At 30.2% G+C, this 45390-nt stretch carries 45 protein-coding genes (1 of these 45 only partly in view); 26 read left to right on the top strand and 19 right to left on the bottom strand.

Annotated elements, in window-relative coordinates:
• The 3 genes from CLV86_RS11890 to CLV86_RS11900 all read right to left on the bottom strand — a co-directional run.
• Positions 1-1167, bottom strand: partial view of a choice-of-anchor I family protein gene (locus CLV86_RS11890; protein ID WP_121052600.1) — the 5' portion only. 357 nt of this gene lie to the left of the window's left edge; 1167 of the gene's 1524 nt are visible here — the first part of the coding sequence; its start codon is at positions 1165-1167; the stop codon falls past the left edge of the window.
• A gap of 130 nt (positions 1168-1297) precedes the next feature.
• Positions 1298-2179, bottom strand: a complete 882-nt coding sequence (gene era / locus CLV86_RS11895) for a GTPase Era (RefSeq protein WP_076732042.1) — start codon at positions 2177-2179, stop codon at positions 1298-1300.
• 27 nt (positions 2180-2206) lie between these two features.
• Positions 2207-2665 (bottom strand): RNA methyltransferase, encoded by a 459-nt coding sequence (locus tag CLV86_RS11900; RefSeq protein WP_121052602.1) that lies wholly within the window; start codon positions 2663-2665, stop codon positions 2207-2209.
• Between the two features lie 173 nt (positions 2666-2838).
• Here CLV86_RS11900 and CLV86_RS11905 point away from each other — a divergent pair, with 173 nt between their 5' ends.
• Both CLV86_RS11905 and CLV86_RS11910 read left to right on the top strand, forming a co-directional pair.
• Entirely contained in the window at positions 2839-3654 is an 816-nt protein-coding gene (locus tag CLV86_RS11905) for a DUF6503 family protein (RefSeq protein ID WP_121052604.1), read from the top strand.
• A gap of 1 nt (position 3655) precedes the next feature.
• On the top strand, positions 3656-4231 hold the full coding sequence (locus CLV86_RS11910) for a DUF2911 domain-containing protein (RefSeq protein WP_121052606.1): 576 nt from the start codon (positions 3656-3658) through the stop codon (positions 4229-4231).
• Between the two features lie 48 nt (positions 4232-4279).
• Here CLV86_RS11910 and CLV86_RS11915 read toward each other — a convergent pair whose 3' ends face one another.
• Entirely contained in the window at positions 4280-4804 is a 525-nt protein-coding gene (locus CLV86_RS11915) for a DUF4136 domain-containing protein (RefSeq protein ID WP_121052608.1), read from the bottom strand.
• A 114-nt stretch (positions 4805-4918) separates the two neighbouring features.
• Between CLV86_RS11915 and CLV86_RS11920 the strand changes: the two genes are divergently transcribed.
• Positions 4919-5173 (top strand): autorepressor SdpR family transcription factor, encoded by a 255-nt coding sequence (locus CLV86_RS11920; protein ID WP_121052610.1) that lies wholly within the window; start codon positions 4919-4921, stop codon positions 5171-5173.
• 4 nt (positions 5174-5177) lie between these two features.
• On the top strand, positions 5178-5822 hold the full coding sequence (locus CLV86_RS11925) for an SdpI family protein (RefSeq protein ID WP_121052612.1): 645 nt from the start codon (positions 5178-5180) through the stop codon (positions 5820-5822).
• On the opposite strand, the gene obgE is transcribed toward CLV86_RS11925, so the two are convergent.
• Entirely contained in the window at positions 5819-6817 is a 999-nt protein-coding gene (obgE, locus tag CLV86_RS11930) for a GTPase ObgE (protein ID WP_121052614.1), read from the bottom strand. The genes CLV86_RS11925 and obgE overlap by 4 nt on opposite strands.
• 59 nt (positions 6818-6876) lie before the next feature.
• Positions 6877-7986, bottom strand: a complete 1110-nt coding sequence (locus CLV86_RS11935) for an adenylate kinase (protein WP_121052616.1) — start codon at positions 7984-7986, stop codon at positions 6877-6879.
• 149 nt (positions 7987-8135) lie between these two features.
• Between CLV86_RS11935 and CLV86_RS11940 the strand changes: the two genes are divergently transcribed.
• From CLV86_RS11940 to CLV86_RS11965, 5 genes are all read left to right on the top strand, one after another.
• Positions 8136-9290 carry a 5-(carboxyamino)imidazole ribonucleotide synthase gene (locus CLV86_RS11940; protein WP_121052618.1) on the top strand — a complete coding sequence of 385 codons (1155 nt, stop codon included), beginning with the start codon at positions 8136-8138 and terminating at the stop codon, positions 9288-9290.
• 2 nt (positions 9291-9292) lie between these two features.
• Positions 9293-9778 (top strand): 5-(carboxyamino)imidazole ribonucleotide mutase, encoded by a 486-nt coding sequence (purE, locus tag CLV86_RS11945; RefSeq protein ID WP_121052619.1) that lies wholly within the window; start codon positions 9293-9295, stop codon positions 9776-9778.
• Between the two features lie 367 nt (positions 9779-10145).
• On the top strand, positions 10146-12179 hold the full coding sequence (locus CLV86_RS11950; protein WP_121052621.1) for a M3 family metallopeptidase: 2034 nt from the start codon (positions 10146-10148) through the stop codon (positions 12177-12179).
• 134 nt (positions 12180-12313) lie between these two features.
• On the top strand, positions 12314-12868 hold the full coding sequence (locus CLV86_RS11960) for a sigma-70 family RNA polymerase sigma factor (protein WP_121052623.1): 555 nt from the start codon (positions 12314-12316) through the stop codon (positions 12866-12868).
• A gap of 1 nt (position 12869) precedes the next feature.
• Positions 12870-13124, top strand: a complete 255-nt coding sequence (locus CLV86_RS11965; RefSeq protein ID WP_121052671.1) for a glycine dehydrogenase — start codon at positions 12870-12872, stop codon at positions 13122-13124.
• Here the strand turns inward: CLV86_RS11965 and CLV86_RS11970 are convergent.
• Entirely contained in the window at positions 13104-13934 is an 831-nt protein-coding gene (locus tag CLV86_RS11970; protein WP_121052625.1) for a UbiA prenyltransferase family protein, read from the bottom strand. The genes CLV86_RS11965 and CLV86_RS11970 overlap by 21 nt on opposite strands.
• Before the next feature lie 119 nt (positions 13935-14053).
• Between CLV86_RS11970 and gcvP the strand changes: the two genes are divergently transcribed.
• The 5 genes from gcvP to CLV86_RS11995 all read left to right on the top strand — a co-directional run bounded on the left by gcvP (position 14054) and on the right by CLV86_RS11995 (position 20478).
• Positions 14054-16903, top strand: a complete 2850-nt coding sequence (gene gcvP, locus CLV86_RS11975; protein ID WP_121052627.1) for an aminomethyl-transferring glycine dehydrogenase — start codon at positions 14054-14056, stop codon at positions 16901-16903.
• Positions 16904-17005: 102 nt separating this feature from the next.
• Positions 17006-18064: a 3-oxoacyl-ACP synthase III family protein gene (locus CLV86_RS11980; protein ID WP_121052629.1), complete on the top strand. Its 1059-nt coding sequence runs from the start codon at positions 17006-17008 to the stop codon at positions 18062-18064.
• Between the two features lie 28 nt (positions 18065-18092).
• The gene (locus tag CLV86_RS11985) at positions 18093-18620 is read left to right on the top strand and encodes a methyltransferase (RefSeq protein WP_076732021.1); all 528 of its coding nucleotides are present in this window, start codon (positions 18093-18095) and stop codon (positions 18618-18620) included.
• A gap of 132 nt (positions 18621-18752) precedes the next feature.
• On the top strand, positions 18753-19604 hold the full coding sequence (locus CLV86_RS11990) for a glycosyltransferase family 2 protein (RefSeq protein ID WP_076732020.1): 852 nt from the start codon (positions 18753-18755) through the stop codon (positions 19602-19604).
• Positions 19605-19626: 22 nt separating this feature from the next.
• Entirely contained in the window at positions 19627-20478 is an 852-nt protein-coding gene (locus CLV86_RS11995) for a glycosyltransferase family 2 protein (protein WP_121052630.1), read from the top strand.
• Here the strand turns inward: CLV86_RS11995 and CLV86_RS12000 are convergent.
• Positions 20475-21269, bottom strand: coding sequence for a DUF2797 domain-containing protein (locus tag CLV86_RS12000; RefSeq protein WP_121052632.1), 795 nt, complete (start codon positions 21267-21269; stop codon positions 20475-20477). The genes CLV86_RS11995 and CLV86_RS12000 overlap by 4 nt on opposite strands.
• Positions 21270-21312: 43 nt before the next feature.
• Between CLV86_RS12000 and CLV86_RS12005 the strand changes: the two genes are divergently transcribed.
• On the top strand, positions 21313-22827 hold the full coding sequence (locus CLV86_RS12005) for a GH3 auxin-responsive promoter family protein (RefSeq protein WP_121052634.1): 1515 nt from the start codon (positions 21313-21315) through the stop codon (positions 22825-22827).
• 182 nt (positions 22828-23009) lie between these two features.
• Here CLV86_RS12005 and CLV86_RS12010 read toward each other — a convergent pair whose 3' ends face one another.
• From CLV86_RS12010 to CLV86_RS12040, 7 genes are all read right to left on the bottom strand, one after another.
• Positions 23010-23531, bottom strand: coding sequence for a GNAT family N-acetyltransferase (locus tag CLV86_RS12010; RefSeq protein WP_121052636.1), 522 nt, complete (start codon positions 23529-23531; stop codon positions 23010-23012).
• 65 nt (positions 23532-23596) lie between these two features.
• Positions 23597-24829, bottom strand: a complete 1233-nt coding sequence (gene clpX, locus CLV86_RS12015; RefSeq protein ID WP_076732015.1) for an ATP-dependent Clp protease ATP-binding subunit ClpX — start codon at positions 24827-24829, stop codon at positions 23597-23599.
• 82 nt (positions 24830-24911) lie between these two features.
• Entirely contained in the window at positions 24912-25586 is a 675-nt protein-coding gene (clpP, locus tag CLV86_RS12020; RefSeq protein ID WP_076732014.1) for an ATP-dependent Clp endopeptidase proteolytic subunit ClpP, read from the bottom strand.
• Positions 25587-25759: 173 nt separating this feature from the next.
• Complete coding sequence (tig, locus tag CLV86_RS12025; protein WP_076732013.1) at positions 25760-27088, bottom strand: trigger factor; 1329 nt, start codon at positions 27086-27088, stop codon at positions 25760-25762.
• Positions 27089-27186: 98 nt separating this feature from the next.
• Positions 27187-27540, bottom strand: coding sequence for a phage holin family protein (locus tag CLV86_RS12030; RefSeq protein ID WP_121052638.1), 354 nt, complete (start codon positions 27538-27540; stop codon positions 27187-27189).
• A gap of 20 nt (positions 27541-27560) precedes the next feature.
• Positions 27561-28325 (bottom strand): alpha/beta fold hydrolase, encoded by a 765-nt coding sequence (locus CLV86_RS12035; protein WP_121052640.1) that lies wholly within the window; start codon positions 28323-28325, stop codon positions 27561-27563.
• Entirely contained in the window at positions 28325-29038 is a 714-nt protein-coding gene (locus CLV86_RS12040; protein ID WP_121052642.1) for a pyridoxine 5'-phosphate synthase, read from the bottom strand. The genes CLV86_RS12035 and CLV86_RS12040 overlap by 1 nt, the downstream gene beginning before the upstream one ends.
• A gap of 92 nt (positions 29039-29130) precedes the next feature.
• Between CLV86_RS12040 and CLV86_RS12045 the strand changes: the two genes are divergently transcribed.
• The 8 genes from CLV86_RS12045 to murI all read left to right on the top strand — a co-directional run bounded on the left by CLV86_RS12045 (position 29131) and on the right by murI (position 37477).
• Positions 29131-29790: a CBS domain-containing protein gene (locus CLV86_RS12045; RefSeq protein WP_121052644.1), complete on the top strand. Its 660-nt coding sequence runs from the start codon at positions 29131-29133 to the stop codon at positions 29788-29790.
• A 4-nt stretch (positions 29791-29794) separates the two neighbouring features.
• Positions 29795-30670 carry an NAD kinase gene (locus CLV86_RS12050; protein WP_121052646.1) on the top strand — a complete coding sequence of 292 codons (876 nt, stop codon included), beginning with the start codon at positions 29795-29797 and terminating at the stop codon, positions 30668-30670.
• Between the two features lie 139 nt (positions 30671-30809).
• Entirely contained in the window at positions 30810-31502 is a 693-nt protein-coding gene (gene porG, locus CLV86_RS12055; protein WP_076732006.1) for a type IX secretion system protein PorG, read from the top strand.
• Position 31503: 1 nt separating this feature from the next.
• Positions 31504-32241 carry an undecaprenyl pyrophosphate synthase gene (gene uppS / locus CLV86_RS12060; protein ID WP_076732005.1) on the top strand — a complete coding sequence of 246 codons (738 nt, stop codon included), beginning with the start codon at positions 31504-31506 and terminating at the stop codon, positions 32239-32241.
• Entirely contained in the window at positions 32213-34825 is a 2613-nt protein-coding gene (gene bamA / locus CLV86_RS12065) for an outer membrane protein assembly factor BamA (protein WP_121052649.1), read from the top strand. The genes uppS and bamA overlap by 29 nt, the downstream gene beginning before the upstream one ends.
• Before the next feature lie 239 nt (positions 34826-35064).
• Positions 35065-36066, top strand: a complete 1002-nt coding sequence (locus CLV86_RS12070; RefSeq protein ID WP_121052651.1) for an OmpH/Skp family outer membrane protein — start codon at positions 35065-35067, stop codon at positions 36064-36066.
• Positions 36067-36104: 38 nt separating this feature from the next.
• The gene (locus CLV86_RS12075; protein ID WP_076732002.1) at positions 36105-36614 is read left to right on the top strand and encodes an OmpH/Skp family outer membrane protein; all 510 of its coding nucleotides are present in this window, start codon (positions 36105-36107) and stop codon (positions 36612-36614) included.
• A gap of 80 nt (positions 36615-36694) precedes the next feature.
• Positions 36695-37477 (top strand): glutamate racemase, encoded by a 783-nt coding sequence (gene murI / locus CLV86_RS12080; RefSeq protein ID WP_121052653.1) that lies wholly within the window; start codon positions 36695-36697, stop codon positions 37475-37477.
• A gap of 145 nt (positions 37478-37622) precedes the next feature.
• Here murI and CLV86_RS12085 read toward each other — a convergent pair whose 3' ends face one another.
• The 3 genes from CLV86_RS12085 to CLV86_RS12095 are packed head-to-tail and all read right to left on the bottom strand — an operon-like array spanning position 37623 to position 41095.
• Entirely contained in the window at positions 37623-38138 is a 516-nt protein-coding gene (locus CLV86_RS12085; RefSeq protein WP_121052655.1) for a gamma carbonic anhydrase family protein, read from the bottom strand.
• A gap of 34 nt (positions 38139-38172) precedes the next feature.
• Entirely contained in the window at positions 38173-38910 is a 738-nt protein-coding gene (locus tag CLV86_RS12090; RefSeq protein WP_121052657.1) for a LytR/AlgR family response regulator transcription factor, read from the bottom strand.
• 1 nt (position 38911) lies between these two features.
• A complete protein-coding gene (locus tag CLV86_RS12095; RefSeq protein WP_121052659.1) occupies positions 38912-41095 on the bottom strand; it encodes a histidine kinase in 2184 nt (727 codons plus the stop codon).
• Between the two features lie 224 nt (positions 41096-41319).
• Between CLV86_RS12095 and CLV86_RS12100 the strand changes: the two genes are divergently transcribed.
• Positions 41320-42498 carry a vWA domain-containing protein gene (locus CLV86_RS12100; RefSeq protein WP_121052661.1) on the top strand — a complete coding sequence of 393 codons (1179 nt, stop codon included), beginning with the start codon at positions 41320-41322 and terminating at the stop codon, positions 42496-42498.
• 70 nt (positions 42499-42568) lie between these two features.
• On the opposite strand, the gene CLV86_RS12105 is transcribed toward CLV86_RS12100, so the two are convergent.
• Entirely contained in the window at positions 42569-43579 is a 1011-nt protein-coding gene (locus CLV86_RS12105; protein ID WP_121052673.1) for a PorP/SprF family type IX secretion system membrane protein, read from the bottom strand.
• Positions 43580-43837: 258 nt separating this feature from the next.
• Here CLV86_RS12105 and CLV86_RS12110 point away from each other — a divergent pair, with 258 nt between their 5' ends.
• Together CLV86_RS12110 and CLV86_RS12115 are read left to right on the top strand one after the other, a co-directional pair.
• On the top strand, positions 43838-44740 hold the full coding sequence (locus CLV86_RS12110; protein ID WP_076731995.1) for a NifU family protein: 903 nt from the start codon (positions 43838-43840) through the stop codon (positions 44738-44740).
• A 109-nt stretch (positions 44741-44849) separates the two neighbouring features.
• Positions 44850-45050: a dodecin family protein gene (locus CLV86_RS12115; RefSeq protein WP_076731994.1), complete on the top strand. Its 201-nt coding sequence runs from the start codon at positions 44850-44852 to the stop codon at positions 45048-45050.
• Positions 45051-45390: the final 340 nt, after the last annotated feature.

A 45390-nucleotide genomic window follows, 5' to 3' on the forward strand; every position in this document is an offset into this window, starting at 1 on the left:
AGCTAGTGTTCCGTTTGCATTCCATACACTAAAAGAACGCGCTCCATAACTGTATATCTCATCTAAATCGCCATCATTATCAATGTCACCTAGAGTTGTTGTTGTTTTTAATCTTCCTAAATTTTCGTCGTTTAAATACTCTAACGAAGCTGGAAAAACAGTTTCATCTAAAATTAAGTCTTTAAGTCTTTCTTCTTCACTAAATCCATCATAATCTCTAGCATCACCTTCGTTTGCAGAAATTACATATTCTGTTCCTGCGATATTTACATATACTATTGCGTCTGGCTGGTAGATACCTTTAATTGGCCAATTTTTTAATTCTGTTACAGAATCATCGTCACTAGCATCTAATGAATTTTGTGGTAAACTATGATCTTTAAAACCTAATGGATAAATAGCTTCTATAGTCTTAGATGTTAAATTAACTTTTGCTATACCATTATTCTCTTGTAACGAAACCCACGCGTATTGAGAATCGTCTGAAATAGCAATATATTCTGGTTCAACATCTGTTGCTAAATTAGCATTTGGTCCAAAAACTCTAAATCCTTGTGTTTTTAATGAAGCTTCTTGACTGTTAAATGCTGAAAAATCTAAAGTCGTTACAGAATCGTCGTTTAAGTCTATAATACTAACTGTTCCTAATGGATCTACAGTATAATCATCGTTTGGCTCTCCTTCGTTTGCAGAAACTATTACGTTTCCACTATTTGTAAAAGTTACCATATCTGGTAAAGCTCCAACCGTGTACTGGTTAATTAGTGTAGCATCTGCCGTATTGTATACTAATATTTTACCAGGATTTTGCTTAACATCTGCTTCTACTGCAATAGCTAATTTTCCATTTGAAACTGCCACACTATTTGGCGCTCCAAAGGCATTTAAATTTATTGAAGTTTCTTGTACAGGAGCATTTAAATCTGAAATGTTATAAATAGAAATCTCGTTAGTTTCTGTATTAGTAATAAATATTTTTTTTGTAATTGCATCGTAGGCAGAGATTTCTGCAGATGCTGCTCCTCCAACATTTATTGTTGCCTTATGTTGAAAATTAACATCGGTATTAACAATTTCTTCTGGAATATTTGTATTGTCATCATCATTTTGACATGCAAATGTTAAAAGCGCTAAACACGCAATCGTACTCTTGTTTAAAAATTTCATTTTTTTGGTTTTTTGTTGACATCAAAAATGAAATTTTACCATTAACTAAACATTAATGCTAATTGAAGAAATAATTAGAATTTATTTAAAAAAACGACTAAAATTTAAGTAAACGTTACCTAAACTTTAATTATTGGTTATAACCAAAACGTTTTAATTGACGTTGATCGCTTCTCCAATTCTTATTTACTTTTACATAAAGTTCTAAATGAATTTGCTTGCCAAAGAATTTTTCTAAATCTTTTCTTGCCTCTACTCCTACACGTTTTAAAGCAGAACCTTTGTGACCTATAATAATTCCTTTTTGTGTTTCGCGTTCTACCATAATTACAGAACGAATTCTAATAATATTTTCTTCTTCAAAAAACTCTTCGGTATCAATTTCTACAGCATAAGGTATTTCCTTTTTGTAGTGCATTAATATTTTTTCACGAATAGTTTCGTTTATAAAAAAGCGTTCTGGTTTATCTGTTAATTGATCTTTTGGGTAATATGGTGGAGATTCTGGAAGTAACTCTATAATTTTATCGAAAACCTCTTTTACATTAAAGCCTTCTAATGCAGAAATGGCAATAATTTCGGCATTTGGCACTTTTTTTGCCCAAAGTTGTACTTGCTCTTCAAGTTGCTCTTGATTAGATTTATCTATTTTATTTAATAATAATAAAACAGGAATTTTAGCATTGGTAATTTTATTAAAAAAAGCTTCGTCTTTTAATTCCTTTTCACCAATTTCTACCATGTAAATAAGCAAATCTGCATCATCAAATGCCGATTTTACAAAATCCATCATAGAGGCTTGCAACTCGTAAGCCGGTTTTATAATTCCTGGTGTATCACTTAATACAACCTGAAAATTTTCACCATTTACAATACCTAATATTCTATGTCTTGTTGTTTGCGCCTTAGACGTGATAATAGATAATTTTTCACCTACAAAGGCATTCATTAATGTTGATTTGCCAACGTTTGGATTACCTATAATATTTACAAAACCTGCTTTATGACTCATAATAATCTTATTTAGTACACTGCAAAGTTACGACCTTGGTTTATTTATTCCTCTATCGTAAAGCACAATACTTCCTGCAACCGATACATTTAAACTTAATTCACTCTTAAATTTAACTAAATGGTGTGATTTCTCTATAGCTTGCTTAGATAAACCATGATCTTCTGCTCCTAATAAATATACACAACGTCTTGGATGATTAAAAGTTTCTAAATCTACAGCTTCATCTGTTAATTCCACACCTACTAATCTTGCACCTTTTGGTAAGTGGCTATAAAACTCATCAAAATTTTCGTAATGAAAGTAAGGCATAGATTTTACTGCATTATGCGTATCGCAAGCTTGTTTTGCATAACGATTTCCAATAGTAAATATAAAACTTGCTCCTAAATTTTGAGCTGACCTCCATAATACACCAAGATTTTCTGGTGTTTTACCGTTTTGTATTCCAATACCAAAAAACTCATTTTTGAAGTTATCTATCATATTGCAAAAATAATAAAGTTAGATAATGTAAATTATAATTCCTTTAGTTTTGTTAAAATACACTTATAGTTTATTGGTTCAATTTATCTTTACTTTTTTATAAAATAATTGAAAGCTATTTATTTTAACTTCGACCAAGATTAGAAGTTTTCAATTAAAAAACAAAAACTATAATGTCATCACTTAAAATTGTTTTAATCTCTTGCTGTATATTACTATTTTTTTCTTGTAAGCAAAATAAATCAAATGCTATAAAAGACAGCAATAATAGTACTGATACTGTAAGCACTGTTACTCTTTCAAAATCACAAAAAATATTAAATAAAACAATTGCCGCTCATGGTGGTGATTTATACAACACAGCACATTATTCTTTCATTTTTAGAGGCAATACTTATAGTTTTAAAAACACTGTTAATGGTTATGAGTATTGGAAAGAAACTAAAACTGATAGTAATTTAATTCAAGATTACTTAAAAAATGATAAATTTTCTAGAACTACATTTAACGAGAGTAATAAAGGAGAATGGGTAGATTTATCTGAAAAGGAAATTAAAAGCGCCAAAGGTGCAATAAATTCGGTTATTTATTTTGCAACATTACCACATAAATTAAATGACAAAGCTGTAAATTCTAAATACGTTGAAAGCACATCTATTAAAAATAAAAATTACGATGTTATTGAAATAACATTTAACAAAGAAGGTGGTGGCGAAGACCATGATGATGAGTTTTATTACTGGATAAATAAAGACACAAATAAAATTGATTATTTAGCTTATAACTATACGGTAAACAAAGGCGGCGTTCGTTTTAGAAGCGCATACAACCGTAGCGTTGTAGACGGTATAACTTTTCAAGATTACATAAATTATAAAGTAGAAACAGGAACACCTTTAAAAGATTTACCAACACTTTATGAAGCTGAAGAATTAAAAGAACTTTCAAAAATTAAAACTGAAAATATTATTAACTTAAACAAAAACTAAAATGAAAAAATTACTATTTCTTATTGCAATTGCACTTATAGGAACAACTGCAAACGCACAAAAATTCTCGAAAATGGACAAGAGCCCAATGGATCGTGCTTATTTTCCAGCTGGCGCTCCACATAGAACTTTTGAAAAAGATGTTGCTAAACAAAAAGCTTTAACACCACAAATTAGAGTAACTTATTCTCGTCCTGAAAAAAAAGGAAGAGATATTTTTGGAGGCCTATTAAAATATGGTGAAGCATGGAGAGTTGGTGCAAACGAATCTACCGAAATATTATTTGAAAATGATGTTGTTTTTGGAGGAAAAGATATTAAAGCTGGGCGTTACACTATAATTATTATTCCTACAGAAAAAGAATGGACATTAAATTTAAATACAGATTTAGATGGTTGGGGAAATTATGGTTATGATGCTACAAAAAACATTGCAAGCGTTACCGCACCTGTAAGTAAAAGCGACAAAGAGATTGAAAATTTATCTATTGCGTTATACGAGGCAGCACCTAAAACTGTACATTTAAAAATTGGTTGGGATAACACAGTTGCCGAATTTCCAATTACATTAAAATAAATAATAAACTTTTTATAAAAAAGGCTTCCAAAACAGGAAGCCTTTTTTTTATTTTATATCTGGTGGATAACCTTCCAAAACTTTATTAACTATAGCTTTAAATCGTGCCTCCCGTTTTTCTGGATTTTGGTTTTGTTTAAAAGAACTCTCGCTTATAGCTTGCCAAAATAAACCAGTTTTATTTTCATCTACAAACTCAATTGTAATTTGCCTGTTAATACTAGATTGACCTACAGGAATACCAACCGAAATACCTCCACCAAAACCACGATTACCTCCACCAACTCCTACTCCAACATTATTTCTCGATGCTTCTTGAAACTCATTACTTTTAATATCTATATAAAAACTTGCGTTTTGCGTTTTAACCAATCCCATTTCGTTTAATTTATAATCTAACGCAGCTATTAATCTTTTTTCATCTAATTCATTTAAACCAGATTCTATATTACTAAAAAAATTATACGTTTTATATTCATTAAAATTTGTAGTTTTCTCGTAATCGTAATTAACGTAAATTGGCGCACAAGAAGCTAAACAAAGTATTAAAGCAAAATATTTAAATATCTTCATAATTATTTTTTTGTTTAAAGTTAATTAAAAAAAAGACCATTTTTTAAATCTTGAAATCAATTCTTATTTTGATAATTAAAATAATATTTAGATATTTGTCTAAATACCTAAATAATGAATCTTTTATTTAAAGCTTTAAATGATGATACCAGAAGACAAATTTTGGAATTATTAAAAGAAAAAGACAGAACTGCTGGCGAAATTGCAGATGCCTTTAACATCTCTAAACCTAGTATTTCGCACCATTTAGATATTTTAAAAAGAGCCGATTTAGTAAGCAGCAAAAAAAAAGGGCAATTTGTTGAATACTCTATTAACACAAGTATTTTAGAAGATGTTTTGCAATGGATAATTACTTTAAAAAAATAAAATTATGTATCTAAAAAAAGAACTACCAATAATATTAATTGTTTTAATTCCTTTTATCTATTTAGCATTTATATGGAATGTTTTACCAGAACAAGTTCCAATACACTGGAATGCAAATGGAGAGATTGATGGTTGGGGTAGCAAAGCTACTTTACTCATTATTCCTTTTATACTACCTGTTTTAATTTATGTAATATTAAGCCTTGTTCCTAAAATAGATCCAAAGCAAAAAATAGAAGCAACTAGTAAAAAATTCTATAACATAAAACTTCTTCTTACGCTTTTCATGTCGATACTTGCACTATTTATTTTATACAGTTCCAAAAGTCAATCTTTTACAAACCCAAACATTATAATAATGTTAATAGGTTTACTTTATGTTATTTTAGGAAATTACATGAAAACTATTAAGACCAATTACTTTATTGGTATACGCACACCATGGACTTTAGAAAACGATATTGTTTGGAAAAAGACACATAAACTAGCTGGTAAATATTGGTTTATTGGCGTCCTATTAGTTATACTTCTTGGTTTTATTTTAGAACCAAAACCAAACATGGTAAGCTTTATAATTATAACAACAATTATAACCATAATACCTGTTGTATATTCTTATGTTATTTTTAAACAGTTAAAAACAAACTAGCTATTAAGTGCTTGCCAAAGCAAATCTTTAAGCTCCATTAATCCTTGTTGTGCTACACTAGAAATAAACACATAAGGAATTGGTAAATTATTATCTAATTCTTCTTTTAATTCGGCTTGTAATTCGTCATCTAGCATATCAGACTTCGAGATAGCAATAAATCTATCTTTATCTAACATTTCTGGATTATAACGACGTAACTCATCTAATAAAATATCATATTGCTTTTTAATATCTGGTGCATCTGCAGGAATTAAAAATAATAAAATAGAGTTACGTTCTATATGGCGTAAAAAGTAATAACCAAGACCTTTTCCTTCGGCTGCACCTTCAATAATACCAGGAATATCTGCCATTATAAAACTTTGGAAATCACGATGTTTTACAATACCTAAATTAGGTTTTAATGTAGTAAACTCGTAATCTGCAATTTTAGGTTTAGCAGAAGTTATTACAGATAGTAATGTAGATTTTCCTGCATTTGGAAACCCAACCAGTCCTACATCTGCAAGCAACTTAAGTTCTAAAGTAATATCCTTTTGCTCCATAGGAATCCCAGGTTGTGCGTAACGTGGTGTTTGGTTTGTAGAACTTTTAAAATGCCAATTTCCACGGCCTCCTTTTCCTCCTTGAGCTACAATTTTCTCTTCTCCATCTTTTGTAATTTCAAAAAGAACTTCATTTGTTTCGGTATCACGAACAACTGTTCCAAGAGGCACTTCTACATACATATCTTCTCCATCGGCTCCTGTACTTCTTCCACTACTTCCATTACCTCCGTGTCCAGCACGAATATGCCTTTTAAATTTTAAATGTATTAATGTCCAAAGATTAGAGTTTCCTCTTAAAATTACGTGTCCTCCACGTCCTCCATCTCCACCATCTGGTCCGCCTTTTGCTAAATATTTTTCGCGATGCAAGTGCGTAGAACCTTGACCTCCCTTTCCAGAGGTAACATGCATTTTAACGTAGTCTACAAAATTTCCTTCAGTCATTTTTCCTTTTCGCTAAAGCGAAAATATTTTTTAATTAAAATATATTTTTTTAAAAAGAATTAAAGTGCATCAATTGTATTACATAAACGTTTAGTAATATCTTTAATATCACCAAAACCATCTACTCCAAAATATTTATCTTGAGCTGTGTAATAATCTTTTAAGATGGCTGTTTTTTTATAATATTCTTTAATTCTATTTCTAATTACAGTTTCGTTAGCATCATCTTTTCTTCCGCTAGATTTTCCGCGCTCAAGAAGTCTTTCAACTAATACCTCATCTTCAACTTCTAAAGCAATCATGGCATTAATTTGCGAATCTTTGCTTTCCATTAATTTATCTAAAGCTTCGGCTTGTGCATTAGTTCTAGGAAAACCATCAAAAATAAATCCATTAGCTCCGGCATTTTTTTCTACCTCAGCATTTAACATATCTATAGTTACTTGATCTGGCACTAATTCTCCTTTATCTATAAAAGATTTTGCTAAAGTACCTAAAGCTGTTTCGTTTTTAATATTAAATCTAAATACATCTCCTGTAGAAATGTGTACTAAATTATATTTCTCTTTTAAAAAATTAGCTTGTGTGCCTTTACCTGCTCCAGGAGGACCAAATAATACTAAATTAGTCATGTGTTGTGTTATTTTTAATTGATATACTTCTGGTAAATCTCTTCCTAATCCATCATAATCTAAGCCATAGCCAACAATAAATTTATTAGGAATTTCTATACCAACGTAATGTAGTTTAAAGTCTTTTTTATAAGCTTCTGGTTTATAGAACAGTGTCGCAATTAATAACTGCTTTACATTTTCATTTTTAAAAATACGATGTATCTCGTGTAGCGTTTTACCTGAATCTATTATATCTTCAAGTATTACTACGGTTCTATTTGTTAAATCTTGAGTTAAACCAATTAGACGTTGGATATCGTCTGAAGATTTTACTCCCTCATAAGAAGCCAATTTAATAAAAGTGACTTCGCAAGCTTTTGGATATTTTTTCACAAAATCGCTAACTAACATAAAAGAACCGTTTAAAACTCCAACAAAAACAGGAATCTCATCACCTAAATCTTTCGCAAGTTCACTAGCCATTTTAGCAACAGCCACATCTATCTGCTTAGCAGAAATAAAAGGCTTAAAATATTTATCGTGTAACTTAATCATTATATTAGTTTTGTAAAAGTGGCAAAGATACGTATTTGTTACATGAAATACGATTATTGCTCCAAAATATTAGAGGTCTTTTGCATTATAAAATGTATTTTTGTGATATTATTTTTAACTAAAAAGATTACCACTTTTGTAACAACACAATGAACTATTTTTCTTCAGAATTTAAATTAGGCATCCTTGGCGGTGGACAGCTAGGGAAAATGATGCTTTATAATACCAGAAAATTTGATATTCAAACCTATGTTTTAGACCCAAGTGATGAAGCGCCTTCTAAAATGGCATGTAATGCTTTTTCTAAAGGAGATTTAATGGATTTTGATACTGTTTATAACTTTGGAAAACAAGTAGATGTTTTAACTTTTGAGATTGAAAACGTTAATGTAGATGCGCTAGAAAAACTTGAAAGTGAAGGTATTAAAGTATATCCTAGCTCTAAAAATTTAAGAACTATTCAAAATAAGGCAAAACAAAAATTATTTTATTTAGACCGTAATTTACCAACTTCAGAATTTTCTAGATTTGCTTATGCTTCAGAAATTGAAGATGCTATTTTAAATGGCGGAATAAAATTTCCTTTTGTATGGAAAAGTGCACAATTTGGCTACGATGGTACTGGCGTAAAAGTTGTACGCAGTATGGACGATTTAAAAGGCCTACCTAAAGATGAGTGTATTGCAGAAGAACTTATAGATTTTAAAAACGAATTAGCGGTAATTGTTGCAAGAAATCCAGACGGAGAAATTAAAACGTATCCTGTTGTAGAAATGGAATTTCATCCAGAAGCAAATCAAGTTGAATATGTAATTTGCCCAGCCAGAATTCCTGAAGATATTGCAAAGAAAGCTCAAGAAGTGGCTTTAAAAGTCTCTAAAGCATTTAATCATGTTGGTTTATTAGCTGTTGAAATGTTTCAAACTCAAGATGATGAAATTTTAATAAACGAAGTTGCACCAAGACCTCACAACTCTGGACACCAAACTATTGAAGCTAGCTATACCTCTCAATTTGAGCAACATATTCGTGCTATTTTAAATCTCCCATTAGGAAAAACAGATAGTAAAGTTGGTGGTATAATGGTAAACTTAGTTGGAGCCGAAAATTATACTGGCGATGTTGTATATAAAAATATTGCCGAAATTATGAAAATGGAAGGCGTTACGCCACATATTTATGGGAAGAAACAAACAAGACCGTTTCGTAAAATGGGACATGTAACCATTGTAAATAAAGACTTAAATGTTGCAAGACAAATTGCTGAAAAAGTAAAAAACACAATTAAAGTAATAAGTAAATAATTATGAGTAAAGTAGGCGTAATTATGGGAAGTGATAGTGATCTTCCAATAATGCAAGAAGCAATAGACATATTAAAAGATTTTAATATTGAAGTAGAAGTTGATATTGTTTCCGCACATAGAACACCAGAAAAATTATTCGACTATAGTAAAAATGCACATACACGTGGCATTAAAGCTATTGTAGCTGGAGCTGGAGGAGCAGCACATTTACCAGGAATGGTCGCTTCATTATCTCCATTACCAGTTATTGGAGTTCCTGTAAAGAGCAGAAATTCTATAGATGGTTGGGATTCAATTCTATCAATACTACAAATGCCTGGTGGTGTTCCTGTTGCAACAGTAGCTTTAAATGGAGCAAAAAATGCTGGAATATTAGCAGCTCAAATTATTGGAGCTAGTGACCAAAGCGTACTAAATAAAATTATAGCCTATAAAGAAGAATTAAAACTTAAGGTAGAAACTGCCAGTAAAAAAGTAAGAAAATAAAAAAGCCCAGTCTCCTGGGCTTTTATCGCTATTAATCTTTCTATATGCTGAGTATAAGTACTCACATCAAAAAAACTTATAGCAAAACTCCTAATTTTGTATATTATTCAATTATATAAGATTAAAAACATTTGCAAATTCGATTAAAAGCAAAAATATTCGACAAAAAGCATTATGGTGTAATCTATTTTGTAGGCATAAAAAAAAGCCTCAAAATAATTTGAGGCTTTTCATCGCTATTAATCAATAATTTTAATGAGAGTAACCAGCTCTCTAGAAAAAATATGGTGCAAATTTATAACTAATTTCGATTTTTTACATGTTTTTTTTACAAAAAAAATAACAGATTTAAACTATTACATTACAAATGAACACATTAACAACATATTTTTCGACAAAATACAACTCTGCTCCATTCACAAAAATTAAAAATGAAGACTATAAACCTTCAATTTTAAAGCTTATTAAAGACACTCAAAAAGAAATCGAGGCTATAGTAAGTAATACCGAAGCTCCAACATTTAAAAATACTATAGAAGCTCTAGAGTTTTCAGGACAGCAATTAGACCGTGTTACTAGCATTTTTTTTAATTTAAATTCTGCCGAAACAAATGATGAAATTCAAAAAATAGCACAAGAAATTTCTCCAATACTTACAGAGTTTGGAAATGATATAACTTTAAATGAAGATTTGTTTAAACGCGTAAAAGCTGTTTATGAGCAAAAAGAAAGTTTAAACCTAACAACAGAACAACTCACGCTATTAGATAAAAAATACAAAAGCTTCTCTAGAAATGGTGCCAATTTAAACGAAGACGATAAAATTAAACTTCGAGATATAGACAAAAAATTAGCACAATTAAAACTTAAGTTTGGAGAAAATGTACTTGCCGAAACCAACAAATACGAGCTTCATTTAACCAACGAAACTGATGTTTCTGGGCTACCAGATGGCGCTAAAGAAGCTGCAAAACAACTTGCAGAAAGCAAAAACATAGAAGGCTATATTATTACACTAGATTACCCAAGTTATATACCTTTTATGACCTATGCAGAAAATCGTGAACTTAGAGAAAAGCTATCTAAAGCAGCTGGAAGCAAAGCATTTAAAGGCGATGATTTAGACAACCAAAATATTGTTTTAGGAATTGCAAACCTACGCCATAAACGCGCAAACATTTTGGGCTATAAAACACATGCCAATTTTGTTCTAGAAGAGCGCATGGCACAAACACCAGAAAAAGTACTTGCTTTTTTAAACGATTTACTTTCTAAAGCTAAACCTGCTGCAGAAAACGAATTTAAAAGTTTAGAAAACTTTGCAAAAGAAATAGACAATATAGAGCAGTTACAAAAATGGGATGCTGCTTATTATGCCGAAAAACTAAAACAAAAACTATTTAATTTAGATGACGAGCAACTTAAACCATATTTTAAATTAGAAAATGTTATTGATGGCGCATTTACAGTTGCCAAAAAATTATTCGGACTTCATTTTGAAATAATAAATGATATAGACAAATACCATGAAGATGTATTAACATACAAAGTAACAAATGCTAATGGCGAATTAGTGTCTATATTTTATGCCGATTTCTTTCCAAGAAAAGGAAAAAGAAATGGTGCCTGGATGACGAGTTATAAATCTCAGTTTGTTAAAAATGGTAAGGAAGAAAGGCCTCATGTATCTATAGTTTGTAATTTTACTAAACCAACAAAAAGCAAACCTTCATTACTAACTTTTAACGAAGTTACAACTCTATTTCATGAATTTGGTCATGCATTACACGGTATGCTTGCCAATACAGTTTACCCAAGTTTATCTGGAACTAGCGTATATTGGGATTTTGTAGAGCTACCAAGCCAAGTTATGGAAAACTGGTGTTACGAAAAAGAAGCTTTAGAGTTGTTTGCTAAACATTATGAAACTGGAGAAGTTATACCAATGGATTTAGTAAACAAAATTAAAGAGTCAGCGACTTTCCATGAAGGCATGCAAACACTTAGGCAAATTAGTTTTGGACTTTTAGACATGGCTTGGCATGGCAGCGAATCTTTAGAAAAAGTCAAAAATGTAAAAGCTTTTGAAAACAAAGCTTTTGAAGACACAAAATTATATCCAGATGTAGCAGAAAACTGTATGAGTACAGCTTTTGCTCACATTTTTCAAGGAGGTTACAGCTCTGGTTACTACAGTTATAAATGGGCAGAAGTATTAGATGCCGATGCTTTCGACTATTTTAAACAAAACGGTATTTTTAACAAAGACATTGCAACCAAATTTAAAGACAACGTATTATCTCAAGGCGGAACAGAAAACCCAATGACTTTATACAAACGCTTTAGAGGCCAAGAACCAAAGCCAGAAGCCTTATTAAAAAGAGCTGGTTTAATTAAATAATTTTAAGCCTTTAAAAGGTTCATTTTACGCGCTTTTGTCTAGATTACACTTAAAAAGCATCGGATATTATATAATAAGCTGCACTAAATAAATAATAAGTATTTTTTAATTACTTTTGAAAAAAATTCTAACTAATGCCAAATCACAAAATAGATCCAAATCAATGGATTACTTTATATAGTGATTACTTATTTAACTATACAGTTTCTCGAGTAAGCGATAGAGATATGGCTCAAGATTTAGTATCCGAAACATTTTTGGCCGGATTAAAATCTATGAAAAATTTTAAAGGCGAAGCAAGTGAGCGTACTTGGCTAATTTCAATTTTAAAAAGAAAAATTATAGATTACTATCGTAAAATAAACTCTAATAAAGGCAAAGCCGAAGTTAGAATGACCTACAATAACGATACAGAGACTGAAGGTGATTGGTTACAAGAACGCGTAGCAGATCCTTTTGATAAAACAGCCGAAGACACTATCGAAAATACAGAATTAGGTGTTGCTATAAATAACTGTTTAGAAAAATTACCAACAAAACAAGCTCAAGTTTTCGAAATGAAAACGATATTAAATTATGATACCGAAGCTATTTGTAATGAATTAAATATTACTGCGTCTAACCTATGGGTAATCATCCATAGAACAAGAACTGCAATGGCTGGTTGTCTTGAAAAAAATTGGTTTTAAAATGAGTAATAAATTATTTTTAAGTTGTGAAGAAGCAAACCATACTTGCGATAAGTCGCAGTATAAAGAAGCTACTTTTTTAGAAAAAATAAAATTAAATCTTCACTTAATTTTTTGTGCAGCTTGTAGAAAATATTCAAGAAATAACGCCAAACTAACAAAACTTGTGCGTAAAAAACCTGTAAAATTAAACACAAACGAAAAATCTAAACTACAATCTACTTTTGAAAAAGAGTTAATGAAGCATAATAATTAGTAACCATATAATTGGAATACTTTCAACCCAAAAAGAGCTATAATAATAGCTCTTTTTTTTATTTGCTAACATTAAAAAAAATGCAGTTATAACTGCTACTAATAGAGTAGAAATAATTTCATTTTGAGGCAATTCATCTTTAAAAAATTCAGTAAAAAAAAATATTATCAACAATATTAAACCTATTATTTTTGTTTGCTTGACTCCTATTTTTTGAGGGATTGTAGCTAACCTTAAGCTATCAAATTTTAAATCCCTAATCTCAAAAGGTAACATTAAAACAATTACAAAAATAAAATGCTGAAATGCTAAAAAATAAACGTCTGCGTTAAAACTAATATTAGCTTCAATTAATGGCAAAAACACTGTTACTCCAGCCCAAACTAAAGCTATAACATAAACTTTTAAACCACTTACATCTCTTAAATTTTGCTGGTGATCTAAATACATTTTTTTGGGTATAAACGGAATGGCGTATAAAAAAGTTATAATTCCAAAAACAACAATAAAAATTAATGTTTTTATCTGCAATTGCAAAGCATAATAACACAATAACAGAAAGCAAAAAAATGAGAATATTTGAATAACTTTTAAAGCATTAGTTAAACTACGATGGTGAAATTTTGCAATACCAAAATACTTTACAAAGTTATAACCTGTAATGGTTGCAAAAAATGTAAAAAGCAAGACCTTTTCGTTATAGAAAACATCATGCTTTATTAACACAATCCAGCTTAACGAACACACAGCTAAAGCAACGTGAATGCTACTATTTAAGTAAAAATCGAAAAACTGTTTTAGTATTCGCATTATACAAAGTTAATCAAACTGTTCATAACCATAGAATTTGGTTAAAAACTTTCAATTTTTAGAGAAAAATTACTTTAAGTTTTCAGTATTTTTGCAAAACAAAATTTACACACAACTACATGAACACACATTCTTTCGCATTGCGCCACATTGGACCAAGAGAAGACGATCAAAAACTAATGCTTGATGCCATTGGTGTTGATAGTTTAGAGCAGCTTATTTACGAAACTATTCCAGACGATATTCGTTTAAAAGAAGATTTAGATTTAGATGCTGCAATGGGCGAATTTGATTATTCATCACATATAAATGAACTTTCTAAACTTAATAAAATTTACAAAACTTATATTGGTTTAGGTTATCATCCAACTATTTTGCCCGCTGTAATACAGCGCAACATTTTAGAAAACCCAGGTTGGTATACAGCCTACACACCTTATCAAGCAGAAATTGCTCAAGGTCGTTTAGAGGCCTTATTAAATTTTCAAACCATGGTTATTGATTTAACAGGTATGGAAATTGCTAACGCATCACTTTTAGACGAAAGTACAGCCGCAGCAGAAGCAATGAGCATGCTTTTTGCAGTTAGAGACCGTTCTCAAAAAAAGGATAAGGTTAATAAGTTTTTTGTATCAGACTTAGTATTACCTCAAACCATAGATTTACTAGAAACTAGAGCAAAACCTATTGGTATAGAATTAATCATAGGTAACGAGGCAGAATATAATTTATCTAATGAATATTTTGGTGCATTATTACAGTATCCAGGTAAAAACGGGCAAATAACAGATATAAAATCTTTTATTGAAAAAGCCAATGCCGAAAATATAAAAGTTGCAGTAGCGGCAGATATTTTAAGCCTTGTAAAACTAGAAGCTCCAGGAAAATTTGGTGCAGATGTTGTAGTTGGTACAACACAACGTTTTGGAATCCCTATGGGTTACGGTGGGCCTCACGCAGCATATTTTGCAACAAAAAAAACGTACAAACGTGATGTTCCTGGTCGTATTATTGGTGTAACAAAAGATGTTAACAACAATAGAGCCTTACGTATGGCTTTACAAACTCGCGAGCAACACATAAAACGCGACAAAGCAACTTCTAATATTTGTACAGCACAAGTACTTTTAGCCGTTATGGCAGGAATGTATGCTGTTTATCATGGACCAAAAGGACTAACTTTTATAGCAGATAATATTAAAAACTCTGCTTCTACCTTAGTTAATGCTTTAGAAAAATTAGAATTAGAACAAGTAAATTCTCATTATTTCGATACTATCCAGATAAAAGTAGACGCGGTTAAAACAAAGTATGAAGCCGAAAAAAGAGAAGTAAATTTTCATTATCCAGATACCAATACAGTTACAATTTCTATAAATGAAACAACCTCTATTTCAGATTTAAATGAAATTATTGAGATTTTTGAAAGCGTTACAGAAAACACAACAGATAGAATAGAAACTATCTCAACTAACACAACAATACCTAAGCATTTAAAGCGTCAATCAGAATTTTTAACAGCAGAAGTGTTTAACACTTACCATTCTGAAACCGAAATAATGCGCTACATAAAAACTTTAGAACGTAAAGATTTAGCATTAAATCACTCTATGATTTCTTTAGGATCTTGTACAATGAAATTAAATGCAGCTGCAGAAATGCTACCTTTAAGTTCTACAAATTGGGGAAGCATACATCCATTTGTACCTGTAAACCAACCAATTGGTTACAAATTAGTATTAAATGCTTTAGAAAACCAATTAACTGAAATTACTGGTTTTGCAGCAACCTCTCTACAACCAAACTCTGGTGCTCAAGGTGAATTTGCTGGTTTAATGGTTATTAAAGCATATCACGAATCTCGTGGAGATCATCATAGAAATATTTGCTTAATTCCATCATCTGCACACGGAACAAATCCTGCAAGTGCTGTTATGGCAGGAATGAAAGTGGTTGTTACAAAATCTACAGAAGAAGGTAATATTGATGTTGACGATTTACGTGAAAAAGCAGAATTACATAAAGATAATTTATCTGCATTAATGGTAACTTATCCTTCAACACATGGTGTTTACGAATCTGCAATAAAAGATATCACTAAAATTATTCACGATAATGGTGGACAAGTTTATATGGATGGTGCCAATATGAATGCTCAAGTTGGTTTAACAAATCCTGGAAATATTGGTGCAGATGTTTGTCATTTAAATTTACACAAAACATTCGCCATTCCTCATGGAGGTGGTGGACCTGGAGTTGGACCAATTTGTGTTGCAGAGCAATTAGTACCATTTTTACCAGGAAATCCAATTATAAAAACTGGTGGACACCAATCTATTTCTGCTATTTCTGCAGCGCCTTACGGTTCTGCTTTAGCTTGTTTAATCTCTTATGGCTACATTAAAATGTTAGGCTATAGAGGTCTTAAAAAAGCTACTGAAATAGCAATTTTAAATGCTAACTACATAAAGGAACGATTAAAAGACCACTACCCAACATTATATTCTGGTGAAAAAGGTAGAGCTGCGCATGAAATGATTATTGATTGTCGTGATTTTAAAGCTAAAGGCATTGAAGTTGTAGACATTGCAAAACGTTTGATGGATTATGGATTTCACGCGCCAACAGTTTCTTTTCCTGTAGCAGGAACCATGATGATTGAGCCTACAGAAAGTGAAAGTAAAGCAGAAATGGATCGTTTTTGCGACGCGATGATTTCTATTAGAAAAGAAATTGATGAAGCAAATAAAGATGACCATAATAATCCATTAAAAAATGCACCACACACTATGGCAATGGTAACTAGCGACGAATGGACTTTACCTTATTCTCGTGAAAAAGCTGCTTTTCCTCTAGACTACGTTAAAGACACAAAGTTTTGGCCAAGTGTTCGTAGAGTAGATGACGCTTTTGGAGACAGAAATTTAATATGCTCTTGTGCACCTATTGAGGATTATATGGATTCATAATATCGATCTGAACATCGTAAAATATTATAACAAATAAATTGCCTTTAGTTTTCGTTGCTTATATTAGCAAAGTAACTTAACTAAAGGCAATTTCCTTTTTATATGAATATTAAAATTACTGGAACTGGCAGTTTTATTCCTAGCACTGTTGAAAAAAACGAAGATTTTTACAATCATGAATTTTTAAATGCTGATGGCTCTAAAATAAATAGCTCTAATGAAATTATTGTAGACAAGTTTAAAGCCATAACAGGAATACAAGAAAGACGATATATAAAAAACGAATTATTAAATTCTGATATTGCTTTTTATGCTGCCGAACTTGCTATTGCCGATGCAAAAATCGACAAAGAAACTTTAGATTATATTATTGTAGCTCATAATTATGGTGATGTAAAATATAATACAGAACAAAGCGACACCGTACCAAGTATAGCTTCTCGAGTTAAACATTTACTTCAAATTAAAAACCCAAAATGCGTTGGATACGATTTGCTTTTTGGTTGTCCCGGTTGGATTGAAGGTGTTATTCAAGCAAATGCTTTTATAAAAGCAGGAATTGCAAAAAGATGTCTAGTAATTGGAGCCGAAACACTATCTCGTGTTGTAGATAAACACGATAGAGATTCTATGATATATAGTGATGGTGCAGGTGCAGTAATTGTTGAAAAAACAAATGAAGACGGTGGCATTGTAACACATGAAACCGCAACTTTTGCTTTAGACGAAGCTCATTTTATATATTTTGGAGAAACTAACAATCCAGAAAACACGAGCCAAAGACGATATATTAAAATGTATGGTCGTAAAATTTATGAGTTTGCACTAACAAACGTACCTTTAGCTTTAAAAGCATGTTTAGACAAAAGTGGGTATTCAATAAGCGATGTAAAAAAAATATTAATACATCAAGCCAACGAAAAAATGGACGAAGCCATTGTTAAACGTTTTTATAAGCTTTATAAAACCGAAATGCCCGAAGGTATCATGCCAATGATTATTAATACTCTTGGAAATTCTAGCGTTGCAACTGTACCCACTTTGTATGATTTAATTTTAAAAGGTGAATTAGAAAACCAAGAAATTAATAAAGGTGATATTATTTTATTTGCTAGTGTTGGCGCTGGAATGAATATTAACGCTATAGTATACAAGTATTAAATAAAACTCTCATTTTTAGAAAGCAATAATGTACGAAGGTAAATTTCCACACAAAAGATATAAACTCACCTATAAATTTTTAGAAAAACATATTTCTAAAAATGAAAGTATATTAGATTTAGGCGTTGAAAATCCATTTACTAAAGTCATGAAAAACGGCGGTTTTTCAGTAAAAAATACTTCTGGCGAAGATTTAGACGAAAACACAGAAGCTATAGAAAACTCTGAAGCTACAGTTGTAACAGCTTTTGAAATTTTTGAACATTTATTATCGCCTTATACTATTTTAAAATCTATTAAAGCAGATAAATTAGTGGCAAGTATTCCTATGCGCTTATGGTTTTCTTCAGCATACAGAAGTAAAACCGATAAATGGGACAGACATTACCACGAGTTTGAAGATTGGCAATTTGATTGGCTTTTAGAAAAAACAGGTTGGAAAATTGTAGATAGTCAAAAATGGACTAACCCAACCAAAAAAATAGGTTTTAGACCTTTATTACGCTACTTTACTAATCGCTATTATATTGTTTATGCAGAAAAGGTAAAGCATTAACTATTATTGCTATAAACAACAATCCTATAAATTCGTTTTACACAAAATTTATTGTATTAAAATATGCAAAATTGAGTAGTCTCATTAAATTTTCGCAAATTTGAATTTAGAATAATTTAATTATACTTAAAGTTGAATATTTACATTGTTATTCCTGCACATAATGAAGGAGACTATATTTCCTTAATGCTTAATTCTTTAACACAGCAAACACTTTTACCAAAAAAAGTAGTTGTTGTGAACGACAATTCTACAGACAATACTCAACAAGAAATTAATAAATTTTCGAAAAACTATAATTGGATAGAAAGCCTATCTATTCTATCTTCAAAAGCACATATTCCTGGCAGTAAAGTGGTGCAAGCTTTTTATAAAGGTTATAACACTTTAGATGAGGATTATGATATTATTTGCAAATTTGATGCAGATATTATTCTTCCTAAAAACTATTTAGAAACTATAGTTAAAATATTTAAAAAAAATCCCAAAGTAGGTATTGCTGGAGGTTTAGCATATATTAAAAACAATAAAGAATGGGTTTACGAAAATATTGCTTCAAAGCATCATGTTCGTGGTCCATTTAAAGCTTATAGAAAAAAATGCTTTAAGGATATTGGCGGTTTAAAATCAAGTATCGGCTGGGATACAGTAGATATTTTATTAGCTAAATATTATGGATGGGATATTAAAACAGACCAAACTTTACATGTAAAACATTTAAAACCAACTGGACAATCTTATTCTAAAAAAAGCGCATTACTACAAGGTGAAGCCTTTTACAAAATGAGATATGGTATTGTAATTACAGTTATTGCTTCCTTAAAGAAAAGTATAAAACAAAGTAATATTTTGATATTGCAAAATGATTTAAAAGGCTATTTTAAAGCTAAAAAAGAAAAAAAAGAACCTTTAGTTACAATTGAAGAAGGTCGATTTATTAGAAAATTACGCTGGAAAGGTATTAAACACGCTATTTTTAATTAATTTCATTTTTTAAATACTTAATTTGAATTTCTACATCGTCATACCTGCTCACAATGAAGCCAATTTTATTGCTAAAACTTTACAATCTATAGCATCACAAACATTACAACCTAAAGCAGTAGTTGTAGTAAATGACAACTCTTTAGATAACACTCAAACTATTGTTGAGGCCTTTACTAAACAATATCATTTTATAAAATTAGTAAACATTAAATCTGCCAATACACATTTACCTGGCAATAAGATTATTAATGCTTTTTATAAAGGTTTTGAAACTTTAGATAAAGATTATGATGTGATTTGTAAATTTGATGCCGACTTAATTTTTCCTGAAAATTATCTCGAAACATTAGCTCATCACTTTAAATCTAACAAAAACCTTGGTATGGTTTCTGGACACTGTTACGTTAAACAAAAAAACACGTGGCAGAGAGAGCAAATAACAGGAAAAAAACATATTAGAGGAGCTTTAAAAGCTTATAAAAAACAATGTTTTCTAGATATTGGAATGTTAAAAAAAGACATGGGTTGGGATACTATAGACGAAATTTTAGCTAAATATTATAAATGGAACATCTTATTAGACGACAACTTAAAAGTAAAGCATTTAAAACCAACAGGAGCAAACTACAGTAAACAAGCAAATTTACTACAAGGGCAAGCTATGTATAAAATGCGCTATGGTTTTATATTAACTTTTATCTTAGGTACTTATAATGCTATTAAAAGAAATGATTTTGCCACATTTAACAATTACATTTTAGGGTATTTAAAAGCCCAAAGAGAAAACGTAAAACCTTTTATTACAAAAGAGCAAGGCAAATTTGTGAGGCAACAACGCTGGATTGATTTTAAAAATAAAATAAGTATTTAAAGTATCTCAATAGTTACTACTTTTCCTTCATTACCGCGAATATTACAAACAGTATCATCTTCAAAAATTAAATACTGTCCTTTTATACCTTTTAAAACACCTTCATAGGTACCAGTTTTTTCTATATTTAAACTTTTAGGTTTTATTGGGTATTGTAACACTGGAAAATCCATCTGGGTTTCACTATTATTTTCAATAAAATATTCCATAGCTTCTGCAGGAATGTACTGTTTTAATTTTTCTCTCCACTCTACAAGATTCTCATCTTTAACTTCGTTTTTTAGCATGGTACGCCAATTTGTTTTATCTGCTACAAAATCTTTTAAAGCAACTTCTGTTATACCTGCAAGATATCTATTAGGAACCTCAACAATTTCTATTGCCTCATGCGCTCCTTGGTCTATCCATCTTGTGGGTACTTGTGTTTTTCTGGTAACACCAACCTTAACATTACTAGAGTTAGCTAAATAAACAATATGTGGTTGTAATTGCACTTTCTTTTCGTATTCTAAATCTCTATCTTCTTTTCCTAAATGCGCAGTACTTAATTCTGGACGCATAATCCAATCTGCTGCTTGTGGTATATCAAAAAAACAACTTTTACAAAATCCTTGTCTATAAATAGATTTGTTTAATCCGCAGTTTAAACACTGGTGCTTAACAAATTGAAATTTCAATGTTTTATTTAGTAATTGATTCATATTAATAAAATCGTTTTCGAAAACTAAATAGTATTGAATTGGGCTAGAATATTCTGTTGCCATTTTTGTTAGCACGCCTTGGTAAATCATAAAAAAAAGTATTATTTTTAGTGTCTAAATATACTATAAATATATGCCAATTCCTTTAGTAAATTCCATCGCTTCATGGTTTTTAAAGAAAAGATTTCATCAAATCGATTTGTTTTTAAAATACCCAAACGAAGTACAACAAGAATTACTATTTAACTTAATAGATACAGCTAGAGGTACCGAAATTGGAAAACAATATGAGTTTTCTTCCATAAAAACTTATAAAGAATTTGCCAATAGAGTTCCAATTAAAAATTATGAAGGTTATCAAGATTTATTTGAACGCTCTCGGTTAGGCGAACATAATATTTTTTGGCCTTCACCTATAAAATGGTTTGCAAAATCTAGTGGTACTACAAGTGCTAAAAGTAAATTTATTCCTGTAAGTCAAGACTCGCTAGAAAATTGCCATTATGCTGCCAGTAAAGATTTATTATGTATGTATTTAAATAATAATGAAGACTCACAACTCTTTACTGGAAAAGGTTTAAGGCTTGGCGGCAGCAAAGAACTTTATAAAGAAAATGGCACTGTTTATGGAGATTTAAGTGCTATTTTAATTGACAACATGCCTTTTTGGGCAGAGTTTAGTAGCACACCAAGTAACAAAGTTTCTTTAATGAGCGACTGGGAAACTAAAATGGCTGCTATTGTAAACGAAACTATAAATGAAAATGTTACTAGTTTAGCCGGTGTTCCTTCTTGGATGCTTGTTTTACTTAATAACGTTTTAGATAAAAGTGAAAAGAACTCGTTATTTGATATTTGGCCAAATTTAGAAGTTTACTTTCATGGTGGTGTAAGTTTTAATCCATATAAACAACAATACAAAAACATTTTACCTAAAAAAGATTTTAAGTATTATGAAATTTATAATGCATCTGAAGGTTTTTTTGCTATCCAAGATTTAAATTATTCTAGCGAATTGTTATTAATGTTAGATTATGGAATTTTCTACGAATTTATCCCAATGGATACTCATGGTAAGGCTAACGAACGTATTATACCTTTAAGCGAGGTTGAAAAAGGTAAAAATTATGCTGTAATTATTACTACTAATGCTGGGTTATGGCGTTATAAAATTGGAGATACGGTTAGATTCACTTCGGTTTCTCCTTATAGAATTAAAGTTTCTGGAAGAACAAAACACCATATTAATGTTTTTGGAGAAGAGCTTATAATTGAAAATGCTGAAGATGCACTAAAAAAAGTTTGCAAAAAAACAAGTTGCGAAATTGTAGATTATACTGCTGCTCCAATATTTATGGAAGGTAAAGAAAAAGGAGCACATGAATGGTTAATTGAATTTAAAACACCTCCTAAAGACATTAATTATTTTAACGAATTATTTGACAATGCTTTAAAATCTCTAAATTCTGATTACGAAGCAAAGCGTTATAATAACATGACTTTAAATAAGCCTAAAATTAATATTGCTAGAGAGAAACTATTCTACGATTGGCTAAAAGAAAACAACAAACTTGGCGGACAACACAAAGTCCCAAGATTATCGAATACAAGAAATTACATGGAAGAATTATTAAAATTAAACTTTTAATCTTGCTTTGTTTTAATATTAAAGATAACGTTTAAAAAAAATAAAACAAGTTAATAATTTGAAAATCAAATTATTATCATTAAATTTATCAAGCTATTAATTAACTAATTCCTTATTGAAGATAATTTAATTAGTTAATCCATATTCAAAAAAACCACTCATACTTCTTAATGAGTGGTTTTTTATTTCTTTAAAGTAAAAATAATATTTTTAGGAAAATCTAGATCTTTTCGCTTAGAATCTTGAGTAAAACCATTTGCTAATAGTAATTTTTTTGAAGCTTTGTTTTCGGTATGTGTAAAGGCTTCTATAGCTTTTAAACGAAGCTTATTAAAACCAAAAGATATAACTTCTTGAAGTGCCTCCGACATGTATCCTTTATTAAAATACTCTGGAAGCAAATCGTAACCAACCTCAGCTGTTTTTCTATCTTCAGATAAATTCCACAAACAAATACTACCTAATTTTTGATTTGTTTTTTTGTTTATTATAGTCCAACTTATTGATTTATTTTCTTTTAAATAAGTTAGCAAGTTTTTTATATGTATTACTGCTTCCTCTTGTGTTTTATACAATGGTTGCATTATATACTTTCTTACAATAGCATTAGAGCGTAAAGCATAAACAAGCTCAACATCATCCATGTTCGTACTTCTTAAAATAAGTCTTTTGCTTTCTAGGTTTTTAGAGTTTATTAGTTTCATATTAAATAAAAAAAAGTCTACTTTCTTTACAAAAGTAGACTTAAATTTAAGTTATTATTTTCTTTTTAAGAAACTGCTTTTAATTGCTTTAACTTAGTTTTTGATAGCTTTTGTTCTGCATATGTTTTAGTAACACTAATCTTTTTAGTATCGCTTCCTGGTAATTCAAACATAGCATCTGTTAAAATTTCTTCGCATAACGAGCGTAATCCTCTTGCTCCTAATTTATACTCTATCGCTTTACCCACAATAAACTCTAACGCGCCATCTGTTATACTAAATTCAATTTCATCCATAGCAAACAGTTTTTTATATTGTTTGATAATGGCATTTTTAGGTTCTGTTAAAATAGCTCTAAGTGTATTAGCGTCTAAAGGGTCCATATGTGTTAAAACTGGAAGACGCCCGATAATTTCTGGTATTAATCCAAAATCTTTTAAGTCTTTTGGAATAATATATTGTAATAAATTATCGTTATCTACAATTTCATCGCTCATAGAAGCGCTATAACCAACGGCTTGCATGTTTAATCTTTTTGAGATTACACGATTAATACCATCGAATGCTCCGCCTGCAATAAATAAAATATTTTCTGTATTAACTTCTATAAATTTCTGGTCTGGATGTTTTCTTCCTCCTTTTGGCGGAACATTTACAACTGTTCCTTCTAATAGTTTTAAAAGCGCTTGTTGTACTCCTTCTCCAGAAACGTCTCTAGTTATTGATGGATTATCACTCTTACGTGCAATTTTATCTATCTCATCTATAAAAACAATTCCTTTTTCAGCTTTTTCTAAACTATAATCTGCAGCCTGCAATAAACGTGTTAAAATACTTTCTACATCTTCTCCCACATAACCGGCTTCTGTTAAAACTGTTGCGTCTACAATTGCCAAAGGTACGTTAAGCATTTTCGCTACGGTTTTTGCCATTAACGTTTTTCCTGTTCCAGTTTCTCCAACCATAATAATATTAGATTTTTGAATCTCTATATCATCGTTGGTAGGTGGTTGTAATAAACGTTTGTAGTGATTATATACAGCTACAGACATTACTTTTTTTGTATACTCTTGACCTATAATGTATTCGTCTAAAAAAGATTTTATTTGTTGAGGCTTACGTAACATAAGCTCTGCAGATAGCTCTGTATTGTCGCTTTGTTTAGACTCTTCTACTACAATACCATGTGCTTGTTCTATACAACGATCACATATATGCGCATCTAAACCAGCTATTAATAAACTTGTTTCTGGCTTTTTCCTACCACAAAACGAACATTCTAATTCTTCCTTTGCCATTCTCTTTAAGTTAAAAGTTATTAGTTAAAAGTTAAAAGTTTTCACTCTTATATTTCTAACTTAACTTAATTCTTATATAGTATTAATTACGAGCTAAAATCTCGTCTATCATTCCGTATTCTTTAGCTTTATCTGCTTTCATCCAATAGTCACGATCACTGTCTTCATATACTTTTTCGTAATCTTGTCCTGAGTGCTTACTTATTATTTTATAAAGCTCTTCTTTTAAAATTAAAATTTCGCGTGCAGTAATTTCTATATCACTTGCTTGACCTTGCGCACCTCCTAAAGGTTGGTGAATCATAACTCGAGAGTGTGTTAAACCACTACGTTTCCCTTTTTCTCCCGCACATAATAAAACAGCTCCCATTGATGCTGCCATACCTGTACAAATTGTTGCTACATCTGGTTTAATAAATTGCATTGTATCATAAATTCCTAATCCTGCATAAACACTTCCTCCTGGAGAGTTTATGTACATTTGGATATCTTTATTAGCATCTACGCTTTCTAAAAATAATAGCTGTGCTTGTATAATATTTGCAATATTATCGTTAATTCCTGTTCCTAAAAAAAGGATACGATCCATCATTAATCTTGAAAAAACATCTAATTGAGAAATGTTTAATTGACGTTCTTCTATAATATAAGGTGTCATACTTTGTGGCATCATACTACTTACAATTTTGTTATAGTATGTACTGCTTATTCCTTGATCTTTTATAGCAAATTTTTCGAATTCTTTTCCGTAATCCATATCTGTTTGTTGAATTTGATAATTTAGTTTAGCCTCTAAATTTCTTTAAAAGGGCCATAAATGTATTGTTAAATCAGCAGTTTTCAAACTTTTTAAGTTGAATTTAACGCTAATAAAATAGGCATTGAATTACAAATAATTCAATGCCTAAATATAATGATTTTATAATTAAATTATTTGTCTCCGTAAACCTCCTTAACAAACTTATCGTAAGTTAATTCTTTTGTTTTTACGTTTGCCTTTTCTTTATAAAGTGCTAATAATTTTTGGCTAACTACTTGCTCGCTTATACGCTTAACTTCTTCTTGATTAGATAGTACTCTTGCTGCAATGTCATCTAACTCTTTATCGCTAGGATTTGTTTGACCAAATTGTGCCATTTGTACTTTAATCATCGCTTTTGCGCTTTCTTTAACGTCTTCGAAATCAACTTTTATTCCGTTTGCTTCCATTAACTTTGCCTCGATAAGTTGGTAACGTAAACTCTTTTCAGACTTTTCGTATTCTTCTTTTGCTGTTGCATCGTCCATTGGATTTTCGCCTGCAGTTTGCATCCATTTTGTTAAAAATTCTGCTGGTAAATCAAACTTTGTATTTGCTACTAAATGCTCTGTAACATCATTTAAGAATTTTTGATCCGATTGCTGTACAAATTGTTTTTCGGCATCTTCTTTAATCTTTTCTTTTAATTCTGAAACCGATTTTACATTATCTTTTCCAAATAACTTATCAAACAATTCTTGATCTAAATCTGCAAGTTCACGTTTGTTTACTTCTGTAATCTCAAAAGTTACTTCTATATCTAAACCATGAGCCTTATCATGATCTACTTTTAATGCATGCATTAATTCGTGATCATCTTCGTAAAGACCTTTTGTTTTAAGTGTAATTACATCGCCAACTTTAGCTCCTACAAATTTCTTTTCGGTAGCTTTTCCTTTAAATTTATCTAAAGTTAGTGTTACTGTGTTTTCTATTTCTTCAGCTTCATTTTTATAAACTCCAGTTATTTCACTGTCTTTAGCTACTTCTTGCAATGCAACTAATTTACCGTATTGCTTCTGGATATTTACTACTTGATCATCAATTAATTTATCGTCTGCAACAATATTGTAATGCGTGATTCCTTTTTTTCCTTCTAAATCTACTTCGAATTCTGGTGCTAAACCTAATTCGAACTCAAAAGAAAAATTATCTGAATCCCAATCGATATCGTCTTGTGGTTTTGGTAATGGCTGACCTAAAACATCTAATTTTTCTTCAGTTAAATATTTATTTAATCCTTCTTGAATTAATTTATTAACCTCATCGATTAAAACGGCTTTACCATATTGCTTTTTAACCATTCCCATTGGCACATGACCTTTTCTAAAACCAGGAATGTTTGCTGTTTTTCTATAATCTGTTAAGATTTTTTCAACTTTAGTTGCGTAATCGTCTTTCTCGATTGCTACTGTAACTACAGCATTTAATGCATCTTTATTTTCTCTTGTAATATTCATTTTGAATAATCTTTTTTATGTAACCAAAAATGGAGTGCAAAAATACTACTTTTTTACACTCCATCAAAGTTTTTTAATGTATTGAATTTCAACACATATTATGTCTTCTTTTTATCTTTTTCAAAGAACGACTGTAACAACGACTGTAATATTGATAAAAGCACACTAAATAATATAGCCCACCAAATATTATTTACAGAAAAACCTGTAATTAAATAATCTGCTAGCAGGATAATTAATGCGTTTACAACTAAGAGAAATAAGCCGAGAGTTACAATTGTGATTGGCAATGTTAACAGCACCAGTAAAGGTTTTACTAGAAGGTTTAAGATAGATAATACTATTGCTACAATTATTGCAGATACGTAACCATCTACTTGCACACCGTTTAAAACGTTTGCTAGTACAAATACTGCAATTGCATTTAAAAGAAGTCTAATTATTAAGTTCATATGTTCTTGTTTTAATTTGTTTAATTTACAAAATTAATTACTTCTTGGTAAAAATCTTTTGGGTTTTCGGCATGTAACCAATGTCCTGCGTTGGTAATTGTTTTTATTTTAGAATTTGTAAAATGAGATTTTATTATGGCTTCGTCTTGAGCTCCAATATATTCGCTTTTATCTCCTTTTAAAAATAGTGTTTCACCTTCAAACTTTGAATGTACCGGTAATGCTTCACCTACTTCGCTAACGTTTTGAGTTAAAGCTTCTAGATTCATTCTTAATCCTAAAGTTCCTTTTTCTACCCAATATAAGTTTTTTAATAAAAATAATCTTGTACCATAATCGCTAACGTAATTGGCCAACTCTTCTTCTGCTTCTCCTCTACTTTTTATTGTATTAAAATTTAAACTACTTAATCCTTCTAAAATAGCATCATGATGAATAGGATAAAAACGTGGCGAAATATCTGCTACAATTAATTTATTTACATAATCTGGATACTGAGACGCAAAAAGCATTGCTGTTTTTCCTCCCATAGAATGCCCTAATAAAACGACGTTTTTTAAATTATAATTGTCACAATATAATTTTAAATCTTGAGATAGAACATCGTAATTAAAATCTTCGCTATGGAAACTTCTTCCATGGTTTCTTTGGTCTATTAAATGCACTTGAAATCCTGCTTCGGCAAATTGTTTACCTAATGTTTTCCAATTATCACTCATACCTAAAAAACCATGTAAAATTATAAATGGTTTTCCTTCTCCTATTATATTTGAATGTAGTTGCATTATTTTAATTTATTTAGGTACATATTTACTACATTTTCTATACCTAAATATAAGCTTTCAGATATTAAAGCATGCCCAATTGAAACTTCTAATAGACCTGGAATATTATCTTTAAAAAACTTTATATTTTCTAAAGACAAATCGTGACCTGCATTAACTCCTAATCCTATTTTGTTTGCTAGTTCAGCACAAGTTGCATAAGGTTTTATAGCCTCGTTATTACCTAAACTATATTGGTGTGCAAAACCTTCAGTATATAACTCTATTCTATCTGTTCCTGTTAATTTTGCTCCTTCAATTTGTTTTGTGTCTGGATCTACAAATATGGATGTACGAATGTTATTACGTTTAAATTCTGAAATCACTTCGGTTAAAAAATCTTTATTTTTTATTGTATCCCATCCTGCATTACTTGTTAAAGCATTAATACCATCTGGCACTAGTGTAACTTGAGTTGGTTTAATTTCAAGTACCATATCCATAAATTTTGTAATAGGATTACCCTCAATATTATACTCTGTATGTACAACTGGTTTTAAATCGTAAGCATCTTGATAGCGAATATGCCTCTCGTCTGGCCTTGGATGTATAGTTACACCTTCTGCTCCAAAACGCTGTACATCTTTTGCAAACTGAATTACATTTGGCACATCTCCTCCTCTAGAGTTTCTTAAAGTTGCTATTTTATTTATGTTTACGCTAAGTTTTGTCATTTCTTAATATGTGTTAATTAGTACAAAAATACAAAGTAGATGCACGAGATTGTTCTTATTTTTAATTAATTTGCATAAAATTGAAATGCAGCATGAATTTTTTAGATTACATAATAAACGATATAAAACCATTACTTAATACCGATAAGGTTAAAGAGATTCAATTACTTTTTAACCAATTAACCTATTCTCATATTCCTATTAAAAATGCAGAAGGTGTTTATTTAGGTTGTATTTCAGAAAACGATGCACATTGTTTTGATAGCGAAAAACCTATTCAAGATTACAGATATTCTGGCGAAGGTTTTTTTGTTAGGGAAGACACAAACTGGTTAGATATACTTGAAGCTTTTGCACAAAACTCGGCTAATATTATGCCTGTTTTGAGCAAGAAAAATGTATATTTAGGTTACTACGAGTTAAATGACATTATTAGCCTATTTAATGAAACGCCTTTCTTTTCTGAGGCAGGAGCTGTATTAATAGTAGAAAAAGGTAGCGCAGATTATTCTTTTAGTGAAATTAGCCAAATTGTAGAATCTAATAATGGAAAATTATTAGGCTCGTTTATTTCAAAATTTGAAAATGATGTTACCCAAATAACATTAAAAATAGGGAATGCAAACCTTAATGAGATTATGCAAACCTTTAGGCGTTATAGCTATAATGTATTATCTGGACATGAAGATGATAATTATTTAATTGGACTTAAAGAACGTTCTGATTATTTAAACAAATACCTAAACATATAAATTTATGAAGGTTGCTATTTACAGTCAGTATCCAAAAAAACAGTCTAAAGATTCTTTAAAAGCACTTACTAAAGAGCTATTAAAACTAAACGCTACATTATTTCTTGAACAAGATTTTTTTAATGATATAAAAACAGAACTTTCAAACCCGTTAAATTACAAAACCTTTACAGCTTTAGATAAAAGTTTCGATTTATTTGTTAGTATTGGAGGAGACGGAACAATTTTAAGAGCCATCACTTTTGTTAAAGATTTAAATATCCCAATAATTGGAATTAATACTGGAAGGCTAGGTTTTTTAGCAACAATACAACCAGAAGGCATTAAAGAAGCAATTCAGCAAATACAAAATAAAGAATACACTTTAAGTAAACGCACCTTATTATCTATTGAAACTTCTCCAGAGAATAACGATATAAAAGATTTAAATTTTGCTTTAAATGAAATAGCAATTAGTAGAAAAAATACAACTTCTATGATTACTGTTGAAACAAAATTAAATAACGAGTTTTTAACTTCTTATTGGAGCGACGGTTTAATAATCTCAACACCTACAGGCTCTACAGGCTACTCTTTAAGTTGTGCAGGACCAGTAATTACACCAGACACAACTAGTTTTGTATTAACACCTATTGCACCTCACAACCTAAGTGCAAGACCTTTAGTTATTGAAGACTCCACAACTATACAATTAAAAGTTAGTGGTAGGGAAGATAATTATTTAGTTTCTTTAGATTCTAGAATAGCGACTTTATCTAACAACACTATTATAACTATAAAAAAATCTCCTTTTACTATTAATATGATAGAATTAAACTCTGAAAGCTTCCTTACAACCTTAAGAAAAAAGTTACTTTGGGGAGAAGACAAGAGAAATTAATTAACTTTTTTAAATTTATAACCATACATTCTTTCATTTTTACAATAAATTCATGCTAATACTGTTTTAAACTGTAACTATTTGGCTTAAATTATTATAGGCTAATCTTATTTATTATATTTGCAAACTTTGAAGATTTATGAGGTATTTAACGCTTTTATTAATTACATTTTTAAGCTTACAACTTAGTAATGCTCAAATTAACGAATTTGGTATTTTTGTTGGTGGCAGTAACTTTATTGGAGATGTAGGCGCAACAAATTATATAGCACCAAAACAATTAGCTTTTGGAGCATTATATAAATGGAATAGAAGCAAAAGACACTCTTATAGAATCTCTTTAACCTTTACAGAACTTGAAGGTATCGATTTAGACTCTGATGACCCAAGTAGACAAATTAGAGGTTTAGAGTTCAACAATAATATTCTTGAACTTTCTGCAGGAATGGAATTCACGTTTTTTGATTTCGATTTACACAATGGTGGCAAGGTTTCTACTCCTTATTTATATTCAGGAATTAGTGTTGCTAAGCATGATAATTTCTATTACAATTCAGACGGTAGTATTTACGACGAAGACACTTCTAGTTTAGCATTTGGAATACCAATGGTATTAGGTTATAAAGCTGCAATTTCTTCAGAATTTATTTTAGCTTTAGAAATTGGTGCGCGTTATACCTTTAGTGATGAGTTAGATGGTAGTATGCCAGACTCAGAATTAGCAGCTAGTAGAGCCTTTGGAAATTTAAATAATAACGATTGGTACACCTTTACCGGTATTACTTTAACATATACATTTGGTAGAAACCCATGTTTTTGCCCAGGACAATAATTTGGATACAAGTAAAATAAATAAAGATAAGTTACCTAATCATCTTGCCATAATTATGGATGGCAATGGTCGTTGGGCTAAACAAAAAGGACTTATTCGTGCTGTAGGTCATGAAAACGGAACAAAATCTGTTAGAGAAACTGTAGAAGCCTCTGCTAAACTAGGCATAAAAAACCTAACACTATATGCTTTTTCTACAGAAAATTGGAATAGACCAAAGCTAGAAGTAGATACTTTAATGCGATTATTAGTTGCATCCTTAAAAAAGGAAATAAAAACACTTCAAAAAAATAACATTAAACTTAATGCTATTGGAAACCTAAATAACTTACCAAAAAAGGTTCTAAAAGAACTTAATGAGGTAATAGAATGCACTAAAAACAACACACACATGACCTTGACCTTAGCATTAAGCTACGGTTCTAGAGACGAACTGTTAAATGCCGTTAAGGAAATTAGCCATAAAGTTAAAAATAATATAATTTCTTCAGAAAATATTGACGAATCAATTATTAATGAGCATCTTTACACGCAAAATTTACCAGATGTGGACTTACTTATAAGAACAAGTGGAGAACAACGTATTAGTAATTTTTTACTATGGCAAATAGCGTATGCCGAATTATACTTTACATCAGTATTATGGCCAGATTTTACACAGCAACACTTATGTGATGCTATTATAGAATATCAAAATAGAGAAAGACGCTTTGGAAAAACAAGTGAACAAATTAGTTAAAAACAGACCTTTGAAAACAATTTTACAATACGCATTAATAATAGTATTCGCACTATTTAGTTTTTTTACACAAGCACAAGAACTTTCTTACGAGAATAGTAAAGAATATACTATTGCCGACATAAAAGTAGTTGGTAACACAACTTTTAGCGAACAAACCATTATTACATTTTCTAAATTAAAAAAGGGAGATGAAATATTAATTCCTGGAGAAGAGATTAGTAATGCCATAAAAAAATTATGGAAAACAAATCTATTTAGTGATATTGAAGTTTACATTTCTAAAACTGAAGGAGATGCTGCTTACCTTGAAATTAGACTATCAGATTTACCTACACTAAACGAATTAAAAATTGTTGGTGTAAAAAAAGGAAAACAAGAAGCATTAATTAAAGAAAACAAGCTTCAAGAAGGTGTTAAAATCACAGAAAACCTAATTACTACAACAAAAAATTACATTCAAAATAAAAATAGAAAAGCTGGTTTTTTAAATACGAAAGTTAATATCAATACCATTCCTGTTGTAGATTCTTTAGACAATGCTAAAGTAAACATGGTGCTTACTGTAGATAGAGGTGAAAAAGTAAAAATTGACGAAATTAATTTTGAAGGCAACACTGTTTTAAGCGACAAAAAGCTTAGAAAAGCCATGAAAAATACGAAACAAAAAAATATTATTCGTATTCTAAAACGATCTAAATACATCGAAGCCAACTTTAAAGAAGATTTAGTTAGCGTTATAGACAAATATAAAGAAAACGGATATAGAGATGCTCGTATTATTTCAGACACTTTAATTAAAAAAAATGCAAAAACAATAAGCCTAAACATTAAAGTTGAAGAAGGAGATAAATACACCTTTGGCGATATTGAATTTATTGGAAATACTGTTTACACAGACGATTATTTAAGACGTAAGTTACGTATAGAAAAAGGAGACACTTACAACGGTGTTTTATTAGAAAAACGCATAGCAGACAATACAAGTCCAGATGCAGACGATATTACAAACCTTTACCAAGATCACGGTTATTTATTCTCTACAATAAATCCAGTTGAAGTAAGTGCAGACGAAAATGTAATTGATATGGAAATTAGAATTTCGGAAGGTAAACCTACATATTTCAACAAAATTAGTGTTGTAGGAAACGAAAAAACTAACGACCATGTTATTTATAGAGAAATAAGAACAAGACCAGGAGAATTATATAGTAAATCTAACGTGGTACGTACAGTTCGAGAATTAAGCCAATTAGGTTTCTTTGATGCAGAACAAATTGACCCACAATTTAAAAACGCAAATCCAGACGAAGGAACTATAGACATAGAATATGGTGTAGTAGAATCTGGATCAAGCCAAATAGAACTACAAGGTGGTTATGGTGGCGGTGGCTTTATTGGTACACTTGGTTTATCATTTAACAATTTCTCTTTAAAAGACATCTTTAAAAAAGATGCTTACAGACCAATACCAACTGGAGATGGGCAAAAACTTGCATTACGTTTACAAGCAAGTCGTTTCTACCAAACGTATAGTTTTCAATTTACAGAACCTTGGATGGGAGGTAAAAAACCAGTACAATTTTCTACATCTCTATCTCATACAAAACAATTTTTGTATGATGCAACAACTGGAAATGCAGACAAAGATAGAAGGTTTAACATTACAGGTTTAACATTAGGTTTAGCAAAACGTTTATCTGTACCAGACGATTATTTTACATTATCTCAAGCATTAAGTTTCCAACACTACGATTTAAAAAATTATAACACAGGACTTTTTACATTTGGAGATGGATCATCTAATAACTTAGCCTATACTATTGGTTTAAGTAGAAACAATACTTTTAACGATCCAGTATTTCCAACAGGAGGATCAAACTTCTCTATTACAGCAAAATTATCTCTACCATACTCTTTATTTAATGGAACAGATTACGAAGCGTTAGCAGAAGAAAGAGATGCAAACGAAGCTCTTTATGCCGACACAACAAACGATTCTGATGTTAGAGCTGCTGCTTCAAACAGAATTTCAGAAATAGATCAAGAACGTTTTAAGTGGTTAGAATTTTATAAAATAAAATTTAAAGGAGATTGGTACACAAAATTAGTAGATAAATTCGTTTTTAAATCTAGTTTAGAATTAGGTTACTTAGGTGCCTATAACCAAGATAGAGGTGTTATTCCTTTCGAGCGTTTCTTTTTAGGAGGAGATGGTTTAGGAACTTACAGTTTAGATGGTAGAGAAGCCATTGCTTTAAGAGGTTACCCAAATCAAGCCTTATCAGATAACGATGGTGGAACTATATTTAATAAGTTTTCATTAGAGCTTCGTTACCCAATTACCTTAAAACAATCTGCAAAAATTTATGCTTTAGGGTTTTTAGAAGGAGGAGCATCGTACAATAGTTTTAAAGATTATAACCCATTTAATTTAAAAAGATCTGCAGGTTTAGGTGTTAGAATATTTATGCCAGCCTTTGGTTTATTAGGTATAGACTTTGGACATGGTTTCGACCCATTACCTGGAGGTACCGTAAAGAATGGTTGGGAAACACACTTTATAATAGGTCAACAATTTTAATTCATAAAAGGTCTTTTTTAGTTAAAAAAAAGACCTTTACTTAACTATTAACTTTAGCAATTTTTTATTTTTGGCACGATATTTTCAATAACCACTTTGAGGATTTGATTAAAGAAATAAAATTTTTACAATTAAAATTCGTTATTTTGAAAACTAAGTGATTCAAAATAAGACAAAATCAAAAACTAGACTCTCTGTTTTTTTTGAATTTATGTTATTAAATATAAAAATATAACCAGATGAAATTTAAAGTTCTTTTTTTATTGACCATAGTATCAATACTATCTTTTCAAGCAAACGCGCAGCGCGGTGTAAGAATTGGATATATAGATACAGAATATATATTACAAAATGTTCCAGAATATTCTGCAGCAACAACGCAGTTAGAATCTAAAGTACAAAAATGGAAAAGTGAAATAGATCAAAAATTAAAAACTGTAGAACAGAAGCGTACCGATTTAAATAACGAAAAAGCGCTTTTAACTAAAGAGTTAATTGAAGAACGTGAAGAAGATATTGCTTTTGAAGAAAAAGAAATTTTAGATTATCAGCAAAAACGTTTTGGACCAAATGGAGATTTAATGATCCAAAAGAGACAATTAATGCAACCGGTTCAAGACCAAATTTTTCAAGCAGTACAAGATATTGCTAAAAATAAAAAGTATGATTTTGTTTTTGATAAATCTGCAGATGTAGTAATGTTGTATTCTGCTGAACGTTTTGATATAAGCGAACAAGTATTAAGAACCATTACACGCTCATCTAAAAGACAGCAATTAAAGTCTAAAAAAGACAAAAAAGCTGCAGAAGAAGAAGATGTAACTGTTGAAATAGACGATAGTAAAGACGCTAGGCAAGAAGCTTTAGATAAGAAAAAAGCAGAAAGAGAAGCTTTAGTTGAAGCAAGAAAAAAACAAATTGCAGAAAAAAGAGCCGCTGCAATAGCTGCTAGAGAAAAAGCAAAACAAGAAAAATTAGACGCTAGAAATAAAGCGAAACAAGATAATGAAGGTGAAGAAGAAGGTGCTATAGAAAATAATGTTGAAGAAAAACAAGAAAACAATGCTAGTGCGCCTAAAACTAGAGAAGAAATTTTAGAAGAACGCAGACAAAAAAAATTAGCAGATAGAGCTGCTAGAAAAAAATTACTTGAGGAAAAAAGACAAAAAATCTTAGAGGATCGTAGAAAAGCAAAAGAAGAAAAAGAAAGTGCTAAAGAAGACGAAAATCAAGACGATTAATATTAATAATTATAACACACACAAATACTAATTTAAAAATGAAACAATTTAAAACATTACTAATTGCAGCAGCATTATTTATTGGAGCAACAAGTTTAACAAATGCACAATCTAAAATCGCTCACATTAATACACAAGAGTTAATACAGTCTATGCCTGCAACAAAAGCTGCTCAAGCAGATATTGAAAGCGTTAGAGCAACTTATCAAGCAGATATTAAAGCAATGAAGCAAGAATTAGACACCAAAACAAAACGTTTTGATGCTGAAGCTTCAACAAAAACTCAAGAAGAGAACGAAAAGCGTTATTTCGAACTTCAGTCTGATACTCAAGCTATGCAAGAATATGCAGCAGACGCTCAGCAAAAATTACAAAAAAAGGAATTCGATTTATTAAAACCTATTACAGAAAAAGCTGAGGCTGCAATATTAAAAGTTGCAAAAGCTCAAGGTTTTAACTACGTAGTAGATTCTACTCCAGGAAGAGGTATTATTATGGCTGAAGGAAAAGATTTACTTGCAGATGTAAAAAAAGAATTAGGTTTCTAAGAAAATCTAAAACAAATAATATTTAAAGCCGACTTATTTAGTCGGCTTTTGTATTTTTATAAGCGAATACTTAAAAAACTATGAGTAAACAGCCTATTGGCATATTCGATTCTGGTGTTGGTGGCACTTCTATTTTTAAGGAAATACATACATTATTACCTTATGAAAATTCTATTTATTTAGCCGATAGTATTAATGCGCCTTATGGACCAAAAGGAAAAGATAAAATTTTAGAACTTAGCATTAAAAACACAGAGTTTCTTTTAGAAAAAAATTGTAAACTTATTGTGGTTGCTTGCAATACTGCTACCACAAATGCTATTAGTGTTTTAAGAGAAAAATATAGTGTTCCGTTTATTGGTATTGAGCCTGCCATTAAACCTGCCGCATTAAATACTAAAACAAAAGCTATTGGTATTTTGGCTACAAAAGGCACATTGTCTAGTGCTTTGTTTCATAATACATCTAACTTATACTCTAACGGGATTACTATTGTTGAGCAAAATGGAGAAGGTATTGTGCAGCTTATTGAAAATGGCAATCTAACATCTAACGAGATGGAAACATTGCTAAAAACCTATTTAAAACCAATGTTAGAGGCTAATATAGATTATCTTGTTTTAGGTTGCACGCATTATCCTTATTTAATTCCTATGCTTATTAAACTGCTTCCTAAGCATATTAAAATTATAGATTCTGGTTTGGCAGTTGCTAAGCAGACTAAAGCTGTTTTAGAATTAAATAAATTATTAAATACTGAGATTATAAATTCTAAAAATGAATTTTATATTAATTTGAAAAACACCGAAGTGATGCAATCTTTATTAGGTAATAAATTTAAGGTTGATTTTTTAGCGTTTTAATGACACAGTGTTTTTAGACTTTACAATAAGTTTTATTTAAAAACTATAGTTTGGTTTAAAACCGCATTAGCGATTGCAGCATTGTTGGAGCTCCTCGATAGAGAGCGACTGCGGAAAGCGCGACCTAAAAGGTAATGCCCAAAATTTATTCTTTATACCAACTTGAATATTTTACATAATTATCTGCAATTCTATTTATTTCGTCATTAATTAAGGCTGGACTAATATCTTTTACTTTTTTTGCAGGTACTCCTGCATAAATACTTCCGGATTCTACAACGGTATTTTGTGTAACAACTGCTCCTGCAGCAACAATACTATTACTTTCTATTACGCAATTATCCATTACAATACTTCCCATACCTATTAATACGTTGTCATGAATGGTGCAACCGTGAACTATTGCGTTGTGCCCAATAGATACATTGTTACCTATATTTGTTGGGTGTTTTTGATAGGTACAGTGTACTACTGCTCCATCTTGTACATTTACTTTATTACCAAGTTTTATGTAATGTACATCGCCTCGCAAAACGGCATTAAACCATATACTGCATTGGTTTCCTACTTGTACATTGCCAATTATGGTTGCATTTTCTGCTATGTAACAATCTTCTGGTAGTTGTGGCAATTTGTCTTGTATTGCTTTTATTATTGGCATAATTATTTTTTAATGTTTTTAATTAAGGTTGGTTTTACTTAAAATAAGATAGCAATTCTGATTTTTTTGATGGTGATACCATCACTTCTTGTCCGTTACTTAAAATAACGCTTCCTCCTTTTCCTTTTACATATTTTACTACTTCATTCACATTAACTAAGTAGCTTTTATGTACTCTGGCAAAATTAGAATCTTGTAGTGCGAGTTCAAAATATTTAAGTGTTTTGCTTACTACTTTCTTTTTGTTTGTGTTTAGGTATATTTCTGTGTAGTTATCATCGGCTTTACAAAAAAGAATATCTGTTGTGCTTATTACTTCAAATCCATCTTGTTGTGGTATGGTTATTTTACCGTTTACGTTATTAGTAGTTTTTGGTACTAAAACTTGATCTTGAAGTGCGTTTTCTTTTGTTTTGATTTCTACTACGTAATCTACAGCTTTTATTAAATCGTCTATTGCTATAGGTTTCATTAAATAATAACTTGCATGTGCGTTTAAGGCTTCTATTGCATAATTGTTATAGGCTGTTACAAAAATGGTTTCGAAGTCTCTATCTCCTACTTTGTCTAACAAATCGAATGCATTACCATAAGGCATTTCTACATCTAAAAACACCAAGTCTAGTGTGTTGTTTCTTATTAACTTTAAACCTTCGTTTATGTTTGATGCTTCTCCAACAACATTTACATTTGGGCAGTATTTTTTGAGATAGTTTTTAAGAATCTCTCTGCTTGCTTGCTCGTCTTCTACTATAATTGAGTTTAGTTTCATATTAATCTCTTTTTAAAGTTACAATAACTCTAGTTCCTCTATCTCCTTCTTCTTGGTAATTATCTATAAAAACATCTACTTTATCTTTATACATTTCGTTTAAAATGGCTACTCGTTTTTTAATATTACCCATGCCTTTTGAGTTTTGCTTTTGCTGGTTTTCGGTTTTTAAGGCTTTAGATTTTTCACGACCAATACCGTTATCTGTAATAGTAATTGCTATTTCATTGTCACTTTTTTTAGAAATTGAAATATCTAGTTTTCCTTTTTCTTTTTTATAACGCAAGCCATGCCAAACGGCATTTTCTATATATGGCTGTAAGAGCATTGGCGGAATTTGGTAACTGGCAACGTCTATTTTTTTATCTACACTTATATTATAATCGAACTTATCTTGAAACCTAAAATGCTCGAGTTTGGTATATAACTCTAGTAATTCTATTTCTTTTTCTAAAGGAATAAAATCTTGTTCGCTATTTTCTAAAACAGCTCGCATTAGTTTGGAAAAATCGCTTAAATATTTATTTGCTGTGCGCTCATCGTTTGTTGCTATAAAACTATTTACAGAATTTAATGCATTAAATATAAAATGAGGATTCATTTGGCTACGTAAAGACTTTAAAGCTAATAGATTATTTGCTAAACGTTGCTGCTTAATGTACTTATACATTAAATATGCAACAATAAGTAATAGTAATAAGCCTCCAATTAAGGAGTATATTATTATTTTTTGGTTTTTATTTTGAACTTGGTTTAGGTTGTATCTACTTTCTGATAATTCTCGATCATTTTCTAATGATGTTATACGGTTTTGCTGCTCTGCTATATTTTTATTAAAACGTGCTGCCTGTGCTATTTGCTGTTCTTTTTTAATGTATAATGCTTCTACAGATTTAGTATATTCTTCGTAAGTTTTTAACGCTTTTTCGTAATCTCCAGATTCTTTATAAACTTCGGATAGTTTTCTAGTTGCATCTTTTTCTACAACTAAATCTTCACGTTCACTGGCTTTTGCTCTACTTTTTTCTAAATATGAAATGGCTTCATCGTAATTTTTTTGCATAAATAAAGCATTACCAATTTTATAGTTTTGCTTTTGTGTTGTAAAATCACTTTCGTTTTCTATTACAGAATCTGTTTCTATGTCTTCAATATCTAAAATAGCTTCTTCTCTTAAGCGAATTTCATCATCAAAATTACGATTGGCATTATTAAAATCTGCTACTTTTACTTTTTCCTTTACTGCTCTTTTTTTATTTTCTTGAGATGCAAGGTTAAGAGAGTTGCTATAATATTTTTCGGCTTTATCTATACTTCCGCTAGCATCAAAAGTTTGGGCTATTTTGGAATTTAAATCGGTAATTTTTGGAGTTATTAGATACTTTTTTGCAGTACTTAGTGCTTTTTCAAAAGAGGCTATAGATTTTGTGTAGTCTTTCATTTTATAGAAAACATCGCCAAGTCCTTCATTTAACTCTACTAATTGATAATTGGATAGTTGACTTTGATTTAATGATTTTAAAATAGAAACACTTTCTTGATAATTATTATTCATCATATAAGCCTTAGCTAATTTTAGTCTAACGTCATTAGAGCTATAACTATTTAAGCTTATTCTATAATTAGAAACAGCCAAATCGTACTGTTTCCAATACATGTAAATATCTGCAAGAACTTCAAAAGCTTCAGAATTTTGTTTTGCCGAATTACTTTTTTTTAAGCTTTCGGTTACAAATTGTATACTTTTCTCGGCAGATTTCTTCTTATAAACTAATGCAGAATCTATTAAGTTGTTAAAAGAATTGTCTTGTGTTCTTTTGTATAATTTATTATTCGAGTAGCCTTCTTTTGCTAAAACATTTATAGTAATACGCTCATCACTTTTTATAGTATAATAAATAGTTTCAAAATCTTTATGACTAATAACAAGCTCGTCTCCTATTTTTGCGCGCACTCTAAACTCTCCTGCTCCGTTAGACGATGTGTAATCGCCACCATTTACCTGCACATTAACATTTTTAATGGCTTTACTAGTTTCTTCATCCTTAACCCAACCTCTTACATAAAAAAAAGCATCACTAGCTTTTTTGGCATCTGTCTCAATAGTATTGTTTTGTTGACTATATGCTGCAAAAGAGAAAAAAATAAGAAGATTTAAACAAATATATATTTTGATATGTTTCATTTTTATAAATACTAAAACATAAACTTACACACTTTAATTTGTATAATAAAATGGCAAAAGTTTAAAGTGAGTAGATTTTTTTTCAAAATTACCTTGTTTACTCATTTAAATAACTCATTCACTCATTATAAAACACCACTTACTCATTATACTTTTTATTTAATTAATGCTAAACATAAGTTTACAATGTTATTTAAGAGCATTAAAATTTAAAACATAAAATTATGACCACAACAATTAAAATTAGTCTATTAACATTAACAACGTTATGTTTCTTAGCATGTAATGCCAAGAACAATAAACACACAGAAAATTTAGCATTTAACAACTCTAATAAAGTTATAAATACTATTACAGCATCAAAACCAGAAAAAAGATATATAAAAGTGGCTTTGTTATTAGATACTAGTAATAGTATGGATGGTCTTATAGACCAAGCAAAAGCACAACTATGGGAAATTGTAAACGAATTATCTTATGCTAAATGTAAAGACGACAAACCAAATTTAGAAATAGCTCTTTACGAATATGGTAATGATAATTTAAATGCCGAAGAAGGTTATATTAGGCAAGTTTTAGCTTTTAGTGATGACTTAGACGAAATCTCTAAAGAACTATTTTCTTTAACAACTAAAGGAGGTAACGAATATTGTGGTTATGTTATAGATACAGCATTAAACCAGCTAGAATGGAATGATAGTAAAGATGATTTAAAATTTATTTTTATAGCAGGAAACGAGCCTTTTACACAAGGTAAAGTTAACTATAAAGATGCTTCAAAGCGAGCACATAATAAAGACATAACTGTAAACACCATTTTTTGTGGTGACTATAATCAAGGTGTTTCTGGCTCTTGGAAAGATGGTGCAGATTTGGCACATGGAGATTATATGTCTATTAACCATAATAAGGAAACTGTTTATATAGCCACTCCTTATGATGATGCTATATTAAAACAAAATAGTAAGTTAAATAAAACTTATATAGCTTATGGTAATCAAGGCAGACAAAAAATTCAATTACAAGCAGAGCAAGATGATAATGCACAAGGCTACAGCAATGCTAATGCTGTAAGTAGAACTGTAAGTAAGAGTTCGCATTTGTACAAAAATTCATCTTGGGATTTGGTAGATGCCTCAAAAGATAAAGAGTTTAAATATGAAAAATTAAACAAAAACAAATTACCTCAAGAACTTAAACATAAAACCACGTTAGAAATTAAAACTTACGTTGCAAATAAAAAAGCAGAACGAGAAGCTATTCAGAATGAAATTCAAGAATTAAACAATAAAAGAAAAGAGTATATTTTAAAAGCTAATAAAGAAAATAGTAATGGACTAGAAAACGCTATGATTAAAGCTATAAAATCTCAAGCAAAAGCAAAAAACTATACATGGAAATAGTTTTTCTATAATAACATAAAAAAAGCCTCGTGATTTTACGAGGCTTTTTTTATATTATTTTTTATTGTGCTTAGTTAATTGCTGGACAATTACAACTGTAACGTTCCTTAGAGCAACCAAAATTATATCCTAAAGTAATTTGATGAAAGCCACCATTATTAAATACTACCGAATTTGCTTGATAGCTATATGTGTAAGCAAACACAAAATTATTTAAATCAACACCTAAAAGTGGTGTTATGTATTGTAATTTTTGGTTACTTACTCCAGAACCATCAACAAATTCTGCACCATCTAAACTTCTTCTATAAGATATTCCTCCCCAAACTTTACCAAAATCCATTGTTTTGTATGCTTTAAGGTTAACATCAAAAGAAGCTTCTTCTGTTGCATCTCTGTACATAAACATAACTGAAGGTTCAAAACTCCAATCGTTATTATAACTACTAAAAGTATTACCTACAGAAAATAAATAAGTTCTTAAGTTTTCATAACTTAAACCTTGTTCATTAAAGTTTACTCCGTCATTTTCTAATAAATTCTTAACCGTAGCATGTGCATAAAAGTTATACAAATGGTAAGAAAAACCAAAATCAACATTAAAATTTGTAGCAGACTGCTCAATACCTGCTATAATTGGATCAAACCCATCTTGTAAAAAAGATGTTTCATCTAATTTGTATTGAATAGCACCAACACTTAAACCAAAAGATAGCATATTTAAATCTATTTCATTTCTAGAAAACATAATATGATGTGCATAAGTAAAATAAGCACCAGTTTGAGAATGGTATCCATTTTTATCAGAATATAATATCCCACCAATTCCAGAAGGAGAATCACCAATTCTACCGTTAATACTTGCTGTTAATAAAGCAGGAGCGTTATCATCTCCAAACCATTGTTGACGACCAGTTAATCTAATTTTAGAACAATTAGCAACTCCAGCCATAGATGGGTGAATAAGGTAATAGTTATCTGTTAAGTAATCTGAATATACAGGAAGTCCTTCTTGTGCCTTTGCAATTTGGCTAGTAAAAAAAACTATTACTGCTAATGTTAATAACCTTTGTAATCTCATAATCTCTGTTTTCAAGGTAGATGTTGGTATTAAATCTAAAGCTAATGCTATTATAACTCTTAATTTGCGATAAAATTATATCGTTGCCAAATATATAAATTTACTTTGAATATTTAGACTATCAAAAGTTAAAGCCTCCAATATAAAAAGGATTTAACAAAAAAGCTAAATTTTTAGATATATTGAACTTATTTTTAAATATCAAATATATCGATATCTGTACATACTTTTAGTATTTTTGCAAAAAAAAATTGTAAAATGGACTCTTTTAAAGTTACTACACAAGAAACTTCAAATCCAGCAATACTAAAATTTGAAGTCAATAAATTTATCACTCAACATCAAAGTTTTGAATTTAACAATATAGACGAAGCTAAAGCCTCTCCTTTAGCACAACAATTATTCTATTTACCTTTTGTAAAAAAAGTATATATAACAAGTAGTTTTGTTGCTATTGAACGTTTTAATATTGTTGAATGGAAAGATGTTCAAAACGAAGTGTCTGAGCAAGTTGAAAATTATTTAAACGAAGGCAAACCAGTAATAAATCAAGACATTGCACCTAAAAAAACACCTGTTACTGTATATGCAGAAAGCACTCCAAATCCTAGTGTAATTAAATTTGTTGCTAATAAAAAAATTGCTAATGCTGCTTTTGAGTTTACTTCTATTGATACAGCAAAATCATCTCCATTAGCTACAGAACTATTTCATTTTCCTTTTGTAAAAAGTGTTTTTATTGATGAAAATTATGTCTCAATAACAAAATACGATATTGCCGATTGGAATGATATTACAAATCAACTTCGTGAATTTATTAGAGGCTATATAGAAAATGGAAAGGAAATTATTTCATCATCTGCTCCAGAAGCAATAGAAAAAAGTACAGAGAAAATTGAAGCTCATTTTGAAACATTAGACGACACCTCTAAAGAAATTGTGAATATTTTAGAAGAGTACGTAAAACCTGCTGTTGCTAGCGACGGTGGTAACATACAGTTTGAATCTTACGATGAGAACACAAAAACAGTAAAAGTAATTTTACAAGGAGCTTGTAGTGGTTGTCCATCTTCAACATTCACTCTAAAAAATGGTATTGAGAATATGCTAAAAGAAATGCTAAAAGGTAAGGTAAACACTGTTGAAGCTATAAACGGATAAATTTTAATGCCTAAGTTTAAAACATTAACATTCATTTAGTTCCACTTATTTTACATTTTTAATGAAAATATGTATTTTTAGATTCATATTAATTTAAAAACTAAAACTTATGGCAGTATTAAAAGTTATCGAAGTATTATCAAATTCTGATAAAAGCTGGGAAGATGCAACAAAAAAAGCGGTAAAACACGCCTCTAAAAGTGTTAAAAACATACGTTCTGTATACATAAAAGATCAAAGTGCAAGTGTTAAAGATGGAGAAGTATCAGATTTTAGAGTAAACTTAAAAATTACTTTTGAAGTAGATTAAACAATCACTTTTATAAAAAATAAATCAAACGCCTAAACATAAGTTTAGGCGTTTATTTTTTTAACGAACTAACACTATTAAATATGAGCTAAGTTATTTTATTTAATGCATCCAAAAAAATAGCGCTGCTATCCTCAACATAAGCGCACTCATATATTTCATTTGATATTGTAATACCTAATATAACATATAATAAAAAACGCCCAAACTTATGTTTGGGCGTTTTAGTTTTTAATAGTTTAACGTTTATCGTTTTAAAGTAAAGTGTGCTTTAAACTGTTTCTTAACCGTAGGATTATTAGGTTCTCTATATTCTACAGTAAACCAGTAATCGCTAGTT

This window comes from Lacinutrix venerupis (assembly GCF_003663945.1).
Classification (GTDB): domain Bacteria; phylum Bacteroidota; class Bacteroidia; order Flavobacteriales; family Flavobacteriaceae; genus Lacinutrix; species Lacinutrix venerupis.

Bases quoted from the DNA above. Each gene is read 5' to 3' on its own strand.
- CLV86_RS11985 (WP_076732021.1), top strand. From the start codon at position 18,093: ATGTACGAAGGTAAATTTCCACACAAAAGATATAAACTCACCTATAAA.
- CLV86_RS12110 (WP_076731995.1), top strand. From the start codon at position 43,838: ATGGACTCTTTTAAAGTTACTACACAAGAAACTTCAAATCCAGCAATA.
- CLV86_RS11965 (WP_121052671.1), top strand. From the start codon at position 12,870: ATGAGTAATAAATTATTTTTAAGTTGTGAAGAAGCAAACCATACTTGC.
- CLV86_RS12085 (WP_121052655.1), bottom strand. From the start codon at position 38,138: ATGCCAATAATAAAAGCAATACAAGACAAATTGCCACAACTACCAGAA.
- CLV86_RS12070 (WP_121052651.1), top strand. From the start codon at position 35,065: ATGAAATTTAAAGTTCTTTTTTTATTGACCATAGTATCAATACTATCT.
- CLV86_RS12035 (WP_121052640.1), bottom strand. From the start codon at position 28,325: ATGCAACTACATTCAAATATAATAGGAGAAGGAAAACCATTTATAATT.
- CLV86_RS11925 (WP_121052612.1), top strand. From the start codon at position 5,178: ATGTATCTAAAAAAAGAACTACCAATAATATTAATTGTTTTAATTCCT.
- CLV86_RS11905 (WP_121052604.1), top strand. From the start codon at position 2,839: ATGTCATCACTTAAAATTGTTTTAATCTCTTGCTGTATATTACTATTT.
- purE (WP_121052619.1), top strand. From the start codon at position 9,293: ATGAGTAAAGTAGGCGTAATTATGGGAAGTGATAGTGATCTTCCAATA.
- CLV86_RS11935 (WP_121052616.1), bottom strand. From the start codon at position 7,986: ATGATTAAGTTACACGATAAATATTTTAAGCCTTTTATTTCTGCTAAG.
- CLV86_RS12045 (WP_121052644.1), top strand. From the start codon at position 29,131: ATGAATTTTTTAGATTACATAATAAACGATATAAAACCATTACTTAAT.
- era (WP_076732042.1), bottom strand. From the start codon at position 2,179: ATGAGTCATAAAGCAGGTTTTGTAAATATTATAGGTAATCCAAACGTT.
- CLV86_RS12115 (WP_076731994.1), top strand. From the start codon at position 44,850: ATGGCAGTATTAAAAGTTATCGAAGTATTATCAAATTCTGATAAAAGC.
- CLV86_RS12030 (WP_121052638.1), bottom strand. From the start codon at position 27,540: ATGAACTTAATAATTAGACTTCTTTTAAATGCAATTGCAGTATTTGTA.
- CLV86_RS12100 (WP_121052661.1), top strand. From the start codon at position 41,320: ATGACCACAACAATTAAAATTAGTCTATTAACATTAACAACGTTATGT.
- clpX (WP_076732015.1), bottom strand. From the start codon at position 24,829: ATGGCAAAGGAAGAATTAGAATGTTCGTTTTGTGGTAGGAAAAAGCCA.
- CLV86_RS12005 (WP_121052634.1), top strand. From the start codon at position 21,313: ATGCCAATTCCTTTAGTAAATTCCATCGCTTCATGGTTTTTAAAGAAA.
- CLV86_RS12105 (WP_121052673.1), bottom strand. From the start codon at position 43,579: ATGAGATTACAAAGGTTATTAACATTAGCAGTAATAGTTTTTTTTACT.
- clpP (WP_076732014.1), bottom strand. From the start codon at position 25,586: ATGGATTACGGAAAAGAATTCGAAAAATTTGCTATAAAAGATCAAGGA.
- CLV86_RS11970 (WP_121052625.1), bottom strand. From the start codon at position 13,934: ATGCGAATACTAAAACAGTTTTTCGATTTTTACTTAAATAGTAGCATT.
- obgE (WP_121052614.1), bottom strand. From the start codon at position 6,817: ATGACTGAAGGAAATTTTGTAGACTACGTTAAAATGCATGTTACCTCT.
- porG (WP_076732006.1), top strand. From the start codon at position 30,810: ATGAGGTATTTAACGCTTTTATTAATTACATTTTTAAGCTTACAACTT.
- CLV86_RS12050 (WP_121052646.1), top strand. From the start codon at position 29,795: ATGAAGGTTGCTATTTACAGTCAGTATCCAAAAAAACAGTCTAAAGAT.
- CLV86_RS11915 (WP_121052608.1), bottom strand. From the start codon at position 4,804: ATGAAGATATTTAAATATTTTGCTTTAATACTTTGTTTAGCTTCTTGT.
- CLV86_RS12040 (WP_121052642.1), bottom strand. From the start codon at position 29,038: ATGACAAAACTTAGCGTAAACATAAATAAAATAGCAACTTTAAGAAAC.
- tig (WP_076732013.1), bottom strand. From the start codon at position 27,088: ATGAATATTACAAGAGAAAATAAAGATGCATTAAATGCTGTAGTTACA.
- CLV86_RS12000 (WP_121052632.1), bottom strand. From the start codon at position 21,269: ATGATTTACCAAGGCGTGCTAACAAAAATGGCAACAGAATATTCTAGC.
- CLV86_RS12095 (WP_121052659.1), bottom strand. From the start codon at position 41,095: ATGAAACATATCAAAATATATATTTGTTTAAATCTTCTTATTTTTTTC.
- CLV86_RS11920 (WP_121052610.1), top strand. From the start codon at position 4,919: ATGAATCTTTTATTTAAAGCTTTAAATGATGATACCAGAAGACAAATT.
- CLV86_RS11960 (WP_121052623.1), top strand. From the start codon at position 12,314: ATGCCAAATCACAAAATAGATCCAAATCAATGGATTACTTTATATAGT.
- murI (WP_121052653.1), top strand. From the start codon at position 36,695: ATGAGTAAACAGCCTATTGGCATATTCGATTCTGGTGTTGGTGGCACT.
- gcvP (WP_121052627.1), top strand. From the start codon at position 14,054: ATGAACACACATTCTTTCGCATTGCGCCACATTGGACCAAGAGAAGAC.
- CLV86_RS11940 (WP_121052618.1), top strand. From the start codon at position 8,136: ATGAACTATTTTTCTTCAGAATTTAAATTAGGCATCCTTGGCGGTGGA.
- CLV86_RS11910 (WP_121052606.1), top strand. From the start codon at position 3,656: ATGAAAAAATTACTATTTCTTATTGCAATTGCACTTATAGGAACAACT.
- CLV86_RS12010 (WP_121052636.1), bottom strand. From the start codon at position 23,531: ATGAAACTAATAAACTCTAAAAACCTAGAAAGCAAAAGACTTATTTTA.
- CLV86_RS11980 (WP_121052629.1), top strand. From the start codon at position 17,006: ATGAATATTAAAATTACTGGAACTGGCAGTTTTATTCCTAGCACTGTT.
- CLV86_RS11950 (WP_121052621.1), top strand. From the start codon at position 10,146: ATGAACACATTAACAACATATTTTTCGACAAAATACAACTCTGCTCCA.
- CLV86_RS11900 (WP_121052602.1), bottom strand. From the start codon at position 2,665: ATGATAGATAACTTCAAAAATGAGTTTTTTGGTATTGGAATACAAAAC.
- CLV86_RS12090 (WP_121052657.1), bottom strand. From the start codon at position 38,910: ATGAAACTAAACTCAATTATAGTAGAAGACGAGCAAGCAAGCAGAGAG.
- CLV86_RS12075 (WP_076732002.1), top strand. From the start codon at position 36,105: ATGAAACAATTTAAAACATTACTAATTGCAGCAGCATTATTTATTGGA.